At 72.9% G+C, this 57,123-nt stretch carries 50 protein-coding genes, 1 pseudogene and 1 riboswitch (2 of these 52 running past the window's edge); of the genes and pseudogenes, 30 read left to right on the top strand and 21 right to left on the bottom strand.

Features of this window, described 5'->3' with window-relative positions; all coding sequences use genetic code 11:
* The 11 genes from OG247_RS08935 to OG247_RS08885 all read left to right on the top strand — a co-directional run.
* On the top strand, positions 1–860 hold the final stretch of the coding sequence (locus OG247_RS08935; protein ID WP_327251735.1) for a xanthine dehydrogenase family protein molybdopterin-binding subunit. The gene continues 1,546 nt to the left of window position 1, outside the view; the window shows 860 of its 2,406 coding nt (coding positions 1,547–2,406); its start codon lies beyond the left edge, outside the window; its stop codon occupies positions 858–860.
* Positions 857–1,684 (top strand): FAD binding domain-containing protein, encoded by an 828-nt coding sequence (locus OG247_RS08930; protein ID WP_327251734.1) that lies wholly within the window; start codon positions 857–859, stop codon positions 1,682–1,684. Before OG247_RS08935 ends, OG247_RS08930 begins: the two co-directional genes overlap by 4 nt.
* Positions 1,685–1,770: 86 nt before the next feature.
* The gene (locus OG247_RS08925; RefSeq protein WP_327251733.1) at positions 1,771–3,069 is read left to right on the top strand and encodes an MFS transporter; all 1,299 of its coding nucleotides are present in this window, start codon (positions 1,771–1,773) and stop codon (positions 3,067–3,069) included.
* Positions 3,066–4,586, top strand: coding sequence for an ATP-binding protein (locus OG247_RS08920; protein WP_327251732.1), 1,521 nt, complete (start codon positions 3,066–3,068; stop codon positions 4,584–4,586). The genes OG247_RS08925 and OG247_RS08920 overlap by 4 nt, the downstream gene beginning before the upstream one ends.
* Positions 4,587–4,598: 12 nt before the next feature.
* On the top strand, positions 4,599–4,940 hold the full coding sequence (locus tag OG247_RS08915; RefSeq protein ID WP_243334431.1) for a nuclear transport factor 2 family protein: 342 nt from the start codon (positions 4,599–4,601) through the stop codon (positions 4,938–4,940).
* 101 nt (positions 4,941–5,041) lie between these two features.
* On the top strand, positions 5,042–5,689 hold the full coding sequence (locus OG247_RS08910; RefSeq protein ID WP_327251731.1) for a TMEM175 family protein: 648 nt from the start codon (positions 5,042–5,044) through the stop codon (positions 5,687–5,689).
* Between the two features lie 72 nt (positions 5,690–5,761).
* On the top strand, positions 5,762–7,075 hold the full coding sequence (locus OG247_RS08905) for an IS701 family transposase (protein WP_327251730.1): 1,314 nt from the start codon (positions 5,762–5,764) through the stop codon (positions 7,073–7,075).
* A complete protein-coding gene (locus tag OG247_RS08900; RefSeq protein WP_327251729.1) occupies positions 7,075–8,328 on the top strand; it encodes an XdhC family protein in 1,254 nt (417 codons plus the stop codon). The genes OG247_RS08905 and OG247_RS08900 overlap by 1 nt, the downstream gene beginning before the upstream one ends.
* A gap of 2 nt (positions 8,329–8,330) precedes the next feature.
* A complete protein-coding gene (locus OG247_RS08895; RefSeq protein WP_327251728.1) occupies positions 8,331–9,839 on the top strand; it encodes a GuaB1 family IMP dehydrogenase-related protein in 1,509 nt (502 codons plus the stop codon).
* Positions 9,840–10,002: 163 nt separating this feature from the next.
* Positions 10,003–10,800: a VOC family protein gene (locus OG247_RS08890; RefSeq protein WP_327251727.1), complete on the top strand. Its 798-nt coding sequence runs from the start codon at positions 10,003–10,005 to the stop codon at positions 10,798–10,800.
* Between the two features lie 227 nt (positions 10,801–11,027).
* Entirely contained in the window at positions 11,028–11,600 is a 573-nt protein-coding gene (locus tag OG247_RS08885) for a sigma-70 family RNA polymerase sigma factor (protein ID WP_327257394.1), read from the top strand.
* A 36-nt stretch (positions 11,601–11,636) separates the two neighbouring features.
* Here OG247_RS08885 and OG247_RS08880 read toward each other — a convergent pair.
* From OG247_RS08880 to OG247_RS08840, 9 genes and pseudogenes are all read right to left on the bottom strand, one after another.
* A pseudogene (locus OG247_RS08880) lies at positions 11,637–14,549 on the bottom strand (helix-turn-helix transcriptional regulator); the annotation flags it as partial.
* A gap of 56 nt (positions 14,550–14,605) precedes the next feature.
* Complete coding sequence (locus OG247_RS08875) at positions 14,606–15,841, bottom strand: histidine kinase (protein ID WP_327251726.1); 1,236 nt, start codon at positions 15,839–15,841, stop codon at positions 14,606–14,608.
* 169 nt (positions 15,842–16,010) lie between these two features.
* The gene (locus OG247_RS08870) at positions 16,011–17,819 is read right to left on the bottom strand and encodes a sodium/solute symporter (RefSeq protein ID WP_327251725.1); all 1,809 of its coding nucleotides are present in this window, start codon (positions 17,817–17,819) and stop codon (positions 16,011–16,013) included.
* 144 nt (positions 17,820–17,963) lie between these two features.
* Entirely contained in the window at positions 17,964–18,239 is a 276-nt protein-coding gene (locus tag OG247_RS08865; protein WP_250741408.1) for a hypothetical protein, read from the bottom strand.
* Positions 18,240–18,510: 271 nt separating this feature from the next.
* Positions 18,511–19,422 carry a LytR/AlgR family response regulator transcription factor gene (locus OG247_RS08860; RefSeq protein WP_327251724.1) on the bottom strand — a complete coding sequence of 304 codons (912 nt, stop codon included), beginning with the start codon at positions 19,420–19,422 and terminating at the stop codon, positions 18,511–18,513.
* A gap of 163 nt (positions 19,423–19,585) precedes the next feature.
* On the bottom strand, positions 19,586–20,542 hold the full coding sequence (locus OG247_RS08855; RefSeq protein ID WP_442813590.1) for an SCO0930 family lipoprotein: 957 nt from the start codon (positions 20,540–20,542) through the stop codon (positions 19,586–19,588).
* 139 nt (positions 20,543–20,681) lie between these two features.
* On the bottom strand, positions 20,682–21,761 hold the full coding sequence (locus OG247_RS08850) for a GDSL-type esterase/lipase family protein (RefSeq protein ID WP_327251722.1): 1,080 nt from the start codon (positions 21,759–21,761) through the stop codon (positions 20,682–20,684).
* A complete protein-coding gene (locus tag OG247_RS08845; RefSeq protein ID WP_327251721.1) occupies positions 21,758–22,651 on the bottom strand; it encodes an SDR family NAD(P)-dependent oxidoreductase in 894 nt (297 codons plus the stop codon). Before OG247_RS08845 ends, OG247_RS08850 begins: the two co-directional genes overlap by 4 nt.
* Positions 22,648–23,772: an LLM class flavin-dependent oxidoreductase gene (locus tag OG247_RS08840; RefSeq protein ID WP_327251720.1), complete on the bottom strand. Its 1,125-nt coding sequence runs from the start codon at positions 23,770–23,772 to the stop codon at positions 22,648–22,650. Before OG247_RS08840 ends, OG247_RS08845 begins: the two co-directional genes overlap by 4 nt.
* A 310-nt stretch (positions 23,773–24,082) precedes the next feature.
* Between OG247_RS08840 and OG247_RS08835 the strand changes: the two genes are divergently transcribed.
* Positions 24,083–25,567 carry an amino acid permease gene (locus tag OG247_RS08835; protein ID WP_327251719.1) on the top strand — a complete coding sequence of 495 codons (1,485 nt, stop codon included), beginning with the start codon at positions 24,083–24,085 and terminating at the stop codon, positions 25,565–25,567.
* A 10-nt stretch (positions 25,568–25,577) separates the two neighbouring features.
* Positions 25,578–26,033 carry an Lrp/AsnC family transcriptional regulator gene (locus OG247_RS08830; protein ID WP_243334460.1) on the top strand — a complete coding sequence of 152 codons (456 nt, stop codon included), beginning with the start codon at positions 25,578–25,580 and terminating at the stop codon, positions 26,031–26,033.
* Between the two features lie 38 nt (positions 26,034–26,071).
* On the opposite strand, the gene OG247_RS08825 is transcribed toward OG247_RS08830, so the two are convergent.
* From OG247_RS08825 to OG247_RS08800, 6 genes are all read right to left on the bottom strand, one after another.
* On the bottom strand, positions 26,072–26,263 hold the full coding sequence (locus OG247_RS08825; protein WP_327251718.1) for a DUF1059 domain-containing protein: 192 nt from the start codon (positions 26,261–26,263) through the stop codon (positions 26,072–26,074).
* 74 nt (positions 26,264–26,337) lie between these two features.
* Entirely contained in the window at positions 26,338–27,471 is a 1,134-nt protein-coding gene (locus OG247_RS08820; protein ID WP_327251717.1) for an LLM class flavin-dependent oxidoreductase, read from the bottom strand.
* Positions 27,472–27,518: 47 nt separating this feature from the next.
* Positions 27,519–28,898, bottom strand: a complete 1,380-nt coding sequence (locus OG247_RS08815; RefSeq protein WP_327251716.1) for an NtaA/DmoA family FMN-dependent monooxygenase — start codon at positions 28,896–28,898, stop codon at positions 27,519–27,521.
* 26 nt (positions 28,899–28,924) lie between these two features.
* Entirely contained in the window at positions 28,925–30,130 is a 1,206-nt protein-coding gene (locus OG247_RS08810; RefSeq protein WP_327251715.1) for an LLM class flavin-dependent oxidoreductase, read from the bottom strand.
* Between the two features lie 69 nt (positions 30,131–30,199).
* The gene (locus tag OG247_RS08805) at positions 30,200–30,310 is read right to left on the bottom strand and encodes a putative leader peptide (protein WP_327251714.1); all 111 of its coding nucleotides are present in this window, start codon (positions 30,308–30,310) and stop codon (positions 30,200–30,202) included.
* A 92-nt stretch (positions 30,311–30,402) separates the two neighbouring features.
* Positions 30,403–31,110: a GNAT family N-acetyltransferase gene (locus tag OG247_RS08800; RefSeq protein ID WP_327251713.1), complete on the bottom strand. Its 708-nt coding sequence runs from the start codon at positions 31,108–31,110 to the stop codon at positions 30,403–30,405.
* 133 nt (positions 31,111–31,243) lie between these two features.
* On the opposite strand from OG247_RS08800, the gene OG247_RS08795 reads away from it, so the two are divergent.
* The 4 genes from OG247_RS08795 to OG247_RS08780 all read left to right on the top strand — a co-directional run bounded on the left by OG247_RS08795 (position 31,244) and on the right by OG247_RS08780 (position 34,721).
* Entirely contained in the window at positions 31,244–31,372 is a 129-nt protein-coding gene (locus OG247_RS08795; RefSeq protein WP_327251712.1) for a hypothetical protein, read from the top strand.
* Between the two features lie 48 nt (positions 31,373–31,420).
* Positions 31,421–31,972: a hypothetical protein gene (locus OG247_RS08790; RefSeq protein ID WP_327251711.1), complete on the top strand. Its 552-nt coding sequence runs from the start codon at positions 31,421–31,423 to the stop codon at positions 31,970–31,972.
* A gap of 177 nt (positions 31,973–32,149) precedes the next feature.
* On the top strand, positions 32,150–32,950 hold the full coding sequence (locus OG247_RS08785; protein ID WP_327251710.1) for a carbon-nitrogen hydrolase family protein: 801 nt from the start codon (positions 32,150–32,152) through the stop codon (positions 32,948–32,950).
* 73 nt (positions 32,951–33,023) lie between these two features.
* Positions 33,024–34,721, top strand: a complete 1,698-nt coding sequence (locus OG247_RS08780) for a flavin monoamine oxidase family protein (protein ID WP_327251709.1) — start codon at positions 33,024–33,026, stop codon at positions 34,719–34,721.
* A 374-nt stretch (positions 34,722–35,095) separates the two neighbouring features.
* Here the strand turns inward: OG247_RS08780 and OG247_RS08775 are convergent, their stop codons facing one another.
* From OG247_RS08775 to OG247_RS08765, 3 genes are all read right to left on the bottom strand, one after another.
* Positions 35,096–35,737: a DUF5995 family protein gene (locus OG247_RS08775; RefSeq protein WP_327257393.1), complete on the bottom strand. Its 642-nt coding sequence runs from the start codon at positions 35,735–35,737 to the stop codon at positions 35,096–35,098.
* Between the two features lie 85 nt (positions 35,738–35,822).
* Positions 35,823–37,283 (bottom strand): uracil-xanthine permease family protein, encoded by a 1,461-nt coding sequence (locus tag OG247_RS08770; protein WP_327251708.1) that lies wholly within the window; start codon positions 37,281–37,283, stop codon positions 35,823–35,825.
* Between the two features lie 81 nt (positions 37,284–37,364).
* Complete coding sequence (locus tag OG247_RS08765) at positions 37,365–38,582, bottom strand: MFS transporter (protein WP_327251707.1); 1,218 nt, start codon at positions 38,580–38,582, stop codon at positions 37,365–37,367.
* 55 nt (positions 38,583–38,637) lie between these two features.
* Between OG247_RS08765 and OG247_RS08760 the strand changes: the two genes are divergently transcribed.
* The gene (locus OG247_RS08760; protein ID WP_327251706.1) at positions 38,638–39,816 is read left to right on the top strand and encodes an ROK family transcriptional regulator; all 1,179 of its coding nucleotides are present in this window, start codon (positions 38,638–38,640) and stop codon (positions 39,814–39,816) included.
* Between the two features lie 197 nt (positions 39,817–40,013).
* Here the strand turns inward: OG247_RS08760 and OG247_RS08755 are convergent, their stop codons facing one another.
* Positions 40,014–42,383 (bottom strand): chitinase C-terminal domain-containing protein, encoded by a 2,370-nt coding sequence (locus OG247_RS08755; protein WP_327251705.1) that lies wholly within the window; start codon positions 42,381–42,383, stop codon positions 40,014–40,016.
* A 408-nt stretch (positions 42,384–42,791) separates the two neighbouring features.
* Positions 42,792–42,922: riboswitch (FMN riboswitch) on the top strand.
* A gap of 151 nt (positions 42,923–43,073) precedes the next feature.
* Between OG247_RS08755 and ribD the strand changes: the two genes are divergently transcribed.
* The 11 genes from ribD to OG247_RS08700 all read left to right on the top strand — a co-directional run bounded on the left by ribD (position 43,074) and on the right by OG247_RS08700 (position 52,588).
* Positions 43,074–44,240: a bifunctional diaminohydroxyphosphoribosylaminopyrimidine deaminase/5-amino-6-(5-phosphoribosylamino)uracil reductase RibD gene (gene ribD, locus OG247_RS08750; RefSeq protein ID WP_442813239.1), complete on the top strand. Its 1,167-nt coding sequence runs from the start codon at positions 43,074–43,076 to the stop codon at positions 44,238–44,240.
* Positions 44,241–44,879, top strand: coding sequence for a riboflavin synthase (locus tag OG247_RS08745; RefSeq protein WP_327251704.1), 639 nt, complete (start codon positions 44,241–44,243; stop codon positions 44,877–44,879).
* A complete protein-coding gene (locus OG247_RS08740) occupies positions 44,876–45,529 on the top strand; it encodes a nicotinamide mononucleotide transporter family protein (protein WP_327251703.1) in 654 nt (217 codons plus the stop codon). The genes OG247_RS08745 and OG247_RS08740 overlap by 4 nt, the downstream gene beginning before the upstream one ends.
* Complete coding sequence (locus OG247_RS08735; protein ID WP_327251702.1) at positions 45,526–46,827, top strand: bifunctional 3,4-dihydroxy-2-butanone-4-phosphate synthase/GTP cyclohydrolase II; 1,302 nt, start codon at positions 45,526–45,528, stop codon at positions 46,825–46,827. The genes OG247_RS08740 and OG247_RS08735 overlap by 4 nt, the downstream gene beginning before the upstream one ends.
* 112 nt (positions 46,828–46,939) lie before the next feature.
* Positions 46,940–47,428, top strand: a complete 489-nt coding sequence (gene ribH, locus OG247_RS08730; protein ID WP_150520523.1) for a 6,7-dimethyl-8-ribityllumazine synthase — start codon at positions 46,940–46,942, stop codon at positions 47,426–47,428.
* Between the two features lie 32 nt (positions 47,429–47,460).
* Positions 47,461–47,739: a phosphoribosyl-ATP diphosphatase gene (locus OG247_RS08725; protein WP_327251701.1), complete on the top strand. Its 279-nt coding sequence runs from the start codon at positions 47,461–47,463 to the stop codon at positions 47,737–47,739.
* A gap of 122 nt (positions 47,740–47,861) precedes the next feature.
* A complete protein-coding gene (hisG, locus tag OG247_RS08720) occupies positions 47,862–48,710 on the top strand; it encodes an ATP phosphoribosyltransferase (protein ID WP_266910574.1) in 849 nt (282 codons plus the stop codon).
* Between the two features lie 84 nt (positions 48,711–48,794).
* Entirely contained in the window at positions 48,795–49,259 is a 465-nt protein-coding gene (locus OG247_RS08715; RefSeq protein ID WP_327251700.1) for a PH domain-containing protein, read from the top strand.
* 200 nt (positions 49,260–49,459) lie between these two features.
* The gene (locus OG247_RS08710) at positions 49,460–50,869 is read left to right on the top strand and encodes a hemolysin family protein (protein WP_327251699.1); all 1,410 of its coding nucleotides are present in this window, start codon (positions 49,460–49,462) and stop codon (positions 50,867–50,869) included.
* Positions 50,866–51,945: a hemolysin family protein gene (locus OG247_RS08705; RefSeq protein WP_327251698.1), complete on the top strand. Its 1,080-nt coding sequence runs from the start codon at positions 50,866–50,868 to the stop codon at positions 51,943–51,945. The genes OG247_RS08710 and OG247_RS08705 overlap by 4 nt, the downstream gene beginning before the upstream one ends.
* A gap of 97 nt (positions 51,946–52,042) precedes the next feature.
* Positions 52,043–52,588 carry a hypothetical protein gene (locus tag OG247_RS08700; RefSeq protein WP_327251697.1) on the top strand — a complete coding sequence of 182 codons (546 nt, stop codon included), beginning with the start codon at positions 52,043–52,045 and terminating at the stop codon, positions 52,586–52,588.
* Between the two features lie 29 nt (positions 52,589–52,617).
* Here the strand turns inward: OG247_RS08700 and OG247_RS08695 are convergent, their stop codons facing one another.
* Both OG247_RS08695 and OG247_RS08690 read right to left on the bottom strand, forming a co-directional pair.
* The gene (locus OG247_RS08695) at positions 52,618–54,567 is read right to left on the bottom strand and encodes an AAA family ATPase (RefSeq protein WP_327251696.1); all 1,950 of its coding nucleotides are present in this window, start codon (positions 54,565–54,567) and stop codon (positions 52,618–52,620) included.
* 401 nt (positions 54,568–54,968) lie between these two features.
* Positions 54,969–55,604 carry a uridine kinase family protein gene (locus tag OG247_RS08690; protein ID WP_327251695.1) on the bottom strand — a complete coding sequence of 212 codons (636 nt, stop codon included), beginning with the start codon at positions 55,602–55,604 and terminating at the stop codon, positions 54,969–54,971.
* A gap of 408 nt (positions 55,605–56,012) precedes the next feature.
* Between OG247_RS08690 and OG247_RS08685 the strand changes: the two genes are divergently transcribed.
* Positions 56,013–57,123: the 5' portion of a peptidase C39 family protein gene (locus OG247_RS08685; protein WP_327251694.1), read on the top strand. It continues 305 nt past the right edge of the window; 1,111 of the gene's 1,416 nt are visible here — the first part of the coding sequence; its start codon is at positions 56,013–56,015; its stop codon lies beyond the right edge, outside the window.

The following is a 57,123-nucleotide window of genomic DNA, read 5'->3' as shown; positions in this document are numbered from 1 at the left end:
GCTCCGCCTCCACCGGCCAGAGCCACGGCACCGTCTTCGCGCAGGTCGCGGCCGACGAACTCGGCATCGACCCGGCGACGGTCCAGGTGTACGAGGGGGACACGCTCAAGGCCCCGTACGGGCAGGGCACTTACGGCTCGCGCTCCTACAGCATGGCGGCGCCGGCCATCGCCCTCACCGCCCGGAAGATCAAGAGCAAGCTGGTCAAGGCCGGTGCCGTCTTCCTCGGCGTCCCCGAGGAGAAGGTCGTCTACGCGGATGGCCAGGTCTTCGAAGAGGGCAACGAGGAGAACACCAAGACCTTCGCCGAGCTGGCGATGGCCATGTGGTACGGCTGGGGGCTGCCCCCCGAGATCGAGCCCGCCCTCGACGAGACCACCCACTTCGACCCGCCGGACTTCAACTACCCCTTCGGAACGCACGTGGCGGTCGTCGAGATCGACGAACTGACCGGCGAGACCGAGGTGGTGGCCTACACCGCCGTCGACGACGCGGGAAACATCGGCAACCCGAAGATCGTGCTCGGACAGATCGAGGGCAGCATCCTGCACGGCCTGGGCCAGGCCCTCATGGAGCACGCCGAGTACGACCTTGACGGGCAGCTCGTCAGCCGCGACCTGAACCACTACGCCCTGCCGCGGGCCATCGACGCGCCCTTCTTCACCCTCGACAAGACGGTCACCCCCTCCCCGCACAACCCGCTGGGAGCCAAGGGCGCGGGCGAGATCGCCACGGTGCCGCCCGCCGCGGCCGTCGTCAACGCCGTCGTCGACGCCCTGTCCGACCTGGGCGTCCGGCACATCGACATGCCCGTCACCCCCGAGAAGGTCTGGCGCCGCCTGAGAGGGGAAGCCCAGTGATCCTCACCGAGTTCGACTACGTACGCCCCGTCGGCCTCGACGAGGCCCTGACCCTGCTGGCCGGCCGCCCCGGCGCCCGGGTGCTGGCCGGCGGGCAGAGCCTGCTGCCCGGTCTGCGCACGGGGGAGGAGCGGGCCTCCCTGCTCGTCGACGTCCGCCGGCTCGAAGAGCTCCGGGGGATCGGGCGGACCCCCGCGGGGATCCGGATCGGGTCGATGACGACGCTGGCCGAACTGGCCGCGGACCCCCTGCTGCTGGCGGAGGCACCGGAGATCGCCGCCGCCGCCCGCGCCAACGGGGACCCCCAGGTGCGCAACCTCGGTACCGCCGGCGGCAACCTCGCCGCCACCGGCCGGGCCACCGACCTGCCCGTCGCGGCCATCGCCGCGGGAGCCACGGCCGAACTGGCCGGTCCGGGCGGGGTGTCCACGATCACCGCCGAGGAACTGGCCGCCTCCGGCGTCCCGGTGGGCACCGTCATCACCGCCCTCCTCGTCCCGGCCGCCGCGGGGGGCGGCGCCGCCTTCGAGAAGACCGCCGACCGGGCGACCCGCTACCCGGTCTGCGCCGCCGCGGTACGGATCACCCCCGACGGGCCGCGGATCGCGGTCACCGGGGCCACCGCCCGCGCGCTGCGGCTGCGCGGGGTCGAAGAACGGATCGGCGGGGGCCCGTACACCACGGAGAACGTGCTCGCGGCCTTCCGCGCCGAACCCCGGGAGCTGTTCGTCCCGGGGCGCGGCACCTCGGCCGAGTACCTCGGCCACCTCGCGGGCGTACTCACCGCCCGCGCGCTCACGAGGGCCGTGCAGGCACCCGCCTGACCGCCCACGACGGGGGAGTTGAAGCAGTGGAACCGTTGCCCACGACAGCACGGACCGGACCGTCCGCGCCCACCACGGGGGACCCCTTGAGTCCAGCCGCCGGCTCCGCAGGCGCACCGGGAGGCTCCGGCTTCTGGGTGGTGGGCACGGTCCTCGTCCTGCTGATGCTCTCCTCCTCCGTCCCCTCCGCCCTCTACGTGCTCTACCAGCAGGAGTGGGGCCTGTCCTCCGGCACGATCACGGTGGTCTTCGCCCTGTACGCCGTCACCGTGCTCGCCGGACTCCTGCTGTTCGGCTCGCTGTCCGACACCGTCGGCCGGCGCCCCGTACTCGCCGCGGGACTGGTCCTCGCCATCGTCTCCATGGGCCTCTTCGCCTCGGCCCGGGGACTCGGCCTGCTGCTCGCCGCCCGCGCCGTACAGGGGCTGGCGGTGGGCCTGGCCACCGGGGCCATGGGCGCCGCCCTGCTGGAACTCGCCCCGCGCTCCCGTCCCGCGCTCGGCGCCCAGGTCAACAGCGCCGGCCCGACCGTGGGCATCGGCCTCGGCGGCATCGGGGCCGGACTGCTCGTGCAGTACGCGCCCGCTCCGACCGTCCTGACCTACCTGCTGCTCGTGGGGGCCTTCACCGTCTCCCTGGTCGGCGTGGCCCGGATGGCGGAGAGCGCCCCGGGGCGGGCGGGCGGGAGCGGGGGGCCGGGTGGGAGCGGTGGGCCGGGCGCGAAGGGTGGGCCGGGCGCGAGCGGCGGGCCGGGCAGCGGCCGGCTGAAGATCGCCCCGCACCGGATCCACATCCCCGCCGCCGTGCGCGGCCGCTTCGCCGTGCTGATCCTGACCATCGTGGCCGTCTGGTCGGTCGGCGGCTTCTACCTCTCGCTGGGCCCGCACCTGGCCCTCTCCCTGCTCCAGAGCACCAACTACCTCGTCGGCGGAGCCACCGTGGCCCTCCTCGCCGGCGCCGCCACCGCCGCCCAGCTCCTGCTGGGCCGCACCGAAGCCCTGCGCACCGCCGTCCTCGGCCTGCTCGGACTGCTCGGCGGGCTGGCCCTGGTGCTCCTCGCGCTCGGGCTCGGCTCGGCCCCCGTGTTCCTCGTGGCCACCGCCGTCCTCGGAGCCGGCTGGGGCGCCGCCTTCCTCGGCTCCTTCCGGGCGCTCAGCGCACTGGCCGAACCCGCACACCGGGGGGAACTGACCGCCGCCGTCTACGTGTTCGCGTACCTCGCGATGAGCGTGCCGGCGGTGCTCGCCGGACTGCTCACCAACATCCACGGGCTGCACCGCACCTCGGTCGGCTTCATGGCCACCGTCGCCGCGGTGTGCGCGCTCGCCCTGCTGGCCACCCTGCGGATGGCCGCCCGGAACAGGACGGAAGGGAGCACCGCATGACGGGATCCGCGCCCACCGCCGCGCTGCGCACCGCCCTGCGCGGGCTGGAGATCTTCGAGGGCCTCACCGAGGAGCAGCTGGACTGGCTGGTCTCGGTCTCCGAACCCCGGGTGCTCTCCGACGGGGAGGTCCTCTTCCGCGACGGGGAGGAGGCCACGGGCTTCCACGTCCTGCTCTCCGGAGGCCTCGTGGTGACCAAGGTCGTCGACGGCCGCGAGGAGGTCCTGACCCGGCACTCCACCGAGGTGGAGAGCGCGGCCGCCGAGGACCACGACGGCAAACCCTCGGCGGCGCACCGGTTCACCGGCGAACTGCCGCTGCTGACGGACGGGTCGTACGTGGCCACGGCCGCGGCGAGCGGGCCGGCCACCACCGTGGTGGCGTACGCGAAGCCGGTCTTCTTCGAGATGCTGACCCGCTGCCACGGGGTGGCCGCCGTACTGATCCCCGTGCTGGCCTGGCGCATCAAGTCCTCCGAGGTCCAGGCCCGCAAGCGGGCCACCGTCGAAGCCCTGGGCACCTTGGCGGCGGGCCTCGCCCACGAGCTGAACAACCCGGCCGCCGCGGTGGCCCGTGCCGCGCAGGAACTGGCGCCCGCCCTGGACCAGCTCACGCGGACCGCCCAGGTCTGGGGCGCGGCCGCCTCGGACGCCGAGCGCTCCGTGTTCGACCAGCTCGCCGACGAACTGGACAAGCTGACACCGCCGTTGGTCACCGACCCGCTGGACCAGGCGGACGCGGAGGAGCAGATCGCCGACTGGGCCGAGGAAGCCGGCGCGGAGCGGGCGGGCCTGCTCGGTTCGGGGGTCTCCGACCTCGGACTGGATCTGGGCGGGCTGCTGGAGCGGCTGGAGGGTGTCGGGGAGCCGGCCCTGCCCGCGGCCCTGGACCACCTGGCGGCCCTCCTGGAGATCCGCTCGCTCGCCGCCGAGCTGCGGGCGGCCGGTCCGCGGATCTCGCAGCTGGTGTCGGCCACCCGGGATTACGCCAATCTCGACCGGGCCCCCGAGCAGCGCTTCGCGGTCACCGACGGACTGGAGAACACGCTGGTCGTGCTGCGTGCCAAGCTCGCCGGGATCGGGATCGTGCGCGCGTACGAACCGGACCTGCCCGAACTGACGGGCTATCCGAGCGAGCTGAACCAGGTGTGGACCAACCTGGTCGACAACGCGGCGGCCGCCATGGAAGGCGCCGGAACCCTCACCCTGCGCGCCCGGGTCGAAGGCGTCTGCATGGTGGTGGAGATCGCCGACACCGGCTCGGGCATTCCCGTGGAATCGCTGCCGAGGATCTTCGAACCCTTCTACACGACCAAGGACGTGGGGAAGGGAACCGGTCTCGGTCTGCACCTCAGCTACCGCATCGTGACGCAGCGCCACCACGGTTCGATCACGGCGCGCTCGCGTCCGGGGGAGACCCGGATGACCGTCCGGCTGCCGCTGTCGGGGACCGATCCGTCCTGCGCCGTACCGGCCGGCCCCACCGTTCCCACCGCTCCAACCCCATCGAAGAGTTGAAAGGGAGTCGACATGCCCAAGTACGACATCTCCACGCTGCACCCGGTGTTCGTCCGGCAGATGGACGCACTCGCCGCCCTGGACATCGAGGCGGTCATGAAGAACTACACCGATGACGCGGTGCTCTTGCGCTTCGAGGGCGTCTCCGTCGGCATCGACGCGGTGCGCGAGACGTTCACCGGGTACCTGACGGTGAAGCCCACCCTCGTGGAGCTGCAGGAATACGTCGAGACCGACGACACCATCTTCTACCGGGCGATCATGAACCTGAACGGCGAACCGGAGCACGCGTTCGGGACGCTCGTCGTCCGCGATGGCCGGATCTGGCGGCAGACTGCCGGCTTTGGCGGCTGATTGCCGAAATCTGGGTAGCGTGTGCGGGGAGGGTGGGGATGCGCACCCTCCCCGTATGTGCGACAGCCGTAGATATATGCAAGAAGCGTGAAGGGGAGGTCATGGAAACGGAAACCGGCCGGGTCGAGGCATTCAGTGACGGCGTATTCGCTGTCATCATCACCATCCTTGTCCTGGAATTGAAGGTTCCGGAAGAAACCGGATCCGACTTCTGGCACGGAGTGCGGGAGCAGTGGCCGCACTACGCCGCCTATGTGGTGAGTTTCCTCATCATCGGCGTGATGTGGGTGAACCACCACACCATCTTCAGTCACATCAAGCGGGTCGACCGCCCTTTGCTGTTCCTGAACCTCCTGGTGCTGATGGTGGTGTCGGTGGTCCCGTACACCACCAATGTGCTCGCCGAACACCTCATGGAAGAAGGGGGATCGGCCAATGCGGCGGCCGTCCTCTACAGCCTCGTCACCGTGGCCTACGCCTTGGCGTTCATGGCCTTCTGGTGGTACGTCACCCGCGTCGGGCACCTCTTCCACGACCAGGTGGACAAGGACGGCGCCCGGGCCACCAGGGTCCGGTTCGGTCTGGGTGCCATCGCCTACCCCTGCACCGTCCTCCTGGCGTTCTTCTCCGCTCCGCTCACTCTCGTCGCCCACTTCCTGATCGCGCTCTACTATGCGGCGAACCAGATCCCCATCCCCCTCGTGGTAGAAGAAGAGCGGCTCGAATCTGCCAGCGACCTCAGGAAGTAGCCGTCGGGACCTACGGCCGTTCTCCGCGGTCAAGTAGGGTAATGGATCTAGCTGGTCGCGGGGGAGGCCCAGATGGCTCGCGTAGTCCTGCCGGAGGAATCCACGAAGGAAATCTCCGAATTGATCGACGTACTGATCTCGCTCTTCTTCGAGTCGTTACCTCGGCGGGACCAGCGAAACTGGGCCCGCGTATACTTGAACGGCCTGGTGCAGACGAACGGCAAGAAAACAATTCGTAACATTGCCGGAACCGGGGCCAGTTCCGTCGAGCAGAGCCTTCAGCAGTTCATCAGCAAATCCCCCTGGGACTGGACCCCCGTCCGCCGCTCCCTCGCCCAGCACCTGGAACGCACCGCGCAGCGCCCGCTGGCCTGGGTGGTGCAGCCCATGGTCATCGAGAAGGCCGGCGACCGGTCGGTCGGCGTGGGACGGCAGTTCGTCCCCCAGCTGGGCCGCACCGCCAACTGTCAGCAGGCCAGCGGGATCTGGCTCACCTCCAGTGATGCCGGCTTCCCCGTCGAATGGACCCTCACCCTCCCCGGGCCCTGGACGGCGGAACTCCTGCGCCGCCGGCGGGCCGGGATCCCCGACACGGCCCGCTCGCTCACCCCCGCCCAGGACGCGGTACACGCGGTCCAGCGGATGGCCTCCACCTGGCAACTCCAGCGCAGGCCCGTGGTGATGGAAGTCTCCAACAGCGAACTGCCCCAGTGCATCGAGTCGTTCGCGATGCAGGACATCCCCTTCGTATTCAAAGTGGACGGCACCCTGCCCGTCTCCTTCGGCGGGGCGGGCCGGCACAAGCCCGGCCCGCACACCGCGCCGGCCCGCGAGCTGATCGACTCCCTGCGCTCCCAGCGGCGCGTCGTCGAATGGACCCGGCACGGCCGCGCCGAGGGAGCGGTCACCCTGCTCACCTCGGCCGCCATCTTCGCCACCCCCGGGGAGGACCGCATCGTGCCGGCCCCGCCCACCCCGCTGCTGCTCGTCGGGGCCTGGACCGAGACGGCCCTGCTGCCCTCGGAGTTCTGGATCACCAACATCGGCGACCGGCCGCTCGCGCAGCTCTTCCTCCTCGCCAAACTCACCGACCGGGTCGCCCTCGACTTCGCCGAGATCTGCGAGCCCGCCGGAATCCGGGACTTCGAGGGCCGCTCCTTCCGGGGCTGGCACCACCACGCCACCCTCGCCAGCGTCGCCCACGCCGCGATGCTCCTCGGTGCCCGCGGGCGGGAACCCCACCCGCCAAGAGCCGAGCCGTACCCCGGCCCGGCCCGCACCGCCCCCGCCCGTACGGTCACCGCCGCGCACGCCGCCGGCGCTCCCGCCCTGCCGCCGAGACCGGTCATCCCCGGGCAGAGCCCGCGTCGCGAGTACATCCGCTGATGCTCGACATCGCCGAAGAGCTACGCGCGTGGTGCGCCGCCGGACGGGACTTCGCCCTGGCCACGGTGGTCGCCGTCAGCGGCAGCGCGCCGCGCGGCCCGGGCGCCTCACTGGCCGTCGACACCGCGGGCACCGCGCTCGGCTCCCTCTCCGGGGGCTGCGTGGAATCCGCCGTGCACGAGCTGTGCCTCGAAGCCATCGCCTCCGGGCGCGGCGGCGTGCACCGCTTCGGGTACAGCGACGACGACGCCTTCGCGGTCGGGCTGACCTGCGGGGGAGTCCTCGACGTCCTGATCACCCCGGTGCGCCGGCACGACCCGGTGCGGCCCGTCGTCGGCGCGGTGCTCGACGCTGCCTGCGCCGGTTCCCGTTCCGCGCTGGGCCGGGTGGTCTGCGGGCCGCCGGAACAGCTGGGCCGGGCCATCGCCGTGCACGCCGACGGCTCCTACGAGGGCCGCCTCGGCGGGGGCGCCGCGCTGGACCGGGCCGCCGCCGAGCGGGTCCGGGGCTGGCTCGCGGCCGGCCGCACCGGCACCGCCGAGCTGGGCACCGCGGGCGGGCTCTGCGGGCAGCCCCTGACCCTGCTGGTCGAATCGGCCGCCGAGCCGCCCCGGTTGCTGGTCTACGGGGCCATCGACTTCGCCGCCGCCCTCACCCGGATCGGCTCCTTCCTGGGCTACCGGGTCACGGTCTGCGACGCCCGGCCCGTATTCGTCACGGCCGCCCGGTTCCCCGACGCCCACGAGGTGGTCGTGGACTGGCCGCACCGGCACCTGGCCGCGGAATGGGAGGCGGGACGCCTGGATTCCCGTACGACCGTGTGCGTCCTGACCCACGACGCCAAGTTCGACGTCCCGCTGCTGACGCTCGCGCTGCGCCTGCCGCTCGGGTACGTGGGCGCCATGGGCTCGCGGCGCACCCACGAGGACCGGGCGCGGAGGCTGCGGGCGGAGGGGGTGGAGGCGGCCGCGCTGACCCGGCTGCGCTCGCCGATCGGCCTGGACCTCGGCGGGGGAACCCCCGAGGAGACCGCGCTCGCCATCGCCGCCGAGTTCACGGCCGTCCGGTACGGCGGAACGATTCTCCCCCTGGCCGGGAGCCAAGGGCCCGTCCACGGCCGGGCGGACCCACCACGGCCGGGCGGACCCGCCACGGCCCACCATCCGGAGGACCAAGGTCCCGTAGGAAGCGACCATCCGGCCCCAAATGTCCTGGACGATCGGCCGGGGCGGTGTGAACACCAGGTCGTGTGAGAATGAAGTACGTGCGTTCCTCGACTGCCCTGTCGGGGTCACCTCCGAACGACTGGGATGTTCAGCACGTGCGTTTTCTCAATGACCTGAAGCCGCCGTACGACCTGACGTACGACGATGTGTTCATGGTGCCGAGCCGCTCCGCGGTCGGTTCCCGGCAGGGCGTCGACCTTTCCGCGCCTGAGGGCACCGGCACCACCATTCCCCTGGTCGTGGCCAACATGACCGCCATCGCCGGCCGCCGGATGGCCGAGACGGTCGCCCGCCGCGGCGGCATCGTCGTCATCCCGCAGGACATCCCGATCGAGGTCGTCACCGACGTCATCTCCTGGGTGAAGACGCGCCACCTCGTGCTCGACACCCCGATCACGCTGGCGCCCACCCAGACCGTCGCCGACGCGCTGTCCCTGCTGCCCAAGCGGGCCCACGGCGCCGGCGTCGTCGTCGACGCGGACGGCCGCCCGGTCGGTGTCGTCACCGACCACGACCTGACCGGCGTGGACCGCTTCACCCAGCTCTCCGAGGTCATGTCGAAGGAGCTCCTGCTCATCGACGCCGACATCGACCCCCGCGAGGCCTTCACCAAGCTCGACGCCGGCCACCGCAAGCTGGCCCCCGCCGTCGACAAGGACGGCAAGCTCGTCGGCATCCTCACCCGCAAGGCCGCGCTGCGCGCGACCCTGTACACCCCCGCCACCGACGCCAACGGAAAGCTGCGCATCGCCGCCGCCGTCGGCATCAACGGCGACTTCGTGGCCAAGGCCAAGCAGCTGCTCGACGCGGGCGTGGACACGCTCGTCATCGACACCGCGCACGGTCACCAGGAATCGATGATCAGCGCGATCAAGGCCGTCCGCGCCCTCGACCCGCAGGTCCCGATCGTGGCCGGCAACATCGTCGCCGCCGAGGGCGTCAAGGACCTGATCGACGCCGGCGCCGACATCATCAAGGTCGGTGTGGGCCCGGGCGCCATGTGCACCACCCGCATGATGACCGGTGTGGGCCGCCCGCAGTTCTCCGCGGTGCTGGAATGCGCCGCCGAGGCGAAGAAGCACGGCAAGCACGTCTGGGCCGACGGCGGCGTCCGTCACCCGCGCGACGTGGCGATGGCGCTGGCCGCCGGTGCGTCCAACGTCATGATCGGCTCCTGGTTCGCCGGTACGTACGAGTCCCCGGGCGACCTGCAGCAGTCGGCCGACGGCCGCCTGTACAAGGAGTCCTTCGGCATGGCCTCCGCGCGCGCGGTCCAGAACCGCACCTCGGAGGAGTCCTCCTACGACCGTGCCCGCAAGGGCCTCTTCGAGGAGGGCATCTCCACCTCGCGGATGTTCCTGGACCCGGCCCGCCCCGGCGTCGAGGACCTGATCGACTCGATCATCGCGGGCGTCCGCTCCTCCTGCACCTACGCCGGTGCGGCCTCCCTCGCGGAGTTCGAGGAGAAGGCCGTCGTCGGCATCCAGTCCGCCGCGGGCTACGCCGAGGGCAAGCCGCTGCACGCCAGCTGGAGCTAGTCGAGCCTCACCACCGCGCCGGGGTCCCCGTGGGGGCCCCGGCGCAGTGCTGTCCGGACCCGCCCGGGACCGGGGCCGCGGGACCGACGGGCAGGGGACCGACGGGCGGGGGCAGGGGTCCGGTGCCACGCTGGTCGTACCCGATCCGCGAAAGGCAGTCGTCATGATCACCACTGACTTCGTCCCCGGCTCCCCCTGCTGGCTCGACCTCGGCGCACCCGACGTCCCCGCCGCGGCGGCCTTCTACGGGGCCGTCCTCGGGTGGGACTACGAGTCCATGGGCGAGGGTGAGGACATGGAGGGCGGCATGTTCCGGAAGGACGGCAAGATCGTCGCCGGGCTGGGCAAGCTCACCGAGGAAGGCGCCCGCCCGGCCTGGATGATCTACTACAGCGTCCCCGACGCCGAGGCCACGACCCGGGCCGTCCGGAGCGCCGGCGGCACCGTCCGGGTGGAGCCGAGGAAGCTCGACGAGTGGGGCACGATGGCGCAGTTCAGCGACCCGCTGGGAGGCCAGTTCGCCGTCTGGCAGCCCGGCGAGACCAAGGGCGTCGACCTCGTGGACCAGCCGGGGTCGTTGTCCTGGACCGAGCTGTACACGAGCGACGCAACGGCCGCCCGGGAGTTCTACGGGACCGTCTTCGGCTGGCAGTTCAGCGACATGCGGATGCCGGGAGGCGAAGGCACGTACACCCTGATCACCCCCGCCGGGCAGCCCGAGGGGAGCATGCAGGGCGGCCTCATGGAACTCTCCGCGGACGACCTCGCCGTGGCGGGCGGGCGGCCGTACTGGCACCCGGTCTTCCACGTCACCGACTGTGACGCGGCCGTCGCCGGGGTCACCGCGCGCGGCGGCAGCGTACAGATGGGTCCCGCGGACGCCGAGGGCGTCGGCCGGCTGGCCGTCTGCCTGGACCCGTCGAACGCCGACTTCGTGGTGCTGGACCCGACCAAGGACTGACGACCTGAGATCGGGGGCCCGGACCGCCGCCTTTCCCCCGGCCACACCGCCCGCCGCGGCGCCCGGGACGACCGTTCACCGACGGGGGACGACCGGTGGGCGCAGGGTGCGCCGGGATACGTCAGGCGGCGGATAACTCCGCGCGCACGGTCCGGCACGCTCAGGGCATCCCGACTCGGAAGGGGAAGCCCATGTCGCTCGTGTCGTCCATGACGTCCAGGTCGCCCATGCCGGCGGATGCCGGCACCGGCACCGGCGCCGTCCCGGTCACCCGCCGCCGCACCGACGCCTACGCCCTCGCCCGGCTGGAGCGGGAACACGGCAAGGCGCTCCACGGATTCCTCCTCGGCCTCACCTTCGGTGACCGCCACCGGGCCGAGGACCTCGTCCAGGAGACCCTGTTCCGGGCCTGGAAGCACCCCGAGGCCCTGGAGAGCGGCGCCCACGCCTCCATGCGGCCCTGGCTCTACACCGTCGCCCGGCGCGTGGCCATCGACGCCCGCAGGGCCCGGCTGTCGCGCCCCGCCGAAGTCGGGCCCGACGGGCTGGAACAGTCGCCCGCCGACGAGGACCGCACCGAGCGGTCCGCCGCCGTCCTCGACGTCCGCGAGGCCCTGCGATTACTCAGCCCCGATCACCGGGCCGTGCTCCTGCTCATCTACTTCCGCGGGGCCAGCGTCTGCGAGGCCGCCGAAGCGCTCGGGGTGCCCGCCGGTACGGTCAAATCCCGTACGTACTACGCCCTGCGGGCCCTGCGCGCCCTCCTGCCCGGCTACGATGACGGCCACCTCCGCGCGTGAGCGGACCTCCAGTTTCCCCAGGATGTGCGAGACGTGGGTCTGCACGGTCCGGCGGGACAGGAACAGCGCCGAGGCGATCTCGGGGTTCGTCCGGCCCCGCGCGACCAGCAGCGCCACCTTCAGCTCCGCCGGAGTCAGCGCCTCCCACCCCCGCGCGGGCCTGCGCCGCGCCGCCCGGCTCCCCCTGCGCACACCCAGGCTCCGCAGCCGGGCGTCGGCCCGGGCGATGTCCCACCGGGCGCCGAGGAGCTCGTACGAGGCCACCGCGCCGGTCAGCGCCGACCGCGCGCCCGGCAGGTCCCCGTGCCAGGCCCGGGCCACCGCCAGGTCCTCCAGGGTCTGGCCCGCCACCAGGCCGCCCCGCGCCAGCGCCGCCGTCTCCGCCAGCAGCTCCGGGTCCTGCGCGAACAGCCCGCGGCAGCGCAGCAGCGCCAGCGCCGGACCCGGCTGCTCCGGCAGGGCCGCCGCCGTGCGGGCGCAGGCGGCCACCGCCGACCGGGCCGCCTCGGTGTCCCGGTCCTCCAGCGCGAGTCGGACGGCCTCCGACAGCGCCCAGGGGCGGTCGAAGGCCACCGCCTCGTCCACACCGTCCTCCAGCGCGGGAAGCAGCGCCTCCAGCGCCTCGCGGGGACGCCCCTCGCGCTCCGCCAGCAGGGCGCGGGCCAGCAGGACGCGCGCGGTGTGCCGACGGGCCGCGGGCGGCTCGTGCGCGTCCGGGCCCAGCGCGGCCAACTCCGCCCGGGCGGCGTCCTGTTCGCCACGGTGGCCCAGGATCAGGGCGCGCAGCCCGTGGGTCAGCACCGGCAGCCAGCCGTCCGAGACGGGCATGCCCTGCGCCCGGGCGAGACCGGCCAGCGCGGCGTCCCAGTCGCCGAGCCGGTAGCGGAGGTCGGCCAGCAGGGCCTCCGTGACCACGAGCCGGCCCGTCGAACCGGTCCGGGCCGCCAGCTGCCGGGCCTCGCGCAGCGCCGCGGCGGCGGCGTGCGGCTCGTCGAACCGCAGGTGGCCCTCGGCCTGGTTGGCGAGCAGCAGCAGCCGCATGTCGTTGGCGGCCGGGCTGCGGCGGGCGTGCGCGATCCCGGCCGCCACGTGACGCAGCGACTCCCGGCCCCGGTTGAGGTGGAACAGCGCGAAGGACATGGCGTGTTCGGCCTCCGCTCCACAGAGCGGATCGCCGAGCAGCCGCGCCCGGGCGACCAGCGGCCCGGCCAGCGCGTACGCCTCCTCCGGCCGGTGCAGATCGGCCAGCGCCAGCACCCGGCACGCTTCCAGGCGCAACCGCAGTCCCGCGAAGTGCGCCTCCTCGGCCAGCGCCTCCTCGGCCAGCGCCTCCTCGGTGACCTCCAGGGAACGGGCCATGTCCCCCTGGATCATCAGCGCCGACACCAGCTTGAAGGCGAGTGCGGCCCGCCGCCCGGGATCCCGCGCCCGCTCCCGCAGCGTCCGGAGCAGCTCCACCGACTCGGGCCGGCGCAGCGTCAGCGCGGCATCGGCGAGGCCGTCCTCCAGGGCCTCCCGGTACGGACTCCCGGGCTCGTCCGGGGGCTGGTCCGGGGACTGGTCCGCGCGCTGCTCCCGGCTCTGCCCGGCGCCTTGCGCAGGAGCCGGGCCCGCGCCCTGTCCGGTGCCCCACTCGGTGGTCTGCTCCGTGCCCCGCTCGGTGTTCCGTTCCGTGCTCTGTTCCACGGCCCGGCGCAGCAGGGCGGCCGCCGTTTCGGGTGCCACCGCGATCAGGACCTGCGCCGACCGGGCCGTCCACCGCACCGCCCACGGGTCCAGCACCCCACCGGCCAGCAGCTGTGCCGCGGTCCGGGCGGGATCGAGCCCCGCCTCGGCGAAGGCCCGCGCGGCGTCCTGGTGCAGGACGCCGCGGGCGGCGCGCGGCAGCTCCGCGTACAGGGCCAGCCGTACGGCCGGCTGCCGGAACCGCAGGCCGTCACCGTCGGCCGGGTGGTGCCCGGGCGGTCCCGCCGGGAGCGCGGCGGGCAGGGGGGCCGGTTCCAGTACTCCGGTCAGGAGGGGCGTCTCCAGGTCGGCGAGCAGGTCCCGGACGGGGAGCGTCCGTACGAGGGCCAGCTCGCGCGCCGTGAAGGCCGGTCCGAGCAGGGCGGCGTGCCGGAGCGTGGCCAGGGTTGCCGGGGGGAGCCGGCTCAGCTCGCGGGTCGCCGCCTCCGGGGGCGGCGGCAAGTCCGTTACGGGGAGCGTCAGTTCGGCGGACGACTCGCCGACTTCGATGAGGCCGGACCAGTGCGCGAGCAGCTCCCGCAGTAGCCGGGGGTTGCCGCCCGCGTGCCCGGCGGCCTCCCGCAGCCGGGGTCCGGGCGCGGCTCCCAGCACCTCGCGGACCAGCGCGGCCGACTCCGCCCCCGTCAGCGGCTCCAGCCGGAGCGTCCGCCCGCCCGGCCCGCCGCCCAGGGAGACGCACAGCTCCTCCACCTCCGCCCGCCGGGGCAGCCGCCGCCGGGCCGTCAGCAGCAGCAGCGGCAGCCGCTGCGTGGCCCGTGCGAGGTGGCGCCACAGCAGCAGGGAGGCCGGATCCGCCCACTGGAGGTCGTCCAGGGCCAGCAGCAGCGGCCGCCGCGCGCACCACTCCTCCACGTCGCCGGCCAGCAGGTCCACGGCCGCCAGCAGTGCGCCGCCGGGCTCGGCCGACCGGGCGGCCTCCCGCAGCAGGGCCAGCGCCCGCGCGCGCCCGGGACCGGCCGGGTGAAGGCAGTCCAGCGCCGCGCGCAGCGGAAGCCCGGTGCCCAGTGCCTCGGCCGCCCCGTACCGCACCCGGCAGCCGAGCGCGGCCGCCTCGGTCAGCGCCTCGCGCAGGAAGGCCGTACGGCCCGCGCCCGGCTCCCCTTCCACGATCAGGCAGGCTCCGCCGCCCTCCGCACCCGCCCGCACCCATGCCCGTAACGCGTCACGGCACTCGTCGCGGTGCTGCTCTCGCCCGACCCGCACGTCGGCGATCCCTCCGGTCGTTCGCGCCCGCTCCAGGATGGCAGCTCACGGGCCGGTCAGCGCCGGGGAATTCGGCCAGGTGGGGCCGAACTGTGCACCCCCGCACGGTATTTGGGAATCCGCACCGTTATCTTCATGCCCGCGCCCACGCCCGTTTCGATGACGAGCCCGTGGCCGTCCCCGTAGACCTGGCGCAGCCGATCGTCCACATTGGTCAGCCCGATGCCCGAGGAGGAGCCCGCGTGCTCCCCGGCCAGGATCCGGCGCAGCAGGGCCGGATCCATCCCGACGCCGTTGTCCTCGATGGTGATCAGCGCCTCCGCGCCGGCGTCCCGGGCCGCGATGGTGATCTTGCACTCCCCGGTCGAATCCTCCAGCCCGTGCTTGACCGCGTTCTCCACCAGCGGCTGCAGGCACAGGAACGGCAGCGCCACCGGCAGCACCTCGGGCGCCACCTGCAAGGTCAGCTTGAGCCGCTCCCCGAACCGGGCCCCGGCCAGCGCCAGGTACTGCTCGATGGACCGCAACTCCTCGGCCAGCGTGGTGAACTCCCCGTGCCGCCGGAAGGAGTACCGGGTGAAGTCCGCGAACTCCAGCAGCAGGTCCCGCGCCCGCTCCGGATCGGTACGCACGAACGAGGCGATCGCGGCCAGGGAATTGAAGATGAAGTGCGGGGAGATCTGCGCGCGCAGCGCCTTGATCTCGGCCTCCATCAGCCGGGTCCGCGAACGGTCCAGCTCGGAGAGCTCCAGCTGCACGGAGACCCAGCGCGCGACCTCGGTGGCGGCCCGCACCAGCACCGCCGACTCCCGCGAGCCGTAGGCGACCAGCGCTCCCAGCATCCCGTCCTCGCCGGTCAGCGGGGCCACCACGGCCCACTTGAGGGGGCAGTCGGGCCGCTCGCACTCGGTGCGCACGCTCTGGCTGCGCCCCGACTCCAGCATCACCGCGACCCGGGCCATCGCCCGGCGCTCGTGGTGGTCGGCGCCCGGGCCGTCCCACGCGAGGACGTGTCCGCGGTCCGTCAGGCACAGGGCCTCGGTGCCCAGGAGGGAACGCAGTCGTTTGGCGGCCTTGCGGGCGGCGTCCTCGGTGAGGCCGGCGCGCAGCGGGGGAGCGGCGAGGGAGGCGGTGTGCAGGGTGTGGAAGGTGGCCCGTTCGACGGGGGTGCCGAGGTCGAGGCCGAGGGCACGCTCGCCCCGCCGGGCCTGGCGGCGCCCGCCGATCCAGCCGAGCCCCAGCAGCAGCACTCCGCCGGCCGCGCCCAGCACCGAGAGCAGTGCTCCGGTCATGGTGTGCCGCCCCTCGTCGAGAGCAGTGCTCCGGTCGGCGTGCACCGGCCTCGGCCGAGAGCGGTGTTCCGGGTCGCCGCGGCCCCGGCATCTGCCGTGAGCTCCGCTCCGGCCGTGGAGCACCGCGCCATGATCGGAGCGCCGCTCTCGTTCCGGTGTGCTGCTCCGGTCACAGATCGCCGCCCTTCCTCGAGGGCGTCGTGGAGACGCCCTCGCCACTGCCCGGGCCCGGGCCCGCGCCCCCGGCGGTCGTCGGAGCCGGCTCCGACCCCGAGGCCACGTCCTCCGGGAGATGGAGCCGCGCCAGCGTCGCCGACGTGCCCGGCGGGATCCGCCCGCGCGTACCCAGCGACACCAGCACCATCGTCAGGAAGCCGAGCGGTACCGACCACACCGCCGGCCATGCCAGCAGCGTGTTCGCCCACCCCGCCGGAGCCAGCCCGGCCCGCGTCGCCAGCACCGCGCTCAATGCCGCCCCGCCCCCCGTCACCAGCCCGGCCACCGCCCCCGGCGGCGTCAGCCCGCGCCACCAGATCCCCAGCACCAGCAGCGGACAGAACGAGGACGCCGACACCGCGAAGGCCAGCCCCACCGCGTCCGCCACCGGCACCTGTGTCACCAGCGCGCTCCCGGCCAGCGGCACCAGGATCGCCACCAGCACCGCGACCCGGAAACTGCGCACCCCGCGCGAAGGCAGCACGTCCTGGTGCAGCACCCCCGCCACCGCCATCGTCAGTCCCGAAGCCGTGGACAGGAACGCCGCGAACGCGCCCCCCGCCAGCAGCGCCCCCAGCAGGTCTCCGGCGAGCCCGCCCACCACCCGGGCCGGCAGCACCAGCACCACCGCGTCCGCCTCCCCCGTGAGGGCCAGCTCCGGGGTGTAGATCCGGCCCAGCGTCCCGTACACCGGCGGCAGCAGGTAGAAGGCGCCGACCAGGCCGAGCACCACCAGGGTGGTGCGCCGCGCGGCCCGCCCGTTCGGGCTCGTGTAGAAGCGCACCGCCACGTGCGGCAGCCCCATGGTCCCGAGGAAGGTGGCCAGGATCAGCCCGTACGTCGCGTACAGCCGCAGCTCCGGCCGGTCCCCGGACAGCGGCTCCGACCAGCTCGACACCTCCGGTGCGGCCTCCGCCCGGCTCTGCGGCACCTCGGAGTCCGGGGCGAACTCCAGCCGGGCGCGTGCCCGTACGGAATGCTCCCCGGCGCCGAGGGTCACGGACTGCCCCGCGTACGCGCGCCCGTCCACCTGCCCGGTCACCGTCACCGTCAGCGGCGCGTCCAGGGACAGCCGTACGTCCTCGGCCAGCGTGACGGCGGTGTGCTCGCGGAACACCGCCGGGGCGTCGAAGGAAGCGCGCGGGGCGCCGTCCCCCGCCCAGGCCGCCAGCAGGAAGAACGCGGGCACCAGCAGGGCGGTGAGCTTCAGCCAGTACTGGAAGGCCTGCACGAAGGTGATGGACCGCATCCCGCCGGCCGCCACCGCCGCCGTCACCACGCAGGCGACGACCACCCCGCCCACCCAGTGCGGGGCCCCGGTCAGGATCTCCAGGGTCAGCCCCGCGCCCTGGAGCTGCGGCAGCAGGTACAGCCAGCCGACGCCGAGCACGAACAGCACCGCGATCCGGCGCACGGCCTGCGATTCGAGCCGGGCCTCGGCGAAATCGGGCAGCGTGTACGCGCCCGAGCGGCGCAGCGGTGCCGCGACCAGCACCAGGAGCACCAGGTACCCGGCGGTGTAACCCACCGGATACCAGAGCATCTGCGGCCCCTGGAGCAGCACCAGCCCGGCCACGCCGAGGAAGGAGGCCGCCGAGAGGTACTCGCCGCCGATGGCCGCCGCGTTGAGGCGCGGGCCGACCGTGCGCGAAGCCACGTAGAAGTCCGAGGTGGTCCTGGATATCCGCAGGCCCAGCGCGCCGACCAGCACCGTGACCAGGACGACGACGGCGACCGCGGTCAGCGCGTACGTCTGGTTCACCGGCGGGTCCTTCGGCTGGGGCGCGGACGCGGGCGCGGCCCGGCGCGGGTGACGGGTCTCCCGGTCGTGTGCCGGGATCCCGGGAGTCTACGCACGCGTACGGACCGGGCGACAGGCCCACTCGCAGGTCAGGCCGGATATGGCTCAGCGGGCGGGATCGCGGTGCTCCGCGCAGTCCCGCAGGGCGATCTCCAGCTCCACGTACGATTCCTCGGCGCGCCGGAAGGCCAGCGTCAGGGCCGCTTCGGCCCGGGGCGGCAGGTGTCCGTACGCGCCCTCGTGGGCCTCGTACAGTACGTCGGCCCAGCGCGCGGCCGCGCTCCGCAGGCGGGCCAGCAGCACCTCGGCCTCGGCGGGGCCGGCCGGACGGGTGCGGGGCAGTCCGGTCAACGCGTCGAGCAGCGCCTGGATTTCGGACATGTGCCTCCTCCCGGGGCCGAAGATCCACGATACCCGCGGGGGTCCGCCCGGGCGGCCGGCTCGGCCACCGCTGCGGCCGACGGCCGACGCGGATCGCCGTACGCGCCTCCCCGCACGGCGAACGGTGCGTCGCCGCGCCGGACGGTCGGCGCGCCCCGCGGCCGCCTCCTGCCGGCCCCCGGGCCGGGCCGGCGCCGGGGCCCCGCGGGGCCGTCCCCCACCCCGCCCCTTCCCGAAACCGGGGCTGCGCCCCGGACCAGGGCGGTTCAGTTCAGCCCATTGCCTGGCGCATCAGCAGGTCCCTCAGCTCCCGTGTGTGCCTGCGGCTCACCTGGAGTTCGGCCGCGCCGACGCGGACCGTGGTGGTGCCCGCGTCCAGGCGCAGTTCGTCGATACGGGCCAGTGCGACCAGGTGGCGGCGGTGGATGCGGACGAAACCGCGTGCCGCCCATCGCTCCTCCAGCGTGGACAGCGGAATCCGCACCAGGTGGCTGCCCTCGTCGGTGTGCAGCCGGGCGTAGTCGCCCTGGGCCTCCACGTACGCGATGTCCGCGATCGCCACGAAGCGGGTCACGCCGCCCAGTTCGACGGCTATCTGCTCGGGCGCGCGGTCCGCGCCGCGGGCGGCGGCGGACGAAGCGGCCGCGGACGGGGCGACAGCGGGGACGGGGGCCGCGGGGGCCACCGGGCCCCGGGGGATCTCGGCGGCGGCCGGGCGGGCCACCGGCACCGCCGCGACCGCAGGCACGGACCCGGCCCCCGGGGCGACCGCCGCGGGCCGTTCCTCCGGCCTGCCGGACTGCGCGCAGGCCCGCCGCACGGCCTCGGCCAGCCGCTCGGGCCGGACGGGCTTCAGTACGTAGTCCACGGCCTTGAGGTCGAAGGCCTGTACGGCGAACCCCTCGTGAGCGGTGACGAACACGATCAGCGGCGGCCGCGCGAACCCGGCCAGCAGCCGGGCGATGTCCAGCCCGGTCAGCCCCGCCATGTGGATGTCGAGGAAGACCACGTCGATGACGTCGGCCCCGTCCGGGCCGCTCTCCAGCGCCCGGCTGATCCGCCGCAGCGCCTCGGTGGCGTCCGAGGCGCCCTCGGCGCTGAGCACCCGGGGGTCCGAGCGCAGCAAGTAGAGGAGCTCTTCGAGCAGGGGCTTCTCGTCGTCGACGGCCAGTACGCGCAGCATGATGCGGAGTCTAGGTTCCGCCCGGCCGGGGCGAAACGGTGCGCGGCCCCCGCCCCGGGGGGAGGGGAGGCGGGGGCCGCGCGGTCGGGTGGTCCGGGGGACCGGTCTCAAGGGGACGGGTCCCGGCGAACGGGATTCGGGGGACGGGATTCGGGGGACGGGGCTACTGGACGGTGATGAGCTTGCCGTCGGGGGCGACCGCGTACCAGGTGCCGCCGACGCCCTGACCGTTGATGTCGCCGGCCTTCTTGTCACCGGTGAAGGTGTAGACGGGCCAGCAGTTCACCGTCTGCTGCTTCTTGCCGTCGGGGCGGTCGAGCACGAGGTAGTTCTTCTGGATGATCCCCTTGGCGTTCGCCTGGTCCACCGGCGGTACGACCGGCCACTTGGCCACGCAGGCGCCCTCGCACTTGGAGACCATGGGCCACGCGGTGTCCGGCTTGAACCGGTAGACCGTCATCCCGTTGCCGTCGACGATGTGCTCGCCGAGCTTCGGGTCCTTGGCCACGGTCAGCGCACCGGAGGCCTGGCCCGCTCCGGCGGGCGCGGGGGCCGCCTTCGCCGCCTTCTTGCCGTCGGGGGCCGCCGCGAACCAGGTGCCGCCGACGCCCTGCCCGTTGGTGTCGCCCGCCTTGGTGTCCTTGCTGTACCGGTACACGGGCCAGCCCGCCACCGTCAGCTGCTTGCTGCCGTCGGTACGGACCACCTCGCCCAGCAGCGCCGGGTCCATGCCCGCCGCGGCGGTGGCGTCGCCGGCCGCGACCACCGGCCAGACCTTCGCGCAGTCCCCGTCGCAGGAGGACTTCGACGGCTTCGCGGTGTCCTTGTCGAAGCGGTAGAGGGTGAAGCCCGCGCTGTCGGCGAGGACGGAGCCGAGCTTCTCGTCCTGGGCGATGGCCAGTTGGCCCGCCGGCTTCGCGTCGCCGGCCGCGTCGGCGTCGGAGCCCGAACCGGATCCGTAGCCGTCGCCGTCGCCCGAGGAGGGGGCCTGGGAGGGAGCGGCGACGGCTCCGGCAGGCTTGGCGGTGTCGCCCGCCGAGTCGCTCCCGCCGCACGCGGTCGCGGTGAGTGCGACGACGACCGCCACGGCCGCCAGGGTGGTTCCGCGCTTGATGCCCATCTTGATCTCTCCCACGTGTGTGTCCCTGCCTGCGCCGCCGCGTCCATCCGTTCGAGAGGAGTGGAGCGGCGGCAACTGTGATCAGGACACGCCCCGTTGGAGCCGATCTGTTCAATTCCTCCGATGTGGGCTGTTTCACTCACCCCGCGTCGAACCCGGCCCGCTTCATGGCCGTGGCCACAGCGAGGCCGAGCGTGCGGTGCCCGGCGTCGTTGGGGTGCAGGCCGTCCGCCAAGTGCTCGGGGCCCAGCACCTCGCGCCCCGGCAGCAGCACCAGCCGCTCGTCCCCGGCGGCGATCCGCTCCCGGGTGGCGCGCTCCATCGCATCGCGCAGGGCGCCCAGGGTGGCGCCCAGCTTGTTCGGGGTGCGCTCCGCGTCGGGGCGCAGCACGGGGGAGAGGAGGAGCAGCGGGGTCCGGGGGTGGCCCTGGCGGACCAGTTCGAGGAACGCGCGGGTGGTCTCGTACAAGAGCGGGGCAGAAAAGGGCACGCGGGACCAGCAGTTGGTGCCGAAGGCGAGGGTGAGGACGTCTGCGGGGAGTCCGGCGAGCTGCTCGGCGCAGGCCAGCTCCCCGCGCGCGGCCCCGGCGTAGCCGAGGTTGACGGTGTCCCAGCCGAGCGCCCGCCCGGCCACCGAGGGCCAGCCGTGCGCGGGCCGGGTGGACCACCAGCCCTCGGTGATGGAGTCGCCGTGCACCACCCATCGTGTGGCGGGCGGTGCGGGGGCGAGCGGGCCGCCGATCCCGCGCAGGCCGAGGATGAGCGGGGACTGGGTCTCGGGCGGGTGGATGGTGAACGGTCCGGATCCGCCGGGCAGTTCGAGCCGTACGACGGCTTCGGCGGCCGGCTCCGTGTACAGCTCGCCGACCACGCCGTGCCGGTCCCACAGGGCGAAGCCGTGCGCGAGGTCGCGGAGCGCGTCGGTGGGGCCGGGCACGGTCGCCCGGTAGTGGATCTCCACCGCCCGGGTGCCGGGCGCGGTGAACTCCAGGCGCACCCCGATGGGCAGGGTGGCCCGCTCGCCGGTGTCCCAGGGCAGCCGCATGGTGTCGGCCGGGTCGGCCCGCACGGGGCGTCCCCCGTCCAGCCAGGCCACACCGCGCAGGAAGGGTCCGGGGTCCAGCCACGGCCCGTTGCCGTCGCTGCCGTAGTCCGTGCATGTGGTCGTGTTTGTGGCCGTGGCCGTGATCGCGTCCGGTCCGGCTTCCCGTGTGCTCATCGTGCGCCTCCGACCGTCGGGTACGGGAACTTCACGCCGACGCCGCCGTCCACGACCAGCGTCTGGCCCGTCATGTACGAGGACTGCGGCGAAGCCAGGAAGTACAGTGCGGCCGCGATGTCCCGGGTCTCCGCGACCCGGCCCAGCGGGGCGTTCTGCGCGTTGAGCCGGCGCCCCTCGGGCCCCAGCAGTGCGGCGACCCGCGGGGTCCACACCACCCCCGGTGCCACCGCGTTGACCCGTACCCCGCGCGGGCCCAGCTCTACCGCCGCCGAGCGCACCAAGGACATCAGGCCGGCCTTCGCGGCCCCGTAGGCGGCGTGCAGCGGGGCCGCGGTGAGCCCGGAGACGGAGGCGACGAAGACCAGAGGTCCGCCGCCGGCCGCGGCGACGGCCTCGCCGCCGTACTGGACGGCCAGCCAGGCGTGCCGCAGCACCAGGTCGAAGTGCCAGTCCCAGGCGGAGTCGTCCAGCTCGGGCAGCGCGGCGTACCGGGCCATGCCGACGACGTCGACGACCCCGCCGACCGGGCGGCCGCCGAGCAGCTCCGGGGCCGCGGCGAAGAGCTCCCGCACGGCCTCGCGGCGCGTGACGTCGGCGGCGTACGGGACGCCCCCGGTCTCGGCGGCGACCGCCCGGGCCCGCTCCTCGTCCACGTCCACGCACAGCACGCGGGCGCCGCCCGCGGCCAGTGCGTGCGCGGTCTGGCGGCCGATGCCGTTGCCCGCCCCGAGCAGGACGAGGGCGCGGCCGTCGAGGCGGTGCAGGGCGGCGTAGTCGGGGACGGGGGAGTCGTCGGGGCCGGGTGAGGCGTCGGGGGAGCCGTCGGGTACGGGAGACGGGTCGGGCGAGCCGTCGGGGACGGGAGACGTGTCGGGGCCCTCGCTCACGCGGAGGTTTTCCGGGGCGTGTACCGGGCCAGTTCCGGGATGACTTCCTTGCCCAGGATCTCCAGGGTCCGCAGGATCTCCCGGTGCTCCAGGTACCCCCACTGGACGTAGCAGATGAGCTGGTCGACGCCGAGGTCCGCGTACCGCTTGGCCTTGGTGACGATCGCCTCCGCGTCCCCGATGAGGATCATGTCCCCGTCGCTGAACTCCCGTACGGGTACGTTCCCTTCGAGGATCGGCGTGAGCAGGGGGAAGGTCCGCTCCCGCTCCTCGGTGCTCAGGTGCGGCAGCTCCCACTCCAGGGTGAACCGCGCCAGGTTGGAGTACCACCAGGCGACCGAGTCCCAGACCCGGGGCCCCGGGGCGGTCCGCGGCGGGGTGGCGTGGACCAGGGTGTAGGCGGCGACCCGGTCCGTGGTGACGTCGGTGAGCGGGCGCGGGGCGGCGGCCGCCGCCCGGTAGGCGGCGACCTGGGCGGCCATTGCCTCCAGCGGCTGCATGATCGAGAAGGAGAGCAGCCCGAGGCCGTGCGTGCCCGCGACCTCCGCGGAGCCGGGGGAGGTGGCCGCCATCCAGGCGGGCGGGTGAGGATCCTGGACCGGTTTGGGGGTGACCATGCGGCGCGGGAAGCTGAAGCGCGGAGATTCGTACGCGAAGTACTCCTCACGCCACATTCCGGTCACGATTTCGATGGCCTCGCGCCAGTCGTCGCGGGACTTCTCCCGGTCCACCCCGAAGGCCGCCTGCTCCATGGGCGTGGACCGGCCGGTCCCCCACTCCACCCGGCCGCCGGAGAGCACGTCGACGGTGGCGACCTTCTCGGCGATGCGCTGCGGCGGGGTGAAGGCGAAGGGGGTCAGGGTCACGCCGAAGCCCAGCCGGATCCGCTCGGTGAGTCCGGCCAGGTGTCCGAGGAGGACCTCGGGGGCCGGGCAGTGCGAGCGGCCCTCGCGGAAGTGGTGTTCGACCGCCCAGACGGTACGGAAGCCCATCCGGTCGGCGAGCCGGATCTGCTCCACCGCCTCTCGGTAAGCGCGCTGCTCGGCGGCCCGCTGGCCGTGCGGGTGGGCTCCCCGCCAGGGCCGCGGCACGTCGATCTCGTAGAGCACGTCCAGGTCCATGGCGGCACGCTGCGACAGATCTGACGAAGTGTCAAGAATGCGGGTCGGGATCGGCTGCGCACTGATCGATCATCCCCGCGCAACAAAGGACCATCCAGGACAGATCCGCGCAACGATCAGTCGCCAATGTGCAAGGATGGTGCATTACGGGCGGTATCACTCAGCTCGTAGGCTCACTCGCTGTACGTGGAGTGGCGTGGACCGCCTGCTCGGCGGTCCCCCATGCCCAGGCCTTCTCGGCCTGCTCCTGCTCCGGACCGCTGCGGTCGACGCCTGACAACCCCACCCGCAGTGACAAAGGAGTCCCCTCGTGCTCGACCACGGCCAGGCGCCACCGCTCACCCCCGCGCGCCCCAAGGCGGCCCACCCCCTCCTGCGCCGCAAGCCGGTGGAGCAGCTGGTCGCCGAGGGCGGCCAGGGCGAGGGCGGCTCCCTGCGCCGCTCGCTCACCATGTGGCAGCTGACGATGATCAGCATCGGTGCGACGCTCGGCACCGGCATCTTCGTCGTCCTCGGCACCGCGGCCCCCAAGGCCGGCCCCGCCGTCACGATCTCCTTCGTCATCGCGGGCCTGACCGCCCTGTTCTCGGCCCTCTCCTACGCGGAGCTGGCCGGATCGGTGCCGGTCTCCGGATCCTCGTACTCGTACTCGTACGCCACCATGGGCGAGCTCGTCGCCTGGGTCTGCGGCTGGTGCCTGGTCCTGGAGTACGGGGTCTCCGTCGCGGCGGTCGCCGTCGGCTGGGGCGAGTACCTCAACGAGCTCCTCGACGGGACCATAGGCGTCACCATCCCCGAAGGCGTCTCGGCCCCGCTGGGTGACGGCGGCTTCATCAACCTGCCGGCGCTGGTCGTCGTCCTGCTCGCCATGGTCTTCCTGATGCGCGGCGCCAAGGAGAGCGCCCGGATCAACTCGATCATGGTCGGCGTGAAGATCGTCACCCTGCTGCTCTTCATCGGCATCGGCTTCATGGGCATCAAGGCCGGCAACTACGCCCCCCTGGCGCCGCTCGGCATCACCGGCATCAGCGCCGGCGCCGCCACGCTCTTCTTCTCGTACATCGGCTTCGACGCCGCCTCCACCGCCGGTGAAGAGGCGAAGAACCCCAAGCGCGACCTGCCCCGCGCGATCATGCTCTCGCTGCTGATCGTCACGGTCCTCTACGTCCTGGTCGCCTTCGTCGCCGTCGGCGCCATGCCGTGGCAGGACTTCGAGGGCACCGAGGCCGCGCTCGCCCAGATCATGACCGACGTCTCCGGCCACACCTTCTGGGGTGTCGTCCTGGCCGCCGGCGCCGTCGTGGCCATCGCCTCCGTCGTCTTCGCCGTCCTCTACGGCCAGACCCGCATCCTCTTCGCCATGTCCCGCGACGGCCTGGTCCCCAAGGTCTTCGCCCGGGTCGACGCGAAGACCGGCGCCCCCCGCGCCAACGTGGTGATCGTCTCCCTCTTCTGCGGCACGCTCGCGGCCTTCATCCCGCTCGGCAAGCTGGCGGACGCCACCAGCATCGGCACCCTCTTCGCCTTCGGCCTCGTCAACGTCGCCGTCGTGATCCTGCGCAAGACCCGCCCGGACATGCCGCGCACCTTCAAGGTGGCGCTCTTCCCCGTCACACCGATCCTGGGCCTGCTCGCCTGCGGCTACATGATGTTCAGCCTGGACACCGCCACCTGGATCGTCTTCGGTGGCTGGATGGCCGTTGGCCTCGTGGTCTACTTCCAGTACGGCATCCGCCGCTCCCGTCTGGCCGCAGCCCAGCCGACCGCTACGCAGTCGGCCGCAGTAGAGAAGTGATCCACCCGTAGTGCGACTGAACGATCTCGACGAACGCATCGTGCACGCCCTGGCCAAGGACGCCCGCCGCTCCTTCGCGGACATCGGCTCCGAGGTCGGACTCTCGGCCCCCGCCGTCAAACGGCGTGTGGACCGGCTGCGCGCCGAAGGAGCCATCACCGGCTTCACCGTCCGCGTGGACCCCGCCTCGATGGGCTGGGAGACCGAGGGCTTCATCGAGATGTACTGCCGCCACAACACCTCGCCGGACGACATCCGGCGAGGGCTGGAGCGCTACCCCGAGGTGGTGTCCGCGTCGACCGTCACCGGCGACGCGGACGCCCTCGTCCAGATCTTCGCCTCCGACATGCGGCACTTCGAGCGGGTCCTGGAGCGGATCGCGGGCGAACCCTTCGTGGAGCGCACCAAGTCCGTGCTCGTCCTCTCCCCGCTCCTGCGCCGTTTCACCTCGGGCGCACCGGCGTAGCACCCCCGATACCACGCCGGGCGCCGTGCCTACGGGCCTCAGGCGTGCTGCGGGACCTCGTCCTTCATCAGGCCGCGCAGCTGCTCGCGGAACTCCGGGGTGTCGGTGTGACTGTGCACGTCGACGGCGTGCTGCACGGAGGCCCGCAGGAGCTCCTCCTCCTCACCCGCGATGGTGAGGGTGCAGTTCAGCTCGCTCGGGTACTCCCTGCAGTCCAGAACCTTGCGCATGATGTACCTCCCGGTGACAGGCGGACTCACCTCCCACGATCCTCTCCCCGGGCCCGCGGCGAAAGCCGGGGCCGTCACCGCCGCCGGGCCCACTCCGCGGCCAGCAGCCGGTACGAGCGCACGCGGTCGGCGTGCGCGTGCGTGATCGTGGTGATCAGCAGCTCGTCCGCGCCGGTCGCGTCCCGCAGCCGCTCCAGCTGATCGGCGACGGTGGCCGGCGAACCGGCGAACTGCGTCTCCACCCGGTCCGCGACCAGCTCGTGGTCCGCAGCCTCCCAGCCCCGGGTCAGCGCACGGGCCTCCTCCGGCGAGGGGAAGGGGATCGCGCCCGCGCCCGACCGGATGCTGTGCACCCAGGGCGCGTACCCGGTGGCCAGCTCCCGGGCCTCGGCGTCGTCCGGGGCCACCACGACATCGGCGGACACGGTCAGGTGCGGCCGGTCCAGCCCGCCCGGCCCGGCCGAGGGCTTGAAAGCCGCCCGGTAGGCCTCGGCCGCCTCCAACACGCTCGCCGGACTGACGTGGTAGTTCGCCGCGAACCGCAGCCCGTTCGCGCCGGCCGTCTCCGCGCTCACGCCCGCGCTGCTGCCCAGCACCCACACCTGGACCTCGGCACCCTCCCCGGGCACGGCATGCGCCTCCACCCCGTCCGGCGATCGGTACTCCCCGCGCAACAGGGCCAGTACGTCGCCCACTTGCTCGGAGTACTCCTGCGCAGTGGCCCCCGGCAGCTGCAGCAACCGCTGCTGGAGCGCGATCCGCGGATGATCCCGCAGGTGGGCGAAGGAGAACGGCTTCGGTATGCGCAGGCCGTTCGCCGTGGTGTACGCCACCGGCGGCTCGGCCGCGGCACGGCGAGCCGGCGGGCCGCCCGCCGAACGCCCCAGACCCAGGTCGATCCGCCCCGGGTGCACCGCGTCCAGCAGGCCGAACTCCTCGACCGTGGACAAGGCCGTGCGGTGCCCGAGCTGGACCGCCCCCGAGCCGATCCGGATCGTCGAGGTGGCCGAGGCGGTCAGCGCCAGCACCACGGCGGGCGAGGTCCCCGCGACGCCCGGATTCAGGTGGTGCTCGGCGAACCAGTAGCGGGCGTAGCCGAACCGCTCGGCCTGCCGGGCCAGGTCCACGCTGCCGCGCAGGGCCTCGGCCGCCGTGGAGCCGGACGGGATCGGGACGAGGTCGAGGACCCCGAGCGGGATACCGGGCATGGTGTTCCCCCTTCTGTGGGACGGGCTTCGGATGGGGTCCTGCGCGGTCAGCCGCGTGCGGGCGCGAGCGCGGGGGCGAGCGCGCGGGGCGCGGCCAGCCCGAGGTGGTCGCGCAGCGTCGGGCCGTCGTACTCCCGGCGGAACACCCCGCGCTCCTGGAGCAGCGGGACGACGGTGTCCGCGAAGGCGTCGAGCCCGCCGGGGGTCAGGTGCGGGACCAGGATGAAGCCGTCGGCCGCGTCCGCCTGGACCAGGGCGTCGATGCCCTGGGCGACGGTGAGGGGCGAGCCGACGAAGGACTGCCGCTCGGTCGTCTCGATCACCAGCTCCCGGATCGACAGCCCCTCGGCGGCGGCCCGCTCCCGCCACTCACGGGCCACGGCCACCGGGTCCCGGTGCATGCGCACGCTCGCCCGGCCCAGCGCGATGGTGTTCTCCCCGGGCAGCGGATCGATGTCCGGCAGCGGCCCGTCCGGGTCGTACCCCGACAGGTCACGGTTCCACACGTGCTCCAGGCGCTTGATCGCGGTCGCCCCGCTCACCTGCTGGAGCCGCACCTCGCGGGCCAGCTCCCGCGCCTCGGCGTCGGTGTCGCCGAGCACGAAGGTCGCCGCCGGCAGGATCTTCAGCTCGTCGGGGGTGCGCCCGTACCGGCCGAGGCGCCCCTTGACGTCCGCGTAGAAGGCACGGCCCTCCTCCAGCGTGCCGTACCGGCCGAAGATGGCGTCCGCGGCGGCCGCAGCGAACTCCCGCCCCTCGTCCGAATCGCCCGCCTGGAAGATCACCGGCCGCCCCTGGGGGCTGCGCAGCACGTTGAAGTGCCCGGAGATGTCGAACTGCTCGCCCCGGTGGGCGAAGGCGCCGGGCGACGCGTCCCGCAGGAACTCCCCGGAGACCGGGTCGGCGAGGATCTCGCCTCCGTCCCACGCGTCGAACAGCTCGCCGGCGGTGTCCAGGAACTCCCGTGCCCGCTCGTAGCGTTCCTCGCGCGGCAGGAATCCGCCGCGCCGGAAGTTCTCCCCGGTGAAGGCATCCCAGGAGGTCACCACGTTCCAGGCGGCCCGGCCCCCCGACAGATGGTCGAGGGAAGCGAACTGGCGGGCCACCTCGTACGGTTCGTTGAAGGTGGAGTTGATGGTGCCGGCCAGCCCGAGGTGCTCGGTGACGGCGGCGAGCGCCGCCAGCACGGTGAAGGTGTCGGGGCGGCCCACCACGTCCAGATCGTAGATCTCACCGCCCTGTTCGCGCAGGCGCAGGCCCTCGGCGAGGAAGAGGAAGTCGAACTTCGCGCGCTCGGCGGTCCGCGCGAAATGGACGAAGGAATCGAAGTCGATCTGGCTCCCGGCGGCCGGGTCGCTCCACACGGTGGTGCTGTTGACCCCCGGGAAGTGCGCCGCGAGATGGATCTGCTTGAGCGGCTTGCTCATGGCTGCTGTCGGTCCTTCCTGGGGGATCAGGCGGCGGGAGAAGCGGTGGCGGCGGGAGCCGCCGGGGCGGCCGCGTACCGGCTCGCCGGGCGCGCCAGCCCCAGCAGGCCGCGGAGCGAGGAGGCCTCGTAGGACCGCCGGAACGCCCCGCGCCGCTGGAGCTCCGGGACCAGGCCGCGGGTGATCGCCGGCAGGTCGTGGGCGAGCACCCCCGGCCGCAGCCGGAAGCCGGTCAGCCCGGCCTCCCGCCACTCCAGCAGCAGGTCCGCGAGGTCCGCCGCGGTCCCCGCGAAAACGCGGGCATCACTCGTGTACGCGGCCCCGTGCGCGGCGTCCAGCCGCTGGAGCCGGCGCTCCGCCGTGGCCGGCTGCTCGTCGAGGAAGACCGTCAGCTCGCCGAACACGTGCGGGGTGCCGGGGAGCGCGGCGACGGCGGCACGGACCTCTCCGGCATCCCGCGCGGTCACGTAGCCGATGTCCGCCGACCGCGCGAGGAAGGGGTACACGGCGACGTCGGAGGCCAGCGCGCTGACCGGGGGCAGGCCCTGGGGCGGCCGGGGGGTGATGGACGGGCCCTTCACGCTGAAACGGGGGCCCTCGAAGTCGATGTAGTGCAGCTTGGCGCGGTCGACGAACCGTCCGGTGGCCGCGTCGCGGATCTCGGCGTCGTCCTCCCAGCTGTCCCACAGCCGCCGCACCACCTCGACGTGATCGGCGGCCTCCCCGTACAGCTCGGCCGGGTCCAGGGGCGCCGTGCGCCGCCCGAAGTGACCCACCTCGTCCGGTCGTTCGGAGATCTGGATGCGCAGCCCGGCGCGCCCCCGGCTCACGTAATCCAGGGTGGCGAGCGCCTTGGAGACGTGGAAGGGCTCGGTGTGGGTGGCCACCACGCTCGGCACCAGCCCGATGTGCCGGCTCAGAGGCGCCACCCGGGCTGCGACCAGCACCGCGTCGAGCCGGCCCCGCACCAGATCGGTACGGCCGTCGGGCCCGGCCGGATCGGTGGACTGAAGGCTCAGCGAGTCCTCGAAGGTGACGAAGTCCAGCAGCCCGGCCTCGGCCTCGGCGACGAGCGCGGCCCAGTAGCCGGCCGTGAACAACCGGTCGGCGTCCGCCCCCGGTTCGCGCCAGGCGGCGGGATGCCAGCCCGCCCCGTCGAGGGCCACGGCGAGGTGGAGCGCGGGGCCGGGAGCGGAGCCGGGGGAGTGGGAGGGGGAAGGGTGCACGGGCATGACGGAACGGCCTCCTGATCGGGGCGGCGCGGCGAAGGATGCATCGGATCGCGGAACGCGGAACGCTGATCAGGAACGACAGAGGGAACCGGCGACGCGCAGGAGGTCGATGTGCGCGCGGGAGTGCAGACGGACGCGGCGGCGCGGGGTGAGGGCGTCACCGGCGGTTCGTACGGTCATGCCGGGCCACCCCTTTCCCCTCGTGCTCCGGTCGTTCTTCCGACGCTAGATCAGCGGGGACCGGGCCACAACGGATGGAATGTCAATCCGTGTTAATGCTTCGTGTCGGGCGTGCGAAGCCCGATGAAGAGCGGCTCGCGGCGCAGGGTGAAGCCCATCGAGAGGTACAGCCCCACGGCCGAGGTGTTCTGCGCCGCGGCGTGCAGGAAGGGGGTGTCCCCGCGCTCCTCCACGGCGGCCGCGACCGCGCGGACCAGCCGCCCGGCGAGCCCTTCGCCCCGGTGATCGGGGTGCGTGCACACGGCGCTGATCTCCGACCAGCCCGGCGGCCGCATCCGCTCGCCCGACATCGCGACGAGCCGGCCGCCGCGCCGGATCCCGAGGTACGTGCCCAGCTCGACGGTGCGCTCCCCGAAGGGGCCGGGCCGGGTCAGCTCGACCAGCTCCAGCATCTCGGGCACGTCGGAGGGCCCGAGCAGGACCGCCTCCGGATCCTCCTTGCCCCGTACCGCCCGGCCGTCCAGCTGTACGCCCGGTATCGACAGCAGGGTCTCCCAGCCCGCGGGCGGGGTCGGCAGCCCGGTCACCCAGACCTCCCGACCGGGGCCGACGAGCTCGGCCAGATCCGCCCAGGCCCGCGGATCCTCCGGGTCGGCGAGCGCGGCGAAGGGCGATACGTCGGCCGCGTACTTGGCCGCGAGTCCGGCGGGACCGACATCGGCGAAGCCCCGGTGCGGGCCGTCGAGAGCGGCCCAGACGGGATTGTCGAGGACCGCACCGGACCGGGACGCACGGGACATGGGCGGGAGCTTCCTTCCGTAGGGTGCGGGTACTCCCGCAGAGACTCTTGCAGGCGGTCTTGACGGCCCCTGGCGGTGCCATGAGACTGCGAACGACAGCCTAATGGGGGTCGCGGACAGGAGGGGGAAACCGGTGGACCAGCTCACCGCACCATCCCCCGCCACCCCGCCGCGCCGCACCCCGCTGCGCCGCTCCTGGCTCACCCGCAGGCTGCACATCGACCTCCTCCGCGTCTGCAGTGCCACGGCCCCGGCTTTCTGAGGCCCCGCCCGGCGCACACGCACGCATGCACGCAGACAGAGGAGAGCCATGCCCCGGACCCATGTCCAGACCCATGCCCAGACGCCTGCCCAGACCTGTGTCCCGGTCCCGGCCCAGACCCGTGTCCCGGTCCCCGCGCAGACCTGTGTTCCGGTCGCCGTCCAGGCCCCCGCGCAGACCTGTGTCCCGGTCGGGGCCCAGGCCCCTGACCAGGCACATGTCCCGGCACCCGATCTGCCACGGCCGCCCAAGGCCCTCCGGGGCCGGATCGGGACCGGCTTCTCGCCGGAACCGCACCGGTACCGGCTCTACGTCGCCGCCGACGACTGTCCGAGCTGCCTCGGCGTCACCGCCGCCTTCGCCGACCTGGGCCTCCGGGACACCGTGGCCCTGACCGTCCTGCGGCCCGGCTCCGACCCCGCGGGGCACGACGCGCTCCGCCGCGCCTACGAGGCAGCCGGGCACGATCACGACGGCACGCTCACCGTCCCCGCCCTCTGCGACGGCTGGAGCGGCCGGGTGGTCTCCAACCACGCCCCCGACATCCTGGAAGACCTGCGCAGGCTGAGCGTGCACCCGGCCTTCCGCCCGGCCTCGTAGAACCCTCGAAACGGGCTTGAGGACCGCCGGTACGGACTCCGCGCAACGAATCGCCGCTTCTGCCCGCCGATACGCAACGAATCGATGCGCGGCGCGCAACGGTCACGGCTTGTCCCGGTCGAACGCGCGAACGTACCGTTTGAGGACCCCCACCCCTCCTGCCACAGAGGTCCGCCCATGCCCCCGCTGCGCACCGCCCTCCTCCAGAGCTCCGGACGGCTCGGCGACACCGCCGACAACCTGAAGGCGCTCGAAGAGGCCGCGGCACGCGCCGCACAGGCGGGGGCCGGGCTCCTCGTGACCTCGGAGATGTTCCTGACCGGCTACGCGCTGGAGATCGAGGACATCTCCCGGCTCGCGGAACCGGCCGACGGCATGTCCGCCCGCGCCATCGGCGAGATCGCCCGCCGACACGGGCTGGCCGTGCTCTACGGCTACCCCGAGCGGGACGGGGACGCCGTCTACAACGCGGCGCAGCTCGTCGGCCCCGACGGGGAACGGCTCGCGAACTACCGCAAGACCCACCTCTTCGGCTGCTTCGAGCAGGCGGCCTTCACCCCCGGCGACACCCCGGTGGTCCAGGCGGACCTCGGCGGCCTCCGCATCGGCGTCATGATCTGCTACGACGTGGAGTTCCCCGAGAACGTCCGGGCGCACGCGCTCGCCGGCACCGACCTCCTCCTGGTGCCGACCGCGCAGATGCACCCCTTCCAGTTCGTCGCCGAACAGCTGGTCCCCGTACGGGCCTTCGAGAACCAGATGTACATCGCATACGTCAACCGCACCGGCTCGGAAGGCGAGTTCGAGTTCGTCGGCCTCAGCTGTCTGGCCAGTCCCGACGGGGTGACCCGGACCCGGGCCGGCCGCGGCGAGGAGCTGGTGTTCGGCGAGGCCGACCCCGAGCTGCTGCGCGTCTCGCGCGAGACCAACCCGTACCTGCGCGACCGCCGACCCGGTCTGTACGCCTCGCTCGTCTGACCGCGGCCCCTCGAACCGCCGTCCCCCCAGCTTGCCCTTCCCCCCTGCCCCACCCCGCTAGGAGTCGTACCCCATGACGTCCACGGTGCCCACCACCGCCGTCCCGCACAGCGACGGCACGATGCCGATCACGATGTTCGGACCGGACTTCCCCTACGCGTACGACGACTTCCTCGCCCACCCGGCGGGCCTCGGCCAGATACCGGCGACCGAGCACGGCACGGAGGTCGCCGTCATCGGCGGCGGGCTGTCCGGCATCATCTCCGCGTACGAGCTGATGAAGATGGGCCTCAAGCCCGTCGTCTACGAGGCCGACCAGATCGGCGGCCGGCTGCGCACGGTGGGCTTCGAGGGCGCGGGCACCGAGGAGCTGACCGCGGAGATGGGCGCCATGCGCTTCCCGCCGTCCTCCACGGCCCTGCAGCACTACATCGACCTCGTCGGCCTGGTCACCGAGCCCTTCCCGAACCCGCTCGCCGAGGCAACCCCCTCGACGGTGGTCGACCTCAAGGGCGAGACCCACTACGCCGAGACCATCGCCGACCTCCCGCAGGTCTACCGCGACGTGTCCGCCGCGTGGAACGCCTGCCTGGACGAGGGCGCCGACTTCTCCGACATGAACACCGCGATGCGCGAGCGGGACGTCCCGCGCATCCGGGAGATCTGGGCGAAGCTCGTCGAGAAGCTCGACGACGAGACCTTCTACGGGTTCCTCTGCAAGTCCGAGGCCTTCAAGTCCTTCCGCAAGCGGGAGATCTTCGGCCAGGTCGGCTTCGGCACGGGCGGCTGGGACACCGACTTCCCGAACTCGATCCTCGAGATCCTGCGCGTCGTCTACACCGAGGCCGACGACCACCACCGCGGCATCGTGGGCGGCTCGCAGCAGCTCCCGCTGCGCATGTGGGACCGCGAGCCCGAGAAGATCGTGCACTGGGCCCAGGGCACCTCCCTCTCCTCCCTGCACGAGGGAACCCCGCGCCCGGCGGTCACTCGCCTGCACCGCACGGCGGGCAACCGCATCACGGTCACGGACGCCTCCGGGGACATCCGCACCTACCGCGCCGCGATCTTCACGGCCCAGTCCTGGATGCTCCTGTCGAAGATCGCGTGCGACGACACGCTCTTCCCGATCGACCATTGGACGGCGATCGAGCGCACCCACTACATGGAGAGCTCGAAGCTCTTCATCCCGGTCGACCGCCCCTTCTGGCTGGACAAGGACGAGGAAACGGGCCGCGACGTCATGTCGATGACCCTGACCGACCGCATGACCCGCGGCACGTACCTCCTCGACAACGGCCCCGACAAGCCGGCCGTCATCTGCCTGTCCTACACCTGGTGCGACGACAGCCTGAAGTGGCTGCCGCTGTCCGCGAACGAGCGGATGGAGGTCATGCTGAAGTCCCTCGGCGAGATCTACCCGAAGGTCGACATCCGCCGCCACATCATCGGCAACCCGGTGACCGTGTCGTGGGAGAACGAGCCCTACTTCATGGGCGCGTTCAAGGCCAACCTGCCGGGTCACTACCGCTACCAGCGCCGCCTGTTCACCCACTTCATGCAGGACCGCCTCCCCGACGACAAGCGCGGCATCTTCCTCGCGGGCGACGACATCTCCTGGACGGCGGGCTGGGCGGAGGGCGCGGTCCAGACGGCCCTCAACGCCGTCTGGGGCGTCATGCACCACCTCGGCGGAGCCACCGACTCCACCAACCCCGGCCCGGGCGACGTCTACGACGAGATAGCCCCGGTAGAACTCCCGGAAGACTGATTTGTCTCAACGCGCCGCTCGCGCCGCTGCGCCGGACCCTGCGGGGCGGAGTTCCCCTACCCGCCCTTCGCCCGTTCCCCGGGGCTGCGCCCCGGACCCCGCACCTCAAACGCCGGCGAGGCTGGAATGGCGCTCCGCGCCATCCAGCCCTTCCCGCCCACATCCAGCCGGACGCCGGCCAAGATCCAGCCCCTCCGGCGTTTGAGGAGCGGGGGTCCGGGGGCTGGCCCCCGGGAACGGCGCCGCACGCGGCAGGGGTCCGGGCAGAGCCCGGCTGGGGGTCCCCCCGGACGGAGTCTGGGGGATGGTGGAAGGGCGGGTAGGGGACTCCTGGCTTCGCCCGGCGACGGCACGCACGGCTCCGCGCAGCGGGGTCACCCCGTAGGCGTCAGCAGGCAGCGGCCGACCAGGCCGACGCCCGCGTCGAGGGAATCGGTGAACTCCTCCGCCAGATCGGGGGAGCGGCGCAGCGACCACAGCAGGCGGGCCGAGGCCCAGGCCCCCGCACGGGCCCGTTCCAGGCTCCAGGCGCCGAGGAGATGCGTCAGGGGGTCCGCGATCTCCAGCAGGTCCGGGCCCGGCATCAGGTCCTCCCGGATGTGCTCCTCCAGGGAGACCAGGGTGTCACCGACCCGGTCGAAGTCCGCTTCGAGCGCGGCCGGTTCGCAGTCGAGCGAGCGGCAGGTGGCGACCACCGCCAGCGCCAGGTCGTGGCCGATGTGCGCGTTGATCCCGGCCAGCGCGTGCTGGAGCGGCCGGATCCCGGGGTGGCGGCGGTACTGGAGGAGCGGCCGCCAGCAGGCCGGGGCCCGGTCGGCCTCGACCGCCGTCAGGTAGCGCTCGGCGAAGCGGACGCTGAGCGCTTCCGCCCGGCGGGGCGAGGGGAACGCGCCGTGCGCGATCCCCTCGTGCAGGGTCTGCGTCACCGTGAGGTACACCCGGTTGAAGACGGCGACGCCGTCCCGCTCGGGGAGCCGCTCGTCCAGGGCGCGCATCCGCGCCAGCACCGCTTCCATGGGGACCATGGGAGGCAGCGTCGCAGCCCCGGGCCGGGATCAGGGGAACTTGGCCGTACGCTTCGCCGGTTCGGGCGAAACTCCGTCAACCCCGCTTGTCCCCGGGCTCCCCGGCGGCGCTCCCGGCCGCCCCGCCCGCGGTCCCGTCGGCCGTGTCGCCGGCCGTGTCACCAGCCGTGTCGTCGTACGCGGACGTTCCCGAGTCCAGCAGCGGTTCCTGCTGCTTCAGGTGCGCCGGTGCGAAGTAGCGCAGTGCGTGGTAACCCGTGATCACGACGATCGTGCCGAGCGCGATCCCGCCCAGCTCGAAGCTGTCGCTGATGTTCAGCTCGACCCCGCCGACACCGATGATGATGCCCGCCGCGGCCGGCACCAGGTTCAGCGGATTGCGCAGGTCCACCCGGCCGTTGATCCAGATCTGCGCACCGAGCAGACCGATCATGCCGTACAGGATCACGGTGATCCCGCCCAGCACCCCGCCGGGGATCGCGGCGACGACCGCGCCGAACTTCGGGCACAGGCCGAAGAGGAGGGCGAAGCCGGCCGCCGCCCAGTAGGCCGCCGTGGAGTAGACGCGGGTGGCGGCCATCACGCCGATGTTCTCGGAGTACGTGGTGTTCGGCGGGCCGCCCACCGCCGTGGACAGCATCGACGCGGCGCCGTCGGCCGCGATGGCCGTGCCGAGCTTGTCGTCGAGCGAGTCGCCGGTCATCTCGCCGACGGCCTTGATGTGCCCGGCGTTCTCCGCGATCAGTGCGATGACCACCGGCAGCGCGATCAGGATCGCCGACCACTCGAAGGCCGGCGCGTGGAAGGTCGGCAGCCCGACCCAGTCGGCCTTGGCCACCCCCGACAGGTCGAGCCGCCAGTGGTCCACCGCCTCGGGGCCGCCCACCGTCGAGTGGATCTTGCCGAAGGCGAGGTCGAAGATCCAGGAGATTCCGTACCCGAAGAGCAGGCCGAGGAAGATCGCGATCCGCGACCAGAAGCCCCGCAGGCAGACCACGGCCAGCCCGGTGAACAGCATGGTCAGCAGGGCCGTCCACTGGTCCTGCGGCCAGTACGTGGACGCCGTCACGGGCGCCAGGTTGAAGCCGATCAGCATCACGACCGCGCCCGTCACCACCGGCGGCATCGCCGCGTGGATGATCCGCGCCCCGAACCGCTGGACCGCGAGCCCCGCCAGGAACAGCGCCGCGCCGACCACGAAGACCGCGCCCGTGACGACCGCGCTGTCCCCGCCGCCCGCCCGGATCGCGGCCGCGACCCCCACGAAGGAGAGCGAGCAGCCCAGGTAGGAGGGGACCCGGCCGCGGGTCGCCAGCAGGAAGATGACGGTGGCGACACCGGACATCATGATGGCGAGGTTCGGGTCCAGCCCCATCAGGACCGGCGCCACGAAGCTCGCCCCGAACATCGCCACGACGTGCTGGGCGCCCAGCCCGGCGGTCCGCGGCCACGACAGCCGCTCGTCCGGCCGCACCACCGCGCCGGGGGCGGGGGTCCGCCCGTCTCCGTGCAGGGTCCAGCGCACGCCGAGGCCCATGTTCCACCGCTTTTCGTTCGTTCTTCGTCGTTCGTCAGGAGCGTGGTCACGCTACGAGGCCGTAGGTGACCAGACGACATATTACGGCCGGATAGGTGCAGGTTCGTCCCGGTTGGTGACCGAGACCCCTGCCGCCACCGGCCGTTGCCGCAGTACGGTCGCCCCCACGATAAGTGCGAACGACAGCAGCGTGACCAGCCCGAACGACACCACCAGCGAGGTCGCGTCGGCCACCGCCCCGATCGCCGACGGGGCGATGAGCCCCGAGGTGTACGTGATCGTCGCGACACCGGCGATGGCCTGCGCCGGGGCCGGACCGCTGCGCGCGGCCGCGGCGAAGGCCAGCGGGACCACCACCGCGATCCCGAGCCCGATCAGCCCGAACCCGGCCAGGGCCGCGACCGGATGGTGGACCGTGACCACGAGCAGCCCGCCCGCGGTGGCCAGTGCGCCGCCCACGCGGACCGTGCGGACGGCCCCGAACCGGTCCACGACCTTGTCCCCGACCAGCCGGGCGAGGGCCATCGTCAGCGCGAAGGCGGTGGTCGAGGCGGCCGCGAGCCCGGCGTCCGTGTGCAGCACGTCCCGCAGGTACACCGCGGACCAGTCCAGGCTCGCGCCCTCCGCGAAGACCGCGCAGAAGCCGATCGCGCCGATGAACAGCGCGGACTTCGGGGGCAGCGCGAAGTGCGGCGGCGCCTCCTCCCCGCCGGTGTCCGTGCGCAGGTCCAGGACGCCCCGTACGGCGATCAGCCCGGCCAGGGTCAGGGCGAGCGCGGCGATCAGGTGGTGCAGGCGGCCATCGGCGCCGGCGTGGGCGGCGACGGTGCCGGCGGCCGAGCCGATCAGGGCGCCCACGCTCCACATGCCGTGCAGTGAGGACATGATCGAGCGCTTCAGCCGGTTCTCGGTCTCCACGCCGAGCGCGTTCATCGCCACGTCCGACATGCCGGCGGTGGCCCCGTAGACGAAGAGCACGAAGCAGAGCGTCCACAGGTTCGGGGCGAGGCTCGGCAGGATGAGGGCGAGCGTCCACAGGCTCAGCAGCATCCGCAGGGCGGTGCGCGCACCGAACCGGTGGTTGATGCGACCGGCCAGCGGCATCGTGAGCGCCGCGCCGAGCGCGGGGAAGGCGAGGGCCAGGCCCAGGGTGCCCGCGCTGAGCTGCGCGTGGTCCTGGATCCAGGGGATGCGGGTGGCGAAGGAGCCGGTGACTGCGCCGTGTACGCAGAAGACGGCGGCGATGGCGAAGCGGGCATGGCGCAGTCGCGCCGGGCTGAGGTCGGTTTCCCCGGTCATGACCAGTAAACTATCAGGGACCCTGCCTGATAGTTAGCCCCCCGGAACTCCTAGGATGGGCGCCGTGACTCCTGCCAAGGCCCTGACCGCCACCACCCGCGCCGCGTCCCCCGCCCCTTCCCCCGCCTCGCCGAGCACGGCCCGGGCCATCAACGACCGGCTCGCCCTCCAGCTCCTCCAGGAGGAGGGCCCGCTGACGGCCCCCCAGCTCAAGGAGCTGACCGGCCTGTCCCGCCCCTCCGTCGCCGACCTGGTGGAACGCCTCACCGGAGCCGGGCTGATCGAGGTCGTCGGGGAATCCGGCGAACAGCGGCGCGGACCCAACGCCAAGCTCTACGGGATCGTGGCGCGGCGGGCCTACCTCGCGGCGCTCGACGTACGGACGGACAGCGCCACCGCGGTCGTCGCCGACCTCCTCGGCCGGCCGCTGGCGCAGGCGGCCCTGCCCGTGGACGCCGTGGAGGAAGCGGTGGACCGGCTGGAGGAGCTCGCCTCGGAGGCGGGCGCCGACCGGCTCCACACGGTGGTGATCGGAGCGCCGGGGCTGGTGGCCCCGGGCACCGGAGAGCTCCGCGACAGCGCCGGACTGCCCGCCTGGCACCGGGACCTGGTGGCGGCGCTGCAGCGGCGGCTGCCGGCGGTGGTCGTGGTGGAGAACGAGACCAACCTGGCGGCCCTGGCCGAACAGCGGGTCGGTGCGGCCCGGGACCTGGAGTCCTTCGTGCTGCTCTGGCTCGGCGAAGGGGCCGGCGCCGCGGTGGTCCTGGACGGGCGGCTGCGCCGGGGCGCCTCCGGCGGAGCGGGCGAGATCGGCTTCCTGCCGGTGCCGGGGACGGGCGGCCTCCCGTCGGCCACGAACTGCGAGGGAGGCTTCCACGAGCTGGCCGGGCGGGCCGGGGTGACCGCGCTCGCCGCGGCCCACGGCTTCGACGGGCCGGTGGAGGAGGCCGTCGCGGGCGCCGCCGGACCGGGCTTCCTCGACGCCCTGGCCGACCGGCTGGCCCTGGGGGCGGCGGCCGTCGCGGCGATCCTGGACCCCGGCTGCGTCGTGCTCGGCGGGGAACTCGGCCGCGCGGGCGGACCCGCCCTGGCGGCCCTGGTCGCCCGCCGCCTCACCGCCCTGAGCCCGGTCCCGACCGAGGTCCGCGCCAGCACCCTCGGCGACCCGGCGGTGCTCACGGGGGCGCGGCTCGCCGCCCGCGAGTCGGCGCAGTCCGTCCTCTTCACGGCCTGAGGGTCACGGCCTGAGGGACGGCCCGAGGGCCACGGCCCGGGGGATGTGGCCCTCAGGCTCCTTCACCGCCGGGCCCGGCTGCCCTCAGCCGGCCCCGCGAGCGGCCCCGAACTCTGCCGGGGGAACGCGAGGACCCGGTGGCCGCCGGGCCACCGGGTCCTCACATCTCTTCGCCTACGCGGTCACCGCGCGGGCTGTCAGCAGGCGCCCTGGTCCTTCCAGACGCCCCACTCGCCCGTGGTGCCGGGCGTCTCGTTCTGCGTCCACCACTGGGCCTTCCAGTTGCGGCCCTGGTGCGAGACGACGTTGCCGCTGTTGTAGACCGTGCCCGCCACGTACGCGGGGTTGGTGCACGTGCCGCCCGGAGGGGTCGTGGGCGGGGTGGTCGGGGGAGTCGTCGGCGGGGTGGTGGGGGGCGTGGTCGGCGGGGTCGTGGGCGGGGTGGTGCTGCCCGGCTGGACCACCGTGGTGCCGCGCGCCAGGTCACCGGCGAGGGCGTACGTCGTACCGGAGATGTTCACCGTCCAGTTGGAGGGCGTGGACACCGGCAGGTAGTAGTTGAAGGCCAGGTCGACCGAGGCGCCCGGGGCGAGCGTCTGCCACGCCGGGAGCTTCAGCGAGGCCCGGTGGAAGTCGCCCTTCAGACCGCCGACGTTGCTGCCGGTGTGGTCGCTCTTGATCACCTTGGTGCCGAAGCCCGACTGGTCGGAGGCGTTGGCCGGAGCCGCCGTCGAGTAGTCGAACTGGAACTCCGTGCCGCCCGGAAGCGTCGCGTTCGTGTTGTTGGTGATCTTGAGCTTCGGGGTGATCGGGTAGTTCGAGTCGCCGAGCTTGAACTCGTTGAACTCCGTCTTGATGTCCACGGCCTGCGTCGGCAGCGCGGTGTTGGACTTCTTGGAGCCGTACGGGGAGGCGGCCTTGAACTTGTCGTACATCACGGAGGTCAGCGTGTCGCCGATCTCGTACTGGCCCTTCGCGGCGTTCCAGCCGTAGTCGCCGGCCATCTCCCAGACCATGGTGCCGCCGATGCCGCGGTTGACCACGTAGTCGGCCTTGGCCGCCACCGACTGCTCGTCCTCGGTGGAGAGGAAGACCTTCTTCTGCGCGTTCCACAGCCACGGGGCGACCAGGTTCGCGTCGTACTTGCGGACGTAGGTGCCGGTCAGCGTGGTGTTCGCCGGGAAGCCGTACTTGGTGACGTAGTCGCCGACGATCCCCTTCTCGAGGTTCTTGGCGTGCCACATCGGGTTGGAACCGGCGGGGGACTCGACCCCGTTGGTGTCCTTGTCGTGCCACAGGTTGTCGATGCCGACCGCGCCGTCACCGCACTTGGTCAGACCCGCGCCGGCCGGGCAGGTGGTCGCTGCCGCCTTGCCCCACAGGCCGTCGGTGCCGCCCTGGACGTTCTTGAAGCCGCGGGTGTAGTAGGGCAGGCCGATGTTGATGCGGCCGGCCGGCATGGAGCCGCGGAAGTAGTGGTAGGCCCAGTCGGTGTTGAGGTAGCCGATGCCGCCGTACTGGGAGCTGCCGTAGACGTTGGCGGCCGCCAGTTCGGCGTCCTTGCCGTCGTCGAAGAGCGAGGCGTTGGGCCCGACGTACTCGTTCCAGGCGCCGTGCAGGTCGTAGGACATGATGTTGACGTAGTCCAGATACTTCTGCATCTGGAAGGTCTCCATGCCGCGCAGCAGGTAGCCGGAGGAGGGGGCGGCGACGGTCAGCAGGTAGTGCTTGCCGTCGGCGGCGCCGGCCTTGTCGAGCTTCTCGCGCAGGGACTTCATCAGGACGTCGTAGCCCTGGACCAGCCCGGCCCGGCGGGCGTTGGACAGCTGCCAGTCCAGCGGGTTGCCCGCGTCCTTCATGGTGGTCGGGTACTCGTAGTCGATGTCGACGCCGTTGAACCCGTACTTGCGGATGAACTCGACCGAGGAGTCCGCGAAGGTGTTGATGCCGGCCTGGTTGACCGAGCCGTCGGCGTTGGTGGCCATCGAGTAGAAGCCGCCCGACGCGACGCGGTTGCCGTCGTCGCCGAAGTAGCCGCCGGTCTCCGCCCAGCCGCCGACCGAGATCAGCGTCTTGACGTTCGGGTACTGCTTCTTGAATTTGTTCAGAAGGTTGAAATTGCCCTTGTAAGGGAGGGCGGGGTCCATCTCGGCACCCGCGACGCCCGGCCAGGTCATCCCGGTGGCGGAGTTGTTCGCGTTGTCCGAGCCGACCGAGATCTTGTTGTTGCCGTCGACGTGGGCGAAGGCGTAGTTCAGGTGGGTGACCTTGGACCACGGGATGTTGTTGGGCAGGTAGGCGGGCGTGCCGTCCTTGCCCGTGCGCCAGCCCGTGAAGTAGCCGATGACGCGGCGCTGGTGGTCGGCGCCCATCTTCTCGCGGCCCTCGGTGTCGTAGACCGAGCAGTACGGGACGTCCACGCCCGCGGTCTTGTACAGACCGTCGGGGCGACAGGACTCGTTGTCGGCGGCGTGCGAGACGCCCGCCGAGAGCCCGGCCACCAGCAGACCGGCGATTGCGGCGCCGGACGTCAGGAGCATGGCTCTCGTCTTGGTGGGGGACAGCATTGTGCCTCCTGGGGAGGGGAGGATGGCAGGACACAACAGGCTGAAACGTGGTGCGTGTTGGCCCGTGACGTGCGCACATCTGACGGGCTGTCTCCCGGGGAAGATGAAGGGAACGTTAAGAGGACTAGACCAACCCGTCAATAGGTCTGGACCAAAGTGCGTCATCCGGGAAGCGCCCGGGAAGCGCCCGGGGAGGCCCGGCAAGGGGTCGGCAAGGGCCGGCGCGGGTGTGCGCATCGGTGCGGACGGGGGTGCTGGTGGAGGAGTGGCCGGGGTGCGGGCCGGGGTGCGGGACCGGCCGAATGGCGCAAGAGGTGCGCTCGAGAATGACCATGTGTGACCCAGGCCACATTGACTCACCCGCATGGCCGCCGATCACCCGTGGCACACTGGCTTCAGTACCAGTAGCAGCGCACTCCGGGGTCGGTGTAATTCCGAACCGGCGGTTATAGTCCGCGACCCGTCCGCAGCCAGCGGCCGGTTGACCAGGTGAAATTCCTGGACCGACGGTTAAAGTCCGGATGGGAGGCAGTGCGCGGCGGGCCAGTCACCGGTACGCCGCCGTCGGCGGTCCACCGGCACATCCCTCGGGACGTGCCGTCGAACGGACCGTGTTTCCGGCCTCGGCGTCCCCGCGTGTGCTACCCGCTTCATCTGTCGTATCCCGACAGGCCCCGGAGTCCGTGCCCGATGAGGCAGGAGGACCCGGTGGCGACACACGCCGCGCACGCAGCACCCGACGCGGGCACCCGCGCCATGCGCCGAGCCATCGAGCTCGCCGCCCGCGGACTCGGCTCCACCAGCCCCAACCCGGTCGTCGGCTGCGTCATCACCGACGCCTCGGGCGCCGTCGTGGGCGAAGGCTGGCACGAGCGGGCCGGCGGCCCGCACGCCGAGATCCACGCCCTGAACGCGGCGGGCCCGGCGGCCCGCGGCGGCACCGCCTACGTCACCCTCGAACCCTGCAACCACACCGGCCGTACGGGACCCTGCGCGCAGGCCCTGACCGCCGCCGGGATCACCCGCGTGGTCTACGCGGTCTCCGACCCGAACCCGCAGGCCAGCGGTGGCGGAGCCACCCTGCGCGCCGCCGGGATCGACACCTGTTCCGGACTGCTCGCCGAGGAGGCCGAGGCGGGCAACGCCGCCTGGCTGACCTCCGTACGCCTGGGCCGTCCGTACATCCTGTGGAAGTACGCCGCGACCCTCGACGGCCGCGTCGCGGCCGCCGACGGCACCAGCCGCTGGATCAGCTCCCCGGAGTCCCGCGCCGACGTCCACCGGCTGCGCGCCGAGTCCGACGCCGTGGTCGTGGGCTCCGGCACCCTGCGCGCCGACGACCCGCACCTCGCGGTACGCGGGATCGACGGCTTCACCGCCGCCGACCAGCCGCTGCGCGTGGTCCTGGACACCCACGCCACCATCCGGCCCACAGCCCGGGTGCTGGACGAGGCCGCTCCCACCCTGATCGTCGTCGCCGAGAACCTCGAAGACGCTGCCACCCGCCACCTCGCCGGAGTGGAGCTGGCCCGGCTCCCGTACGACAAGTACGGGATCTCCGTGGACGCCCTGCTGCGCGAGCTGCACGGGCGCGGCATCCGCTCCGTCCTCCTCGAAGGCGGCCCCACCCTGGCCGGCGCCTTCGTCGCCGCCGGGGCCGTCGACAAGGTCATCGGCTACCTCGCCCCCGTCCTCCTCGGCGCGGGCCCCGCCGTCCTCGCCGACGCCGGCATCGGCACCCTCGCCGATGCGCTCCGGCTCCGCGTCACCGAAACCGTCCGCATCGGCACGGACATCCGCGTCACCGCCGTCCCCGCGTCGGCCCCCTCCGCCCCCACAGCCCTCAAGGAGCACTGAGTGTTCACCGGAATCGTCGAAGAACTGGGCGAAGTCGTCGCCGTCGAGGAGCTCGCCGAAGCCTCCCGCTTCCGCCTGCGCGGCCCGGTCGTCACCGAGGACGCCAAGCACGGGGACTCCATCGCCGTGAACGGCGTCTGCCTGACGGTCGTGGAGACCGGTGACGGCGAGTTCACCGCCGACGTCATGCAGGAGACCCTGAACCGCTCCAGCCTCGGCGCCCTCGCCCAGGGCTCCCGGGTCAACCTGGAGCGCCCGATGGAGCTCGGCGGACGGCTCGGCGGCCACCTGGTCCAGGGGCACGTGGACGGAACCGGCGAGATCATCTCGCGGACCCCCTCCGAGCACTGGGAGATCGTCAAGGTCGCCCTCCCGGAGAACCTCTCCCGCTACGTCGTCGAGAAGGGCTCCATCACGGTCGACGGCGTCAGCCTGACCGTGGTCGAGGCCGCCGCCGACTGGTTCACCATCAGCCTCATCCCCACCACCCTCGCGCTGACCACCCTGGGCATCAAGAAGCCCGGTGACCCGGTCAACCTCGAGGTGGACGTCCTGGCCAAGTACGTGGAGCGGCTGCTGGCCGCCGGCGTCACCCCCCTGGCCTCGAACCTGCCGCACGGTACGGGGGAGTCGAAGTGAGCGCCCTGACCTGGCTCAACACCGAGGCCTTCGAGATCTTCGACCAGAAGGTCATCTGGTCCGACATGATCGGAAACCTGATCGGCCTGGGCGCCCTCGCGCTCGGCTGGCGGCGCTCCATATGGACCTGGCCCGCCCAGCTCCTCTCCGGCCTGATCCTCGTCGGCGCCTACGCCTCCGCCCACCTCTCCGGCGGGGTCGGCAAGCAGCTCCTCGTCATCGGCGTGGCCGTGTGGGGCTGGCGCGCCTGGCAGCGCGGCAAGCAGGACGCCCAGGACGGCTCGATCGCCGTCCGCACCGCCTCCTGGAAGGAGCGCGGCCTCCTGCTGGCCGGCGCGGCCGCCGGGACCCTGGCCGTCGGCGGACTGTTCACCCTCTACCCGAGCCTGTCGTGGAGCCCGTGGGCCGACGCCTACATCTTCGTCGGCACCATCGTCGCCATGGTCGCCCAGGCCCGAGGCCTGGTCGAGTTCTGGTTCGCCTGGCTCCTCGTGGACCTGGTCGGCGTCCCCCTCGCCTTCAACAGCGGACTGGCCTTCTCCGGCCTCGTCTACGTCGTGTACTTCGCCCTCGTCGTCTGGGGCGCCTACGACTGGTACCAGCGCTCGCGCACCACCACCGCCCCGGCTCTGGAAGGAGCAACGGCATGACCTCCTCGAACCCCGTCCTGAAGCCCGTGCCCGACGTCGAGCTGGAGACGTTCCGGCTCGACCCCGTCGAGCAGGCCATCCGCGACATCGCGGCCGGCCGCCCGGTGGTCGTCGTCGACGACGAGGACCGCGAGAACGAGGGCGACCTCGTCATCGCGGCCGAGAAGGCCACCCCGGAGATCATCGCGTTCATGATGAGCGAGTGCCGCGGCCTGATCTGCGCCCCCCTGGAGGGCGACGAGCTGGAGCGGCTCGAACTCCCGCAGATGGTCCAGCACAACACCGAGTCGATGCAGACCGCCTTCACGGTCTCCGTCGACGCGAGCGGCGCCCACGGCGTCACCACCGGCATCTCGGCCGCCGACCGCGCCACCACCCTGCGGCTGCTGGCCGACGGGGTCTCGGGCCCCGAGGACTTCGTCCGCCCCGGGCACGTCTTCCCGCTGCGCGCCAAGCCCGGCGGCGTCCTGGTCCGCAACGGCCACACCGAGGCCGCCGTCGACCTCGCCCGCCTCGCGGGCCTGCGCCCGGCCGGCGCCATCGTGGAGATCGCCGGCGAGGACGGGGTGATGCTGCGGCTGCCCGAGCTGATCCCCTTCGCCCGCAAGCACGGCCTGACGATCATCTCCATCGAGGACCTGATCGCCTACCGCCGCTCCGCCGAGCCGACCGTGCGCCGCGAGGCCCAGGTCAGCCTGCCGACCTCCTTCGGCCACTTCACCGCGTACGGGTTCCGCTCCACCGTCGACGGCGTCGAGCACGTCGCCCTCGTCCACGGAGAGATCGGCGACGGCGAGGACGTCCTGGTCCGGATGCACTCCGAGTGCCTGACCGGGGACATCTTCCAGTCGCAGCGCTGCGACTGCGGCCCCCAGCTGCACACCGCCATGGAGCGGGTCCAGGCGGCCGGCCGCGGTGTGATCGTCTACCTGCGCGGTCACGAGGGCCGCGGCATCGGCCTGCTGTCGAAGCTGCGCGCGTACGAGCTCCAGGAGCGCGGCCGCGACACCCTCGACGCCAACCTGGAGCTGGGCCTGCCCGCCGACGCCCGCGACTACGGGGCCGGCGCGCAGATGCTCGCCGACCTCGGCGTCCACAGCGTCCGGCTGCTGACCAACAACCCCGAGAAGTCGGCGGCCCTCATCAGCCACGGCATCAAGGTTTCCGACCGGGAGCCGATGCCCATGGAGGCGGGCGAGCACAACCTGCGCTACCTGCGCACCAAGCGGGACCGGATGGGTCACGACCTGCCCTGGCTGGACGGGGCCACGACCACGTCCGCCTGCGGCAACCAGTAACCGGTAACCGGTAACCGGTAACCAGTACCCACTGGCCACCAACCAGTAGCACCATCCCCGAGCATCACCCCACACCACACGAACCACACGAATCGCACCGAGGAGCAGAGCTGTGAGCGGCAAGGGCGCACCCGAACTGAGCGTGAAGAACTGCGGAGACCTGCGCGTCGCAGTGATCGCGGCCCAGTGGCACGAGAAGGTCATGGACGGCCTGGTGGACGGCGCCCTGCGGGCCCTGCACGAGCTGGGGATCGACGAGCCCACCCTGCTGCGCGTCCCGGGCAGCTTCGAGCTCCCGGTCGTGGCGAAGGTACTCGCCGGTCGCGGTTACGATGCCATCGTCGCCCTCGGCGTGGTCATCCGCGGCGGCACCCCGCACTTCGACTACGTCTGCCAGGGCGTCACCCAGGGCCTGGTACAGGTGTCGATCGACACCGGAGTCCCCGTCGGCTTCGGCGTACTGACCTGCGACAACGACGAGCAGGCGCTGGACCGCGCCGGGCTCGAGGGGTCGAACGAGGACAAGGGGCACGAAGCGGTCACCGCCGCCGTCTCCACCGCCATGACCCTGCGGACCGTCAGCGAACCCTGGCGCCAGTAGGCGGCCGCGGACCCCGTATTCTGAGGACCATCATGGCGAACAAAACCCCCAAGAGCTTCGAAGAGCTCTTCACCGAGCTCCAGCTCAAGGCCAACGGTGACCCCAGCACCTCCCGTACCGCCGAGCTGGTCGGCAAGGGCGTCCATGCCATCGGCAAGAAGGTCGTCGAGGAGGCCGCCGAAGTCTGGATGGCCGCCGAGTACGAGGGCAAGGAAGCCGCCGCGGAGGAGATCTCCCAGCTGCTCTACCACGTCCAGGTGATGATGGTGGCGCGCGGGATCTCCCTCGAGGACGTCTACGCACACCTCTAGGCCGCGGCGGCTCTCAAGCCGCGGCACGTCCGCGCGGGCCCCGGCACAGGCTGCCGGGGCGTCCGCGCGTCCAGCACACGTACCAGCACACCCTTTCGCACCTACGCACCAAAGGAAGCCCCATGCTGCGCATCGCCGTCCCCAACAAGGGTTCACTCTCCGGACCGGCGTCGGCGATGCTCCATGAGGCCGGCTACCGGATGCGCAAGGAGTCCAAGGAGCTCGTGGTCGTCGACCCCGACAACGAGGTGGAGTTCTTCTACCTCCGCCCCAAGGACATCGCGATCTACGTGTCCTCCGGCAAGCTCGACATCGGCATCACCGGCCGCGACCTGCTGCTCGACTCCGGCGCCAGCGCCGAGGAGATCCTGCCGCTGAACTTCGGCCGCTCCACCTTCCGCTACGCCACCATCCCCGGCACCGCGAAGGGCCCCGAGGACTTCCACGGGATGACCATCGCGACCTCGTACGAGGGAATCGTCGCGAAGCACCTCGCCGACCAGGGCATCGAGGCCTCCGTCGTCCACCTCGACGGCGCGGTCGAGACCGCCATCCAGCTCGGCGTCGCCCAGATCATCGCCGACGTCGTCGAAACCGGCACCAGCCTGCGCAACGCCGGACTGGAGGTCATCGGCGAGCCGATCATGACCTCCGAGGCCGTCGTCATCCGCGGCAACGGCACCGACCCCGAGGACCCCAGGGCCCAGCAGTTCCTGCGCCGCCTCCAGGGCGTCCTGGTCGCCCGCAGCTACGTGATGATGGACTACGACTGCCGCGCCGAGCACCTGGAGCGCGCGGTCGCCCTCACCCCGGGCCTGGAGTCGCCGACCGTCTCCCCGCTGCACAACGAGGGCTGGGTCGCCGTCCGTGCCATGGTCCCCGCCAAGGAGGCCCAGCGGATCATGGACGACCTGTACGAGCTCGGCGCGCGCGCGATCCTCACCACCTCGATCCACGCCTGCCGCCTCTGACGGGTCCGCCGGCGGTTCGCCGTCGCGGCGCGTCCCTCACCCTCCGGCTCACCATCCGGCACCACCCGAAGGCACCTGACGAACATGGCCGACGCCACCGCCCAGCCCGCACCGCCCGCCCTGCCGGTCACCTTCCGGCCGACCCGCACCCGGGCCGTCCTGTTGGGCGTGGGCGCCGCCATGTTCGTCACGATCACCGCGATCGCGCTGACCCTCGAAACCCTGCACCCCGGTGAGCGGATCGCCTTCGTCTTCACCGCGGCCCTGCTCTCCTCCGTCCTCGTCCTGCTCAGCCGCCCCAAGGTGGTCGCCGACGAGACCGGGGTCACGGTCGTCAACCTCACCACCACCCGCCGCCTGGAGTGGGCGCAGATCCTGCGCGTCAACCTCCGCCCCGGCGACGCCTGGGTGTTCCTCGACCTGAGCGACGGCACCAGCCTGCCCGCCCTCGGCATCCAGCCCGGAGTCGCCAAGGCCCAGGCGATCGGCGACGCCCGCGCCCTGCGCGCCCTGGCCGAAGCCCACGGAACCGGTTCAAAGAACGACTGAGCCCGGCCGACCTCGTCGCTGCGTCCCATTGCGGCGGCGATCTCAATGACTAACCTGGTGTGGGGGCGCGACCGTGCGCCCTCCCACCGGCCCCGGGACCCCGAGGCCCGTGGGCACCTGCAACTCGAGGAGTGACTCCCTCCAGCAATGGACGGATCGTCCGGTAGTACACGCGCCGCCCTCCCCACGGAGGCGGCGGCATGACCATCCCGCTACTCCTGCTCGTGGCGGCTTTCGCCCTGATCCTCGCCAACGGTTTCTTCGTGGCAGCCGAATTCGGCCTCGTCACCGTCGAGAGACCCGAGGCCGAACGCGCCGCGGCCGAGGGCGACCGCCGTGCCCGCACGGTCGTCGCAGCCCTGCGGGAGCTGTCCTTCCAGCTCTCCGGCACCCAGCTAGGCATCACCATCACCTCCCTCGTGGTCGGCATGCTCGCCGAGCCCGCCCTCGCCGCCCTGCTGGCCGGGCCGCTCGAAGCGACCGGCCTCCCCAAGGGCGCCGTACCCGGCGTGGCCGTCGTCATCGGCATGCTGCTCGCCTCCGCCGTCCAGATGGTCGTCGGCGAGCTCGTCCCGAAGAACTGGGCCGTCTCCCGGCCGCTGCAGGTGGCCCGTTTCGTGGCCGGCCCGCAGCACGTCTTCTCCCGGGTCTTCCGGCCGGTCATCGCGGGCCTCAACGCCGTCGCCAACCGGCTCGTCCGGGCGCTCGGCGTGGAGCCCACCGAAGAGATGGCCTCCGCCCGCACCCCCGGCGAACTGGTCTCCCTGGTCCGCCATTCGGCCCAGGCCGGCGCCCTGGAACAGGACACCGCCGACCTCTTCGTACGGACCCTCTCGCTGGGCGAGCTCACGGCGCAGCTGGTCATGACCCCCCGGGTCAAGGTCAGCGCCCTCCAGCACACGGCCACCGCGGCCGACGTGCTCAACCTGACCCGCGCCACGGGCCTGTCCCGCTTCCCCGTCTACCGCGAGCGCATCGACGAGATCACCGGGGTCGTCCACCTCAAGGACGCCCTCGCCGTGCCCGAGTCCGAGCGCGCCCGCACCAGCGTCAGCGGGATCTGCGTGGCACCGATGCTGGTGCCCGGCTCCCTGCCGGTGCAGCCGCTGCTGGAACGGCTGCGCAGCGAACAGCCCATGGCCGTGGTCGTCGACGAGTACGGCGGCACCGCCGGCGTCGTCACCCTGGAGGACATCGTGGAGGAGCTCGTCGGCGAAGTCCGCGACGAGCACGACCTCGCGGAGGACGGCAGCCCCGAACTGGCCCCCGTACCCGCCGAGGACGGCCGCCCCTCCTGGGAGGCCGACGGGAGCTGCCGCGTGCAGACCCTGCGCCGGATAGGCCTGGAGGTCCCCGAAGGCCCGTACGAGACCGTCGCCGGGCTCGTCGCCGACCTGCTCGGCCGCATCCCCGCCCCCGGGGACCGTGCGGAACTGCCCGGCTGGAAGCTCTCCGTGCGACAGGTCCGCCGCTACCGCGCCGAGCGGGTCCGCCTCGTGCGCACCGCCCCCGCGGGCCCCGGCGCACCGGGATCCGACGGGCGCGGCTTCGACCGGTTCGGCCCGGTACCCGCCGCCCCCGCCGAGCTGGCACGGGTGGGTGGCCGGTGAACGTCCTCCAACTGCTGTTCGCCCTGCTCCTCGTCCTGGCCAACGGCTTCTTCGTCGGCGCCGAGTTCGCCCTCGTCTCCGTCCGCCGCAGCCAGATCGAACCCCTGGCGGCCGGCTCCAAGCGGGCCCGCCAGGTGCTGTACGGCCTGGAGAACCTGCCGCGCATGATGGCCGCCGCGCAGTTCGGCATCACCATGTGCTCGCTGACCCTCGGAGCGGTCGCCGAGCCCACCGTGGCCCGGCTCCTGGAGCCCGTCTTCCACGCCGCCCACGTGCCCGAGGGCCTGATCCACCCGCTGGGCTACGCGGTGGCCCTCACGGCGGTGATCTTCCTGCACCTGGTCATCGGCGAGATGGTCCCCAAGAACCTCGCCATGGCCGCCCCCGAGAAGACGGCCCTGTGGTTCAGTCCCGGACTGGTCGCCTTCGCGCGGGTCTGCGGACCGGTCACCACGGCGCTGGGCGCCTGCGCGACGCTGATCCTGAGGCTCTTCAAGGTGGAGCCCAAGGACGAGGTCGAGGCCGTCTACACCTCCGCCCAGCTGGGCCGCCTGCTCATGGACTCCCGGCGGGCCGGTCTGCTGGAGCCGGTGGAACAGGAGCGGCTGGAGGACGCGCTGGAACTGGGCAGCCGCCCGGTCACCGACGTCCTCCTCGCCCCGGACCGGCTGGTCACGGTCGGCCCGGCCGTCACCCCGCGCCAGATCGAGCAGCTCACGGTCCGCACCGGGTACTCCCGCTTCCCCGTGCGCGCCGACAGCGGTGCCTTCATGGGCTACCTGCACGTGAAGGACGTCCTGGACCTGGAGGACCGGGAACGGGCCGTACCCCAGCGGGTCTGGCGCCGCATGACCACGGTGTGCTCCACGCTCCCGCTGGACGACGCCCTGACGGTGATGCGACGCGACGCGACCCACCTGGCGCAGGTCGCCGACCCCTCGGGCAGGGTCCTCGGCCTGGTCGCCATGGAGGACGTCCTGGAAACCCTGGTCGGTGAGGTCCGCGACCCCGCGCACCGCACGGCGCCGCAGGCCCGCAGGCCCGAACTCCGCTCGGAGGGGGCGCTCACCGGCTGACGCCGTCGCCGGACCGGCGCCGGACCCGTCGCACGACGGGTCCGGCGGCCGTGCCGGGCCGCCATACTCGCGGTACGGCGCGGGAGGGGGCGGGGTCATGCGGTCCGGCGAACGGGACGAACACGGCGAGCGCGGCGAGCGCGACGAGCACGGAGAGCACGACGGGTCCGGTGGGCCCGGTGGGCGTGACGGGCACGACGGGTCCGCTGGGCCTGACGGGTCCGGCGGGCACCGGGACCCGGAGCTCCGCGACACGGCCCGCGGGGTGCTGGACCTGCTGAGGGAGGACCCCGACGCACCCTCCCCGGTGGCGCGCCGACTGCGCGAGGTGCTCCTCGACGGGCTGCCCGCCGAGCAGGTGGGCGTCGTAGCCGCCTTCGAGCGCGAACCCCGCGCACCGGCCGCGGCCCTGACCCTCGAATCGGCCCTGAGGGAACACGCTGCGGCGGACCCGGAGTTCGCGGACCGAGTCCGGGCCCTGCTGCGAGGCGAGCTCGGCAGCGGCGAGGAGGACGGGCAGTGGGCCGAGCGGTACGGCGGACGGCCCCTCTCGGCGGTCTGGTTCCTGATCGCCGCGGTCGTCGCCCTCATGGTCCTCAACGCCTTCGCGGCCTGCTCCGGCCCGGTGCCGGACATGCCGTAGCCGGCGCGTGGTACGGGCGCCGCAGGCCCTCACAGCGGCGGCGGCTCCGGCCGCTCCTGGGGGCCCCGGCCCGACAGGACCTCCCCGTACGCCTGCATCAGGTCCGCCAGCCGCAGGGTGGACAGATCGTCCCGCGAGGGATCACCCGCGAAGCCGGCCAGACGCAGGTCCCGGTACGCGCAGCTCTTCTCGTACAGCGTGCGCAGGAACCGTCCGTTGCCCAGCTCGTCGATCCACCCCTGCTCCACCACGTGCCCGCTGATGCTCCGCAGCTCCTCCAGCGCCTCCTCGTCCCACCGGTCGCCGTTGGCGTCCGCCAGGACCCCGCCGATCGAGGTGAGTTCCAGCGGCCGGTAGCTGGGGAAGTCCACCCGTGTGGTGAACCGCGAGGACAGCCCCGGATTCGTGGCGAGCAGCCGGTCCATCCCCGCCGGATAGCCCGCCAGGATCACCACCAGGTGGTCGCGGTTGTCCTCCGCCCGCTTCAGCAGCACCTGAAGGGCCTCGTCGCCGTACGCGTCGCCCTTGCTGTACCCGGAGTTGGAGAGGCTGTACGCCTCGTCCACGAACAGCACCCCGCCGATCGCCGAGTCGATCAGCTCGTTCGCCTTCACCGCGGTCTGCCCGAGGAACTCTCCGACCAGGTCCGCGCGCCCGGCCTCCACGAGGTGATCGCCGCCGAGCAGGCCCAGCGCGTAGAAGACCCGGCCCAGGATCCGCGCCACCGTGGTCTTGCCCGTGCCCGAGGGACCGGAGAAGACGAAGTGCCGTTTCGGCGGCTGCACCGGCAGCCCCTGCCCCGTCCGCAGCCTGGCCATGTGCAGCTGTGCGGAGAGCGCCTTCACCTGCCGTTTGACCGGCTCCAGGCCCACCATCCGCTCCAGCTCCGCGAGCGCCTCGGCCAGCGCCGCCGGATCCGCCGGCCCGGCCGGCAGTCCCACCGGTCCCGGCTGCGCGGGCAGCGAGGCCTTGCGCCGTGCGCCGGCCGGCAGGCCCGCGCCGGGCCCCGGCGCCCCCGGGCCGTGCCGCGGCTCCGGCGGGTCGGCCGCCGTCAGCGGGTCCGGATCCGGCTGTCCGTCCGCCGCGAGCCCCTGGACCGGACCGCCGCCCAGCGCCACCGCCGCGAAGTCCCCGCCCGACGGGGCCGCTCCGTGCCCGCCGAAGGCCTCGTAGCCGGCGCCGCTCGCGTATCCGGCCAGGCCGTCGGCGTCCTCGCTGTCCTCGATCGCCGTCAGCCGGGCCGCCGTGTCCATGAACGCCGGGTCCACCCGGTGCACCGCCCGGTACAGCGGCAGCGCCGCCGCGCTGCGCCCTGTTCCCTCGTGCGCCCGCGCCAGCCAGTACCGCAGCTCCTTGCGCTGGGGCTGCTCGCTGCGGCAGCGCATCAGCGAGGCCGCCAGCAGCGGCTCCGCCTGCCCGTACATTTCCAGCCGGACCCGGGCCATCCCGCCGAACAGGCCCGCCTCGATGCCCAGGAGCGGATCGTCGACCAGCGATTCGGTGGAGCGCACCAATTGCTCCCAGTCCTTGACCAGGTAGGCCCGGCAGGCGTGCAGGAAGCGGACGTGCGGATCGGCGTCCACGGGCGGCAGGGCCGCCAGCGCCTGGTCCAGCTCGGGGACGTGGCGTCCGTCCAGCCAGTGCGAGGCGTGCGCCAGCAGCAGGTCCCGCCTGGTCTCCAGTACCGGCTGCACCCACCAGCCCAGCCAGTACCAGGAGTTCAGCGTCCGCCGGTGACGGGCCCGCTGTTCCCCGAAGCGGTCCCGGTGGGCGTACATGCGCAATAACGCGTTCGTGGTGTCGACGCGGAGCGCGTGCAGGCCCAGCCAGCCATCCGCCATCGCGGGATCGAGTCGTACGGCCGTCCGGAACTCCTCCTCGGCCTGCGGGTAGGCGCCCATCGTGCAGGCGTCCACTCCTCGCAGCCAGGCGAGTTCGGCCGGGGCGTGCGCGCTGCTGCCGTGCGCGGCGAAGTCCATCACATCCCCCACAAGCGTGCCCCCGTGGTGCCCAGCAACCCCCGCGATGCGTACACGAGTTGTCGCTGCGCCGATGAAATCAGGGGTGCATCGTACCTGCGGTTACGCACCTTACGTAGGGTGCGACGAAGACGGGCCGGGTGTGCATCGGGGCGGTCCACGGTGACACAGGGTGAGGAATCGGCCGGGATGTGCCCCCTGCGACGCCGCGACGGAGGTGTGCCGGGCGGGACGTGACGGGGGAGCGGGGAGCGGCACGAAGACCCCGATCACGGGGGAACAATCGGGGGCTTCGCGTCCGCGGCGGCCGGTGAGGGCCGCTTCTTCAGAACGTAAGGCCGTCCCGGCCCCCCGGTCAAGCGGCCTGGAGGCACCCGCGCAGCGGGTCTTTCCGCGGCCCCTCAGCCCTGGGGGGACCCGTCACCCTCAGTCACTCGGGCATCGGTTCCAGCCACCCCAGCCGCCCCGGAAGTCCACTCGTATCCCGTACCGCTCTGCCGCACCAGGGTGTCCGCGAAGGGGCGCGAAGGGTCATCCGAGAAGTGCGCGAGCTCCGCGCGCTCCCATCCGTCCCAGAAGTCGGAAAGTTCACGCCCGTCCCGGTCGCGCCCGCGCCCCCAGGACTTCACGCGCGGGGTTTCCATCCACAGCAGCCGCGCCAGGTGCGGGCGCAGGGCGCGCCGTCCGGCGCCGACCCCCTCCACGAGCAGCACCGGAGCCGGCTCCAGCACCTGCTCGGGCCCGAACCGCCGCTCGACCCAGTCGTACGGTGCCCAGTGCGCGGCCCGCCCCGCGGCGAGCGGCTCCAGCACCTGAGCCCGCAGCCGCCCCACCCAGCCGAACAGCTCCTCGTGCGTGGCCACATCGTCCAGCCGCAACACGGGAACCCCGCCCAGCGCCTCGGCGAGCGCCCCCGCGAAGGTGGTCTTCCCGGACCCGGCGTGCCCGTCGATCCCGACGAGGCGGACGGGGCCGAGGGAGGGTGGCAGGGCGAGGATCTCGCGCGCGAGGGGCTGAAGTGACGACTGGTCTTCCACGCCCCCCACCGTATGACCTCCGCCCGCGCACGAGAGACGGGCCCTGCGGGGCGAAGTCCCCTACCCACCCTTCGCCCGTTCCCCGGGGCTCCGCCCCGGACCCCGTGCCTCAAACGCCGGCGGAAATCCAGCCCCTCCGGCGTTTGAGGAGCGGGGGTCCGGGGGCTGGCCCCCGGGAACGGCGCCGCACCCGGCAACGGGTCCGGGGCGGAGCCCCGGGGAACGGTGGAAGGGCGGGTAGGGGACAGCCCCGCAGGGCCCGCCCCCGGGGGACCGGTAGAGGTAAGGGGGGCGAGGGGGCCGCGCCCCGTCACCCCGACACGGCTCCCGGCTTCACGGCCCCGCACGCGGGAACTGGAAGGGTGGGCGGGAGCCGACCCGCCGCACCGACCCCTGGGGGCCACGCCGATGACCGCACCCACACCCCGCCGAGCCCTACTGGCGGTAGCCCTGGCGGCAGCCGCGGCCACCGTCCCCGGCGGCCGAGCCTCGGCGGCCGGGCCGAAGCCCGCCCCCGGGGCCCCGGGGCAGGCCCCGACCACCCCGCCCCCGGCCGGAGCCACCACGGAAGCCGCCGCCGGAGCCACCCGCAAGACGGTCGACAACCGCTTCTGGTACTCGTACGCCCACTGGACCGCCGGCCTCCACCAGGGCACCACCGCCATCGGCGGCGCCCGCCCCGGCCTGGAGATCAAGACCCCGACGGGCCGCACCGAGTACACGGACCCGCACACCGCCAAGAAGAGCACCTGGGAGTACGCGACCTGGACCTCCCCGGTCCACACCTCCACCGTGCCCGCCACAGAGGCCATCGCCTCCTGGAACGCCCGCACCCCGGCCGGCACCTGGATCCAGGCGGAACTGCGCGGCACCTACACCGACGGGACCGCCTCCCCCTGGTACGTGATGGGCCGCTGGGCCTCCGGCGACGGCGACATCCGCCGCACCTCCGTGGACGGGCAGACCGACGGCAAGTCCACCGTCTGGACGGACACCCTGGCCGTGGACGCCCCCGCGGGCGGGCTGCGGATCAAGGACTGGCGGCTGCGCCTGACCCTGTACCGCAAGCCCGGTGCGAGCCGCGGTCCCACGGTGTGGCTGGCCGGCGCCATGGTCTCGGACCTACCGGACCGGTTCACCGTCCCCGCCTCCGCGGCCTCCGGCGGGGCCCACGAGCTGAAGGTGCCGAGGTACTCGCAGGAGACGCACGCCGGCCAGTACCCCGAGTACGACAACGGCGGCGAGGCCTGGTGCAGTCCGACCTCCTCGCAGATGATCATCGAGTTCTGGGGCCGCAGGGCCAGCGCCTCCTCCGTGGCCTGGGTCAAGAAGGGCTACGCGGACCCGCAGGTCTGCCACGCCGCCCGCTCCACCTACGACGCCGCGTACAAGGGCTGCGGCAACTGGCCCTTCAACGCCGCCTACGCCGCCACCTACCGGCAGCTCGCCGGGGTGGTCACCCGCCTCGGCTCCCTCACCGACCTGGAGACCCTGGTCCGGGCCGGGGTCCCGGTCATCA

The sequence above is a fragment of the Streptomyces sp. NBC_01244 genome, assembly GCF_035987325.1.
Classification (GTDB): domain Bacteria; phylum Actinomycetota; class Actinomycetes; order Streptomycetales; family Streptomycetaceae; genus Streptomyces.
The sequence above is the reverse complement of the archived record's forward strand: the minus strand, read 5'-3'. Positions and strand labels throughout refer to the sequence as shown.

Coding starts and splice junctions, on each gene's coding strand:
- OG247_RS08920 (WP_327251732.1), top strand. CDS start 3,066: ATGACGGGATCCGCGCCCACCGCCGCGCTGCGCACCGCCCTGCGCGGG.
- OG247_RS08915 (WP_243334431.1), top strand. CDS start 4,599: ATGCCCAAGTACGACATCTCCACGCTGCACCCGGTGTTCGTCCGGCAG.
- OG247_RS08910 (WP_327251731.1), top strand. CDS start 5,042: ATGGAAACGGAAACCGGCCGGGTCGAGGCATTCAGTGACGGCGTATTC.
- OG247_RS08905 (WP_327251730.1), top strand. CDS start 5,762: ATGGCTCGCGTAGTCCTGCCGGAGGAATCCACGAAGGAAATCTCCGAA.
- OG247_RS08900 (WP_327251729.1), top strand. CDS start 7,075: ATGCTCGACATCGCCGAAGAGCTACGCGCGTGGTGCGCCGCCGGACGG.
- OG247_RS08895 (WP_327251728.1), top strand. CDS start 8,331: ATGAAGTACGTGCGTTCCTCGACTGCCCTGTCGGGGTCACCTCCGAAC.
- OG247_RS08890 (WP_327251727.1), top strand. CDS start 10,003: ATGATCACCACTGACTTCGTCCCCGGCTCCCCCTGCTGGCTCGACCTC.
- OG247_RS08885 (WP_327257394.1), top strand. CDS start 11,028: ATGCCGGCGGATGCCGGCACCGGCACCGGCGCCGTCCCGGTCACCCGC.
- OG247_RS08875 (WP_327251726.1), bottom strand. CDS start 15,841: ATGACCGGAGCACTGCTCTCGGTGCTGGGCGCGGCCGGCGGAGTGCTG.
- OG247_RS08865 (WP_250741408.1), bottom strand. CDS start 18,239: ATGTCCGAAATCCAGGCGCTGCTCGACGCGTTGACCGGACTGCCCCGC.
- OG247_RS08860 (WP_327251724.1), bottom strand. CDS start 19,422: ATGCTGCGCGTACTGGCCGTCGACGACGAGAAGCCCCTGCTCGAAGAG.
- OG247_RS08855 (WP_442813590.1), bottom strand. CDS start 20,542: ATGGGCATCAAGCGCGGAACCACCCTGGCGGCCGTGGCGGTCGTCGTC.
- OG247_RS08850 (WP_327251722.1), bottom strand. CDS start 21,761: ATGAGCACACGGGAAGCCGGACCGGACGCGATCACGGCCACGGCCACA.
- OG247_RS08840 (WP_327251720.1), bottom strand. CDS start 23,772: ATGGACCTGGACGTGCTCTACGAGATCGACGTGCCGCGGCCCTGGCGG.
- OG247_RS08825 (WP_327251718.1), bottom strand. CDS start 26,263: ATGCGCAAGGTTCTGGACTGCAGGGAGTACCCGAGCGAGCTGAACTGC.
- OG247_RS08820 (WP_327251717.1), bottom strand. CDS start 27,471: ATGCCCGGTATCCCGCTCGGGGTCCTCGACCTCGTCCCGATCCCGTCC.
- OG247_RS08815 (WP_327251716.1), bottom strand. CDS start 28,898: ATGAGCAAGCCGCTCAAGCAGATCCATCTCGCGGCGCACTTCCCGGGG.
- OG247_RS08810 (WP_327251715.1), bottom strand. CDS start 30,130: ATGCCCGTGCACCCTTCCCCCTCCCACTCCCCCGGCTCCGCTCCCGGC.
- OG247_RS08805 (WP_327251714.1), bottom strand. CDS start 30,310: ATGACCGTACGAACCGCCGGTGACGCCCTCACCCCGCGCCGCCGCGTC.
- OG247_RS08800 (WP_327251713.1), bottom strand. CDS start 31,110: ATGTCCCGTGCGTCCCGGTCCGGTGCGGTCCTCGACAATCCCGTCTGG.
- OG247_RS08790 (WP_327251711.1), top strand. CDS start 31,421: ATGCCCCGGACCCATGTCCAGACCCATGCCCAGACGCCTGCCCAGACC.
- OG247_RS08785 (WP_327251710.1), top strand. CDS start 32,150: ATGCCCCCGCTGCGCACCGCCCTCCTCCAGAGCTCCGGACGGCTCGGC.
- OG247_RS08780 (WP_327251709.1), top strand. CDS start 33,024: ATGACGTCCACGGTGCCCACCACCGCCGTCCCGCACAGCGACGGCACG.
- OG247_RS08775 (WP_327257393.1), bottom strand. CDS start 35,737: ATGGAAGCGGTGCTGGCGCGGATGCGCGCCCTGGACGAGCGGCTCCCC.
- OG247_RS08770 (WP_327251708.1), bottom strand. CDS start 37,283: ATGGGCCTCGGCGTGCGCTGGACCCTGCACGGAGACGGGCGGACCCCC.
- OG247_RS08765 (WP_327251707.1), bottom strand. CDS start 38,582: ATGACCGGGGAAACCGACCTCAGCCCGGCGCGACTGCGCCATGCCCGC.
- OG247_RS08760 (WP_327251706.1), top strand. CDS start 38,638: ATGGGCGCCGTGACTCCTGCCAAGGCCCTGACCGCCACCACCCGCGCC.
- OG247_RS08755 (WP_327251705.1), bottom strand. CDS start 42,383: ATGCTGTCCCCCACCAAGACGAGAGCCATGCTCCTGACGTCCGGCGCC.
- ribD (WP_442813239.1), top strand. CDS start 43,074: ATGAGGCAGGAGGACCCGGTGGCGACACACGCCGCGCACGCAGCACCC.
- OG247_RS08735 (WP_327251702.1), top strand. CDS start 45,526: ATGACCTCCTCGAACCCCGTCCTGAAGCCCGTGCCCGACGTCGAGCTG.
- OG247_RS08725 (WP_327251701.1), top strand. CDS start 47,461: ATGGCGAACAAAACCCCCAAGAGCTTCGAAGAGCTCTTCACCGAGCTC.
- hisG (WP_266910574.1), top strand. CDS start 47,862: ATGCTGCGCATCGCCGTCCCCAACAAGGGTTCACTCTCCGGACCGGCG.
- OG247_RS08715 (WP_327251700.1), top strand. CDS start 48,795: ATGGCCGACGCCACCGCCCAGCCCGCACCGCCCGCCCTGCCGGTCACC.
- OG247_RS08710 (WP_327251699.1), top strand. CDS start 49,460: ATGACCATCCCGCTACTCCTGCTCGTGGCGGCTTTCGCCCTGATCCTC.
- OG247_RS08700 (WP_327251697.1), top strand. CDS start 52,043: ATGCGGTCCGGCGAACGGGACGAACACGGCGAGCGCGGCGAGCGCGAC.
- OG247_RS08695 (WP_327251696.1), bottom strand. CDS start 54,567: ATGGACTTCGCCGCGCACGGCAGCAGCGCGCACGCCCCGGCCGAACTC.